Source organism: Lysinibacillus sp. NPDC093692, from assembly GCF_050280125.1.
Classification (GTDB): domain Bacteria; phylum Bacillota; class Bacilli; order Bacillales_A; family Planococcaceae; genus Lysinibacillus.
In genome coordinates this window covers 1-57671 of record NZ_JBNNUW010000022.1, presented here as the reverse complement: position 1 = coordinate 57671, position 57671 = coordinate 1, and the positions used below count along the sequence as shown (strand labels likewise).

Below are 57671 nucleotides of genomic sequence, written 5' to 3'. Positions count from 1 at the left end.
AAATTTAAAGTCATTAGAGTGGATGTCCACTTTATTAACAGTAATAGGATTTACTATGACAATATCGTGTATTTTCTATGTGAAATACAAAATTATTAATCCAATTAAACAATTAGCAGTATCCGCTCAAGCTATAGCTGAAGGAAATTTGACCACTTCTCCTATCGAGATAAAATCCAAAGATGAGGTTGCAGCTTTAGGTAAAGCATTTATTGAGATGAAAGAACAATTACATATGATGACACAAAAAATTGCTAGTAGTTCTACCGATTTATCAGCGAGCATAGAGGAGCTATCAGCAAGTACAAATGAAATTGCAGATGCGATAAACGAAGTAGACTCACAAATGGAGAATACGACTGAGGGCCTTAAAAAAGCAGCACATTCTGCAAATGAAAGCGCTATAGCTATGCAAGAAACAGCTGATGGCATTGAGCGTATTACCGTGGCTACACAAGATGTATTTGATCATGCGAAAGAAGCAAACGATATTGCAGGCAATGGTGCGGAAATTTTACATGTAGCTAAAAATCAAATGGAATTCATTTCAGATTCTACTGAAAAAACAAGTAACTTAATGCAGCAATTATCAGGCAAAATGACAGATATAAAATCTATGACAGACATGATTACGGCTATTACAGATCAAACGAATTTACTTGCATTAAATGCAGCGATAGAAGCGGCGCGCGCAGGAGAGCATGGTAAAGGCTTTGCAGTAGTAGCAGAGGAAGTTCGAAAACTAGCGGAGCAATCTAAGCATTCGGCTATTCAAATTGTCGATCTAGTAGTTGGCATTGAAAGCGATACAAAACAAGTAGCAACCTCTGTCGAAGAAGACTTAAAAAACGTTCAGCAGGGCGTCTATGTCATTGATGAGGCTACAAAGTCATTTGGCACGATCTCTCAGCATGTTAGCAAAATGACGAATCAGCTAGAGGATATTTCCGCAACAGCTGAAGAGCTTTCAAGTAGTGCGAATGAAGTTACAAAATTAGTTTCGACAATCGCAAATGGAATGGAAAGTTTAACCAATTCCACAGAAGTCATTTTACACTCCGTTGATGAACAAAGTGCCTCAATGCAAGCAATCAACACAGTAGTGTCACAAGACCTATGTGTACAAGCAGAAGATTTACAAAAGCTTACACAGAGATTTAGTAACTAAAGAAAAAAGGCTATTTTGCAGGGATAGATTATCTGCGAAATAGCCTTGTTTGTTTTCAATTTCTTCCGAATTAACTATTAAATAAGCCAAAAAAATCAGTCTTTATCGTCAAAAATACTATGCTAATCATAAACATCATTTCTGCAATAGTAGCAACAGCATCTTTTTTATTTTCCGCGTATTTCCATTCCATAAATGCTCGTAACATTTCAGAGGTTACTAAAAAGACAATTATGATGAACCATAACTCAAAATACCAAGTAATTCTAACATTATCATTGTTAAATTTATAATACGAACTAATAAATACTAGACTCAAATAAATTATTCGTACTGATAAATCTAGTTTTTTATGTCTTTCGTTAACGTAATCATAAGAAAACCATTTCTTTCTCTCGACACCTAGCAACTTTCTAATGACAAATCCAAAAATACTAATAATTAAAAGTAATACCATTAGAAAAAGTATTAGAGTTCCTAAATCAAAATTAATAATATTCATTTCGTTCACCTCTTAAGCCTGCTTTTTATTTCTAAAAGAATAAGATGATAGCTAATCTTGTTATACAGGCATGTGTGAAACGATAACATTACAAATGTTGCTTAATAGGTCCAGATTACTTAAGCGTTCTTCTTGCCTGAATAATTAATGAAATTCCTATAATACATAGACTTCCTGATAAAAAATGAAGAGTAATATTCCATCCTTCACTTAGTTTTTGAAAATATTTGATATATAAAGACACACCATATATACACATTAAAGCACCCCAAATACATTTAAGCATCTTCTATGATTCCCATCCCGTCCTTTTATAAAATAACTGGAAATTGTATCTGTATTCAGAGTGTAGCACAGTAAATAATTATTTGGTAGTTAATTGGATAATAGGAAACGAATGGACTAGCTCGTTGTTAAATACGAACAAATGAGAGCATTATGTTTAAAATACTAAAGTAGGAATAATATTTTGAGGATAATTTGATTTATTTGGTATAATTTAGAAATGAAGGGTGGGGAACTTGAATGGAGATAAAGTTTAAAAGCTTTCTGAGAGAAGAATTGTCAGTAATTGATATTCAGATAGCTATGGAACATGGTGAGATCACATCAAAAGAATTAACTATGTATTATTTACACAGGATTGCTAAGTATGATCAAGATGGACAGAGGATTAATTCCATGCTTGAAATTAATCCTGAAGCGATTTTTATTGCTGAGGCATTAGATGAAGAAAGACAAGCAAAAGGGGCTAGAGGGCCTCTACACGGAATTCCGGTTGTTTTAAAAGACAATATCGAAACGAAAGATTTTATGCATACTAGTGCAGGCGTAACAGCATTAGAAAACTATGTAGCTGAGCAGGATGCATTTCTAGTGAAAAAACTCCGTGAAGCGGGGGCTGTTATTTTAGGGAAAGCAAACATGACTGAATTAGCAAACGGTATGTCGAGTACAATGTGGGCAGGGTATAGTTCTCGAGGTGGACAAACACTTAATCCTTATGGTGATCCAGAACTTTTTGTAGGAGGATCCAGTTCGGGGTCGGCAGTAGCAGTGGCATCGAATTTTGCTGTTTTATCAATTGGAACTGAAACGGACGCCTCGATTTTAAGTCCCGCTATTCAAAATTCAGTAGTTGGTATAAAACCGACTGTTGGGTTAATTAGCCGTAGAGGTCTTATCCCTTTTACATACAGTCAAGACACAGCAGGGCCAATGGCAAGAACGGTTACAGATGCAGCTATTTTATTGGGCGTATTAACAGGAGTAGATAAAGACGACGTATCTACATATAAAAGTGAAAGAAGGATTCATCAAGACTACTCAATCTTTTTAGATGGTACAGGATTAAAGGGTGCTAGAATCGGGGTTTATACGAATGCCTCCACAACTTATTATGAGTCAGAGGAATATGATGAAACCCTTTTTAATAACGTAATTCATGTTTTAAGGGAGCAAGGAGCCGTTATTATAGAAGACATCGATATTCCTTCTTTTCATAGAGACTGGAAATGGGGAGTACCGCAACATGAACTAAAGCATAGTTTAAATAATTTCCTTGTAAATTTACCTTCGCACATGCCAGTACATTCTCTCTCTGATTTAATCCAATTTAATAAATGTTCACAAGAAAAAACGTTGAAATATGGGCAGGACAAATTGGAAATGAGAGATAATTTACCGAACACGTTAAGAGATCCTGACTATCTAAATGCAAAACTAGAGGACTTGTATTTTTCTCAAGAACAAGGAATCGATTATACATTAAAAAAATATAATTTAGATGCGATAATGTTTCCATCATATATAGGCTCGACAATTAGCGCGAAAGCCGGATATCCGTCTATTGCCGTCCCTGCAGGCTATATGAAAAATGGCAGACCATTTGGCATAACTTTCGCAGGCACTGCATTTAGTGAGGATATTTTAATAAAACTCGCATTTTCATATGAACAAGCAAGTAAATTACGAAAACCGCCGGAGTTGTATTAAGATTCTCTGGGCAAATACGAAACTGTTTTAAGTATAACAATTAGAGGGGAATAAACTTGGTAAATGAACAAAAAAATACAATTCCATTTTGGAAAAAATCATGGGTAGCCCTTATTGGTTCATTCTTATTGTCACAGATATTATTTATATCATTTGAAGTAACAGGGTGGATACCTAATTTGAAAGACATTGATGGCACTCTATTCGGAAGAATTGCAGAATCACCAATTTTCATTGAGTGGTTTGCTTTCTATGACACATTACACTTTAATTTATTTACGGTCTTTTTTTGAATAGTACCTCTTGTGCCTGGAATAATAGGTGCAATAATAGATATTTTTTCACCTAGGTATACATAAGGCAAGAAGGTACAATTCAACAACAGGACGTATCAATCGCATTACAAGTCGCGAGTGCAATTGGTTCGTTAAGTTCTCGTGTTTTATACGCAAACGTTAAACGAGCAGTACAACAAGGGCATGAAACAGAGTAAATTGAATATAACGCAATATTTACGCAAGGCATGACGTTTTTTTAATCAAACGTTGTGCCTTTTTATATGTAAAAAATGTTTTGATTAGTTTATATTTAACATAAAGGAGGGTGATAAAGGTGATTAATGGACAAAACGTAACAAGTATTATTGAAAAAATGAAAAAGTTGCATATAAATGATCCTTCCATTACGATTTATTGGGATCAATTGATTTTAGAATTTAATGACGTGAACGATACTATACGTTTTTTAGACGATTGCACAGAAGAAGAAATTGGTTGGTTATCATCGGTTTTCGATGATTTGGCCTTTAAATTTCAGAGTAAGGAATATGCAGAATGTCTTAAAAGACTAGATGAAAAATATCCGGATAATGTGTTATCCAATTTGGTTGAATTAGCAGAATCGTGTATCGATTAATACCGTGCTCTTAAAAAGAGTTGCGGTTTTTATTACTAATCGGGTTTTACGCTCGCACCAGGACGCATGAATATTACTCAAAAAAACCGTAGAGGCTAATAGGATCGTCATAACGTTTTTAAGCAGTTCCTGGTAAATCCAGAGTCGATTGAATAGTCTTCGCCTTTCGGATTAAACACCGTTACTATCACAAGTCTAGGTGATGTCGTAATGTTTAGAAGAGAGTAATTTCGACAGGTAATGCAGTGTTTAATCAAACTAAAGTATTAAACAGATTATCCTATACAAAAGAGCCAATTCCTAAGAATGAGGTACGTGAGAAGCTACCTGAGAGCATTCGACAATGGGCTAGTAAGGGTATTGTATTGTTTGATTCGCCACAAGTGGGCAAAAAATATTACTTTGGTGTGGATACTGCATCAGGGAGTGGGGAAATGCCGATTCATCTACTATTGTTGGATTTGATGAAGGTGGGCAGCAAGTATTAACGTTTGAATCAAATAAGATTGCAGTTTATGAATTTGCGGAGTTAATTGACGTTCTTGGACGTTGGTATAACTACGCTTTTTTAGTTGTCGAGAAAAATAGTTACGGCTTATCTGTAATCGAAAGGTTACGCAAAGAATGTGGATATGAAAATATGTATAAGCAAAAGATTTTTGATGAACGTGGTAAGAAAAAGTTACAACTAGGTTACATGACTACAGATAAAACAAAAGCAATCATGATAAGTGATTTTAAAGAGTCGTTTGAAAAAGGTTTAATCAATATTGAATGTAACCATACATTACAGCAGATGCAAATGTTTGTAGAGACAAATGGACGATTAGGTAATAAGCGAGGTAATACTGAAAAGAATCACGATGATCTAGTTATTGCTGGAGCATTAGCCGTACAAGGAATGAAGACGAATAAGTGGTACATATAGCAGAATAATATTAATAACAATCATTTCCTATTAACGCTATGATTAATGTGAAAGGTGGTATTGATATGAAATTTGATTATGGAACAAGTCATTTAACTGGACAACAACAGGCAATTATTAATCAGAGAAAAAGAAATGATAAGATATTGAGAGAAGAAAGCATTAAGAAAAAAGAAGCATAAAAAGAAGAAACTAAAGTTGAAGAAGTGAAAAAGGAAATAGAATAGACTTCATTCATAAAGGTCACATCAACGAGGTGTGGCTTTTTATTATACCTCAGGAGGTTGAGTATGAAATTTAAAAGGATCACCCGGAGGATAGCGATCCTTAGTAAAGTTTTGAAGGTGTAAGGTTTAAAAAAGTATTCCCTTACAACAGTTATGAGCATTATAGGTGGTAATTAGTATTAATAACCTTTCATCATGAAAGTAGCACCGACAATAATCAAAAGAATGAATAGAACTACGATTAGCGCAAATGCTGAACCAGTTCCACTTCCGTAATATTCAGACATAGTATCACCTCCTCTCTATAATTTATTATATGTACAGTTGTTAAAAGGAATTGTGATATTTGTCTTACTTATACGAGATTAAAGCCCGTGCTTCACATATTATGACTAATATAATGAGAATGATTGTTGATTAAAAAGTATTTGATTTCATTTGCATATTAAATCATAAAGGAGAATGATGAAGTGAATTTTGGTTATTACCCAAATTGGACTGCAGATACTCAAAATGCTTTTGCTCAAGTACCTGGTGAAGGTGATTTCCGATGATGCCAAGTAGAATGCCAGGAGGAATGCCAGGAGGAACGCCAGGAGGAATGCCAGGAGGAATGCCAGGAGGAATGCCAGGAAGATTCCCAGGAGGAATGCCAGGAGGAATGCCAGGAAGATTCCCAGGAGGAATGCCAGGAGGAATGCCAGGAAGATTCCCAGGAGGAATGCCAGGAAGATTCCCAGGAGGAACGCCAGGAAGATTCCCAGGAAGATTCCCAGGAAGGTTCCCAAGAGTAATACCGATAGTAATACCAGTACCAGTACCAGGAGGAGGAGTCTATCCAGTACCAGGAAGTGGATATCCAACATCACCACCACCTCAATATACGCCTCAAAAGCCTCAAGGATTTAATTACCAAATAGATTCGGGCGTTATGTCAAATTGCCTTTATAAATATACGTATGTTTGGATGACCGATGGAAGTGAATTTTGGTATTTTCCAACTAATTTAGGAGCTAACTCTGTAGGGGGGTATTATTATGATGGATATCAGTGGGTTTATTTTGCCATAGATACACAGTATATTGATGCAGCTGTTTGTAGTTAGAAATTTAAACATGAGTTGTTTAATAAAAACCAAAGTAAATGAATGTAGTATGAAGTTTTAATAAGAATTATTATTATTAGTGATGCATCTCAATTGAGGTGCTTTTTATTATGCCTTGAGAGGTTGAGTATGAAATTGAAAGAGGAAAATTTAAAAGGATCACCCGGAGGATAGCGACCCTTAGTAAAGTTTTGGAGGGAGGGGGAATCTTCCCTCTTTTTTTATTTGTAAAAATTTTCATAAAAGTGAAAAGTTACTTTAAAACTAACATTAATTAACTTTTAATCCACATGCCTTTACAATTGATTTTAATAATCTATAAGGAATGTGGAGTATTTTAAATAACTCACAACTGAATAGCGTGGAGTAATAGGTGTAAATTGCGTGCAATTTACTTAAAAGGGAAGTCGGTGCAAATCCGACACTGTCCCGCAACTGTAAATGTGAGCGACTTTTCATATACCACTGTTTAACGATGGGAAGGGGAAAAGTAGCGATGATCATGAGTCAGGATACCTGCCTATTATGAGTACACACCATAATCCTACGAGGAATCACCTAAGTTACTGATTGTGTAAGTCAGATATACCAACGGTTTGAATCACTTATAGGAATATGTAGTAGTAGATTCCACATTAGGAGGAATCGCTATGACATTAGTTAAATTTGCTGTACAAGATTTTATGGATGAAAGAGAATTGATGAATGTTAGTAAACACACTCTCACAAATTACAGAAGTTTCTTTAAAGGATGGCTAGAATGGTTGAGGGAGAATAACGTTCAAGATATAGAAGAGGTCTCTACGAATACACTACGATTATATTTATCTTATTGTAAAAATGAACTAGGTAATGGTTCAAATACAATCAATAACAAAATTAAACATAATGGTGAGGTGTTCGGTAATGATAAGGATGGTTACCGTATTCAGTCGGGACATTACACTTCACAAGTTCAATGTGGGTATGCATGTAAACGACTTATTGAGGAAGGGAGTTCCGCATTTTGTTCTATCATTGGTAGAATGCAATAGCCGTACCCAAAACAGGTACGCAGATTCACAACCACATTAATTTTTACCTTACAAAAAAATAACCTCACCCTTACATTATAGCGGTCAGGTTTAGGAAAATTAGAATAATTAATAGGGTTATCTCACTAATTTGGGATAGCCCTTTTTTGACTTTTGACAAATACTAGAATACATATTACAATTTAAACCAGAAATACAAAAGGAATATCTACTCTACATGAATTAGTGTGTTAAATTACAATTTAATATTTATAAATAATAGGTGTAAATTGCGTGCAATTTACTTAAAAGGGAAGTCGGTGCAAATCCGACACTGTCCCGCAACTGTAAATGTGAGCGACTTTTCAAGACCACTGTTTAACGATGGGAAGGGGAAAAGTAGCGATGATCATGAGTCAGGATACCTGCCTATTATGAGTACACACCATAACCCTACGAGGAATAGGAGGTGGCATGTTGACAAAACAGAATGCTCTGTTCGTCACCGTACGTCAAACACCCAAAATAAAAGAAGGTAATCGCTTTCAAGGCAATTCTTTTATGGTTGGGTATAATTTGACATTATGTGATGAATGAAAAAGATAGAATGAAGGATTTCCTCTAGTTGTAGGAAATCCTTTTTTTATGTAAAAGAAGACTTCCGTTTTGAAAAATATGTACGAAAAGAGGATGCAATGATGACGAATATTCATGTAAGTACAGCACAGGAATCGCAATATGTAGAAATGAAGATTTGTAAGCAGCCACGCACTGAAGTTGCCAAGAAAGTTACAACAAGAATGGTTGTAGAATCCCTTGTCGATCAATTAATAGCTAGCAATCTTATTAGTAATGAACGATTGTTTGATCAAATTTTATATAACAAAGATATTATTTGGATTCAAAATGAAAATTTTAATGGCCACCTTTTTGCAAAAGCGAATATTACGGATCAGCTTAAAACAAAAACAAATGATTTTATGATGTATATGCCGACAAATCCAATTGTGTACGATGTGAATGGTGAACATTATCAATTAATTACACGTATCGATTCGACTCGTGCAAAACCAAATTTAGAGCGACTTTCCCAAGCCCCAAAGGCAATACTAAGTGCCGCTCGGGTCAATGATTTATTGTGCTCGATAGTGATGCGCTTTTATGAAGTATATTTAGAGGATTTATCACGAGTAGTTCATAAAAATAAACAACTGATCAATTTTGTAGAGCGAGAGTATCATCAATTTCTAAATGCTGTGAAGGAACTAAATGATAATCGTTTAAACTGGCACCCACGTGGAAAAGGTCATGAACTATTGCTTGAACTGATTGATAATTTACAACTTTTGAAAAGTCGCCCTGGCAAAGTTTTAATGGATTTCTCACATTCCCATAGCTATGTTGTCGTGGAATCTTCATATCCTATTTATAAAAAGAGGCAGAAAACGATACAAGCTTAAAAATTAAAAATGTGCGGGATGGATCTCAATGCACTCAGGAGAAAGGTATATGCCTGGCAAGGTAGTAGAATGGAGTTGTCAGTATAGGATAGATACCCGCGGAAGGAAGGCAAATTCTCGCGCGAGGCAAGAATACCCGCGGAAGGAAGGCGAATACCCGCGGAAGCAGGTCAAATACCCGCGGAAGGAAGGCGAATACCCGCGGAAGCAGGTCAAATACCCGCGCGAAGCAAGAATACCCGCGGAAGGAAGACAAATACCCGCGCGAAGCAAGATAACCCACAAAAGCATAGTAACTCTCCGCGAAACATAAGAAAACAGGACATTGTTCTAACAAATCATGTCCTGTTTTTATGAATTTAGTCAATACAATGCATCGCTGCTTGTGCCTCATGCCAAGGAACGGAGTAGCCTTTGCCTTTTGCACAAAAAATACTAGAGGATGTATAGTCGGGATCGGCGTTTTTATCGTAGTTGATTTGTGCAATAATGTCTTCTGTATTGTGACACATATCGTAGCCATCAAATTGTAGGGAAAGTACGCCCTTCCCATTGGTGTAGGCGGCAAAGGTTGTACTGTAGCTCATAAATGTTGAGACAGGGGCTCGGCCGGTTACAATCGCATCATGTTCAGTTATTATTGGTGTGTCAAATGTACCGGCAACTTGCTGAATGTCGGTCATCATGCGGCCGATGAAATCACTAGGAGCTTTAAGTTTAAAGCGGTAGTACGGTTCTAGTAATACATTTTCTGCTTGTTCGAGCCCTTGTCGTAATGCACGGAATGTTGCTTCACGGAAATCGCCACCTTCAGTATGTTTATTATGTGCGCGTCCTGTTAAGAGTGTGAAGCGAATATCTGTAACTGGAAAACCGGTTAAGAGACCATGGTGATCGCGCTCGAATAAATGTTTTTCAATGAGTCGTTGATGTCCAATTGATAAATCATCGGCATGGCATGCATTGATAAATGTATTGCCGGTGCCGCGAGTATTTGGCTCCATCAATAAATGGACTTCTGCGTAATGCTTTAAGGGCTCGAAATGGCCGTAACCTGTCACCGTTGTGGCGATCGTTTCCATATATAAAATCTGTGGTTCGCTAAATGAAATATCTAGCGAGAATCGATCATGAAGCACTTCGATAAGAACCTCGAGTTGGATGACACCCATAATATGTACATGAATTTCTTGAAATTTTTCATGCCATAGTACACGTAATGAAGGTTCTTCTGCTTCAAGAATACGGAAAGTTTTTAACACGTCCTTTATATGCTGAGCGCCTTCATAATGTACTTTTGCCTGTAAAGTTGGTACTAACTCAAAGGGCTGAGAATTACTCGAACAACCAATGATATCGCCGATGTTTGCTTGACTAATCCCTTTTACTGCGAAAATCTCCCCAGCCTCTACCTCTTGAGAAGTTTCATACCGGCTGCCATTGTATAGTCGAATCTCGGTCACTTTTTCAGTCACGTCTCCAAATGAAAGTTCATCACGGACATGTAACGTTCCTTGCAAAGCTTTGATAAAAGTTAAGCGTTGATGTCCATCATGACGAATTTTAAACACCTCACCTTGAAACGGAGCATTGTTATTAAATTGTGTCTCTGTTAGGAGGGGGAACTGTGTTAGGAATTCCTTTATTCCACTATCTTTTAAGGCAGAGCCAGAAAAGCACAAAAAGGCCTTTTCCTGTTTAATCATCTGAGATAAATGAATAAGGCAGCTAGAGCTATCTAATGTTTCATTGAGAAAAGCATCGAGAAGATGTTCATCACGTTCGGCAAGCCACTCCATTATGTCGTTTGAAACATAGTCGGAACAGAGCGGTTCGTCTACGAATAGAACATCTGCAGAGCAATCCTTTTGAAGCGCAGCCATTACGGCTTCAACATTTGCTCCTTCACGATCAATTTTGTTAATAAAAAAGAAGGTTGGAACGTGATATTGGCGTAAAAGTTGCCACACTGTTTCAGTATGACCTTGTATTCCTTCGACAGCACTAACAATAATGATGGCATAATCCATAACCCGAATGGCACGCTCCATCTCTGGAGAGAAATCGACGTGCCCAGGTGTATCGATTAACGTATATGTATCATTTCCAAGCGTCATGCGGCCTTGCTCCGCAAAAATTGTAATGCCTCGCTGACGCTCCAGCTCATGATTATCTAGAAATGTGTCCTGGTGATCCACTCGTCCACGGGCTTGAATACTGTTTGTATGAAATAGTAACTGCTCAGAAAATGTTGTTTTACCGGCATCCACGTGAGCAAGTACTCCAATTGTTACATGCATAAAAAGATCCTCGTTTCTATTCATTCATTTAACAACATTGTAACAGAATTGGTATAAAAAATATTTCATATAGTGTTTATGTCGCAATAGTGTTAATATATGTATGATTGTGAATCTACTGTCAATCAATATATTCAACAAAATAAAAACGACGTATTGGTGTAAATGACCTTTGTTATTTGCTTAAAAGGGAAATCGGTGCAAATCCGATGCTGTCCCGCAACTGTAAATGGGGAGTCTATACAAGATGCCACTGTAGCCACGCTATGGGAAGGCGTATAGATGATGAACCTAAGCCAGGATACCTGCCAATATTTATTTATTTATTTATTACTGAATCCACGAGGATGGGGATAGTGAACAGGTTGAAAAACCTTTCTTTTGCTATGCTAACCTCTTGGAAACAAGGGGGTTTTTTTATGCCCTTTTCTAGAATCGCTACCAGGTAGCAAAGGAGTCTAAACGATTTCTTACTATATATTTAACATCAAAGGAGAAGAGGACATGAAGAAATGGAAAAGCTTATGGCTAGTCTTTGCGATCGCATTGGTAGCTATATTGGGTGCATGTAGTGAAAAGGACAAACAAGAATCTGCTACACAAGCTGAGAAGGTAGAGCCTTCACAAGCTGAAAAGTCAGACATAACGATAGAAAATAATGGAACGACGCAAGTATATAAGGAAGCCCCCAAAAAAGCGATTAGCTTAAATCAGCACGTGACAGAAATTATGTTGGCTTTAGAGCTAGAAGATTCAATGGTAGGGACGGCGTACTTAGATGACAAAATTTATGAGCCCCTACAAGTGGCCTACGATAAAGTGCCTGTGTTAGCAAAACAGTATCCTACAAAAGAGCAGGTTATTGATGCAGAAGCAGATTTTTTATTTGGTGGTTGGAAAAGCGCCTTTGGAGAGAAAGGTGTTGGTACACAAGAAGAGCTTGAAACATTAGGCATTCACACTTATTTACATACAGCCTCAATCATGACGAAACCAACTTTAGACGATATTTTCGCAGATATTCGAAATATCGCAAAAATTTTCCGTGTTGAAGATCATGGAGAAGCACTAATAGAAAAAATGACAAAGGATGTAGAGGATATCCGTGCAAAATTACCGCAAGATGGAGAAGACCTGCCTGTTCTAGTGTTTGATAGTGGTGATAAAGAAGTCTTCACTGCAGGACAAAACATTATGAATGAACTTGTTACGATGGCCGGCGGTAAAAATATTTTTGGTGATGTAGAATCAGGCTGGACTACGGTGTCCAAAGAAGATGCGGTAGAACGTAATCCAGCAGTCGTAGTTGTCATAGATTACGGAGAAACATCAGCGAAAGCAAAAATAAATTTTTTGAAAAATGATCCAGCCTTGAAGGAAATGGAAGCGGTCAAAAACGAACGCTTTGTGATCCTACCACTTTCTGCCGCGTCTGAAGGAGTACGTGCTGCAGAAGCCATTCAAATTTTGGCGAAAGGCTTCTATCCTGAGAACTTTTAAGCTATCCAATAAATTGGGGGCTAGCAATTGGCTAGCTCCTTTTTCATAAGGAGAAGTATTTATGAATGCATTCCGTTCGAATATACCGGACAAAACCTTCGAAAAGTTAAACAATAATGGGGATTTTACTCGCCTTGCCGTAAGCCCAGGCATTATTAATAAACATTATACCCCTGCACAATTCCAAACAATGGCAAAGGTTATAGGGGAAACTGGTGCCATAAAATACTCTGCCTCTTATAGCATATTATTATCTATCTCAACAGTAGAAGTTGAAAAGAAGATTGAGGAGCTAGAAGATGCTGGCCTTTACGTGGCAAAGCAAGGGCCAATTGTAGCGATGAAAGCGTGTGATTTTTGTGATGGTGACAAGATGGAGGCAGCACCAATTACAGAAAAGCTATATCATTCATTAGAAGGAATCACTGTCCCTACAAGGTTACGTGTAAACGTTAATGGCTGTGCCTCTGCCTGTTATAATGCGGTATATGATGATATTGGGCTTGTTTATCAAAAGGATAGCTTTGATGTCTATTTAGGAGCAGTACCGATGGGAGCGAATGCAACAGCCGGGACACTCTTTGCGAAAAAGGTAGGAGTAGAGCTTATTGAAGGCTTTTTAAAGCAAATCATTGAACTTTATAAGGAACATGCTCGTCCGAATGAACCTTTTTATAAATTTCATCGCAGAACAAATTCTGCTGATTATTGGAAGGATTTAAGCTGACTAATTATCGTAATGTGGGCTCGTAGCGACTGATTGCGTCTGCTAAGCCGTTTCGCGTGATGATAGAAAGCTAGAAGCATTTTATCATTAACATATCAAATTGACTTACTTAAGAGGCTAGGGCATAAGAAAACTAAAATTTTTAAAAGCGCAAGAAATTATCATTATAAAAATTGATTTCTTGCGCTGTTTAAGTTTCGCCCCAACTTCTTTATTTACAAAAAATATTGTTGAGTTGTTTCGATTTCATAGAGATAGTGTTACTCGTTCTACATAGTATTGGATAACTTTATCATTTCAGACCATGTATTCCAGTAGGGAGCGTTTAGGAAAAAATCATAACAAGGCTTGTGTTTGTTATTTTCTGATTATTCAGAAATAATAATGACAATTTGACTATGTCATGATATGGTAGTTGAGAAAACGTTTTCGTAAAACGTTTTCTTAAAATGTGATTTTATAGTAATAGTAGGTGAAGATTGTGAGACGATGGACCATTAAAGACATTGCGAAACAAGCAGGTGTTTCCATTACTACTGTTTCTCGAGTGTTGAATGAAAAAGAAGAGGGAATGTCTCCAAAGACACGTGAAAAGGTACTAAAAGTTATGGAGGAGGTAGATTTCCAGCCTAACCAATTTGCTCGTGGTCTTGTTACGAAGCGATCGAAAATATTTGGGTTAATTATTCCGAACATTTCTAACCCTTATTTTCCGGAATTATGTCGGGGGGTGGAAGATGAAGCGAATGAAAGAGAATATAGTTTAATCATCTGTAATTCCGATGATCATTCTGATAAAGAGAAGCGATATTTGCGACTATTAGAAGAACAACAGGTAGATGGAATCATTTTTTCTGCAAAAGATTCTTTGGAGTCTTTGGATGAAGAGCAATTATCGCGTGCAAAAATTCCTTTCGTTCTCGTTGATAGGGGAAAAAATGAAAAAAATCATGCCAGTGTTTTTTTAGATAATGATAAAGGTGGATATTTAGCAGGAAAACATTTAACAGAACTGGGACATAGAAAGATAGCGTGCATTATTGGACCAAAGTCTATTTCTTTGACTAATGAACGTTTAGAGGGTTTCAAAAGAGCGTTGGCGGAATCAGGTGTTGAACTATTGCCATCGCATATTATTGAAGGGGATTTTCAGATGGAAATGGCGTACCAAAAGTCCAAGGACCTCCTTTTGAAAAAAGAAGTAACGGCTATATTCGCCTTTAATGATGTGATGGCATTCGGTGTTTATCGTATGGCTCACGAGCTTAGTATTCATATACCAAGGGATTTATCCATCGTAGGTTTTGATGACATTCCGTTAGTATCGGCATTAATACCAATGCTTACTACTATTCGTCAAGATACTTATCTAATGGGACGGGAGGCTGTGAAGCTTTTAATACAAAAACTTGAGAATAATGAAACGCAATCTATTATGTTTAATCCGACTCTAGTAGTACGAGAAAGTAGTACATCACCTAATTTATTACTGTAATTTATCATCATAAAACAGTAAAAATTATAGATTAACTATAGGAGTGAATTTGATGGAAAAAATACCAGTAATTATTGATTGTGACCCGGGAATTGACGATGTAATGGCGCTATTATTAGCTTTTTCTCGAGATGATCTGGACATAAAATTAATTACAACGGAACCAGGAAATCAAACTCAAGATAAAACGATCTACAATGCTAGAGCTTTTACAAGTTATATGAAACAAAATATTGAAATAGCAAGAGGGTTAAAGGATCCTTTATTCCGCGAACTTGAGGTTGCGGATGATGTTCACGGGGAGTGTGGGTTAGGAGAAGTTATTTTTCCGGAGCCGGATTTACTTGAAAGCGATAGAACAGCCATAAATGCTTTAATTGCTGTTTTAACTGAGAGTGAGGAACCTATCGTTTTAATCGCAACTGGCCCACTTACAAATATCGGAGCATTACTGCTTGCTCATCCAGAAGTAAAAGAAAAAATCAGCTATATTTCGTATATGGGTGGTGCAGCTGTATCTGGCAATATGAGTCCTTTTGCAGAATTTAATGTATATGTTGATCCACATGCAGCCGATATCGTTTTTCGTTCTGGAATTCCTATCATTATGAGCGGACTTGATGTTACTCATAAAGCGTATATCAATATGGATGAATTGAATCAAATTGAAAGAATGGGTACAGATTTATCTCAAAAGATTGGGGCAATGCTGCGCTTCTATATTCAAAATGCAAAAAATAATGATTTTCAAGAAACAGATTTTGAAAATAGTTTTCGTTTGCATGATCTTTGTGCTGTGTCCTATGTTGTCACTCCGGAACTTTTTGAAGGGAAAGATTGCTTTGTAGCGGTTGAAACAGAAGGGCGTCATACTGCTGGTGCGACGGTTGTAGATTACATGCACCGTTCCGGCAAACCTCATAATGTAAAAGTTTTGCATTCTGTCAATCGTGAAGGTTTTGTCAATCAATTTATGGAAGCGGTTGCAAAAATGGGCCGTCAAATCAATCAATAATAAAAAAAGGTGGGAATCCAAGATGAAACGTAATTTTAAAGATGATTTTAATATGATGTCTATGCTTCTTATTCCAATTGGTGTAGCAGTTAATATTGTCGGTTTTCAAATTGCTAACGTTTTAAGGCTCCCTATTTTTCTTGATACGATTGGAACCATTTTAATCGGAGTCGTTGCTGGTCCTTGGGTTGCATTACTTGCTGGATTAATTACTAACCTTATAAATGGTATTTTCAATCCTACGTATTTTCCATATGCCGTTACATCGGTGGCGATTGGGTTAGGAGTAGGATACTTGTCTAAAGGTGGGATGTTTAAAAATATTCCTAAAACGATTATTTCCGGTATTGTGATTACATTCATTGCTGTTATAGTTTCTGCTCCGATTACAGTGTTAGTATTTGGAGGAGCAACAGGGAGTACAGGATCTCTCCTTACAGCTACATTCCTTGCTTCAGGACAAAAAATTTGGAGTGCCGTGTTTGCCTCATCCTTTATTTTTGAAATTGCTGACAAAGTAGTATCCGTTCTAATCGTTTACTTTATTGTAAGAAAAATGTCTGATCGCTATTTATCAAAAATGAATTACGGGACTCTATACATGAAACGTGAAGACCGATAGTAGTTTCATGAATTCTTTCCGTTCTGCTTGAGCGGAAAGATCTACTTTTTCTGAGGAGGGTTCACAGTGCAGAAAAATTTCATTCAGCAACTGCATCCATTGACTAAATTTTTCTTTGCATTACTTGTATCAGCTGCCGTTCTTATAATTCCCGGGTTTAAATTTTCATTTCTAGTTTTTCCAATTTTACTTCTGATCGCTGCCGCTGCAAGCGTTTTGAAAGAATTTTTTGGAACTGTTGTGAAGGCTTTGTTATTTTTACTAATTATCGTTTTCTTCATGCAGCTCTTTTTCTATCCAGGTGATCATCTGATAGGACAATGGGGAATATTCAAATGGACTGAGGAAGGCTTGAATTATGGATTAACGCTTACTTCTCGTATTCTTGCGATGGGTTCCGCCTTCATATTATTTTTCCGTTTGACAGAGGTTCGTGACTTTGTAAAATCGCTAGAGGATGCTGGCCTACCTCCAATGGGAGGGTATGTTGTGTTATCCACATTACAAATTATTCCTGAAATGCGACGCCATGCTAACACAATTATGGATGCGCAAAAAACACGTGGAGTAGAAACGGAAGGGTCAATGCTCACAAGAGCTAAAGCGTTCATTCCAACCTTAACTCCTCTTATATTATCATCTATTTCAAGTACCGAGGAACGAGCAATTACTTTAGAATCGAGAGCATTCTCTGCTCCAACAAAGAAGACTAGTTTGCATAAGCTAACAAAAAGTACAGCTGATCGAATTTTACCATTCGTCTATATTCTCATTTTAGTAGGATTAGTGTTATGGAGGATACTTACATGAATAAAATCATTGAAATGAAAAATGTCTCCTATCGATATCCAGTTAGTGATGATTGGAATATAAAAAATGTATCTTTTGCAATTGAAAAGGGGAAATTCACAGCGATTATTGGCAACAATGGATCGGGGAAAACGACTCTTTGTAATATCATACGTGGATTCATTCCACACTTTTATAAAGGCAACCTTGAAGGGGACGTTATTATCGATAATAAAAGAATAGAAGAATACCAATTAGGTCAATTAGGAGAAAAAATTGGATATGTCTTTCAAAACCCTTTCATCCAAGTATCAGGAGTAAAAGATACTGTCTTTGACGAAGTAGCGTATGGGCTCGAAAATTTAGGTGTAGAAGAAAATGCAATAATAGAGAGAGTAAATGAAATATTAAAGCTTATTAAAATCGAGCATTTACGAGAAAAACATCCAATGGAGCTATCGGGTGGTCAACGCCAACGTGTTGCACTTGCTTCAATTATCGTAATGAATCCTGATATCCTTGTTATTGACGAGCCAACATCTCAGTTAGATCCAATTGGAACGGAGCATGTATTTAATATCATTCGTCTTATGAAAGATAAGGGAAAAACAATTATCTTAGTAGAACATAAAATGGACTTAATTGCTGAATATGCAGACAATTTAATTGTCCTCCACGAGGGAGAAATTGTTTTACAAGGTCCGACCCGAGATGTTTTTGCCGATACAAGATTTGGAGAATTTAACATCCAATATCCTCATGTAACCGAGGTCGCTCTTAATTTAAAGAAAAATGGTGTAAAGTTAAAATATGTCCCGATTCGTGACGAGGAATTACCTGAAAGCATAAGTTGGGCAAGCGTAGGGGAGAGTGCTTATGACTGAACTTCAATTGAAAAATGTCAGTTTCGCTTATCCCGATGGAACAAAAGCATTAGAAAACTTGACACTTACTGTTCCTGCCGGCCAACGCTTAGCCATTATAGGACAAAATGGGGCTGGAAAGACAACGGCAGTTAAATTAATGAACGGTCTTTTAAAACCAACTGAAGGCGAGGTAACTGTTGGAGATTGGCATACAAAAGATTATACGACAGCTCAAGTTTCTCGAAAGGTTGGCTATGTATTTCAAAACCCGGACGATCAAATTTTCCATAATAATGTGGCATTAGAAGTCCAGTTTGGTCCTAAAAATATGGGCTTTGATTCAGAACGTGTATCGCTTCTAACAGATTGGGCGATGAAATTATGTGGAATTTATAATGTTTCTCACGAAAATCCTTATAATCTGCCTTATTCGGTCCGTAAATTTGTAACCATTGCGTCCGTTTTGGCAATGGATTCCGATGTGATTATTTTAGATGAGCCGACAGCTGGGCAGGATCGGGTCGGATTAGATTTATTAAGTAAGCTTTTAGACGAATTAGAGGGAAAGGGAAAAACTGTTATTGCGATTACGCACGATATGGAATTTGTCACTGATTATTTCTCTCGAATTGTTGTAATGGCAAATCGAAAGATTATTGCCGATGATGATTCAGAAAACATTTTCTATAATCCTGCGATATTAGAAGAAAGTATGCTGAAACCGCCTGCAGTTGCTAAAATGGCCAATTTAATGGGCTTGGAGAAAGGTATTTTGACAAAAGACCAATTATTATCCGTATTAAAGGAAAGAGTTTTTGTGAGAGGGCGATAACTGGTATGGATATTTTATTAGTTGGGAGCATTAACATAGATCTTGTTTATCATGTTCCTTATATCGTTAATAATGGTGAAACGCTTCATAGTACGTCTCATATTGTTCATTTCGGTGGAAAGGGTGCGAACCAAGCTGTAACTGCAAGCCAGCTAGGAGCAAACGTTCATTTCGTTGGAAAAGTAGGCAAAGATGATTTAGGGGAACAGGCTATAGACAATTTAAGAAATAAAGGAGTTTATGTGGATTCCGTTCAAAAGGAAGGAGCAACTGGGCAAGCGATTATTCAAGTGACAGATGCCGGTGATAATGCGATTATTTTATTTTCCGGTGCAAACTTTTTAGTTACTCCTAAACAAATTGAACAAGAAACACATAACATTTCTTCAAGTAAGGTACTCCTTCTTCAGCTTGAAATACCGCTTGATACAGTTGAAAGGACCGTGGAAATCGCATCTCAACATAGAAAAATCGTTATCCTAAATCCAGCGCCAACTCGTCAATTTCCAGATTCATTATTGGAGAAAATTACATTTTTAACGCCGAATGAAACAGAACTTGCTCAATTAACAGGAATTGAAACGACAACGGAAGAAAATATTCGCTCCGCATGTCGTTTATTGCTAGAAAAAGGGGTTGGAACAGTGGTCGTTACACTTGGATCAAAAGGCTCTTTTTATATGAATCATGAAGAAAGTGGGTGGGTTCCAGCGTTGAGCGTTGACACAATAGATACAACTGGTGCCGGAGATGCATTTAATGGCGCTTTGGCAGTAGGACTATGCCGGGGAGATTCGCTTCGAAGTTCGATCGATTTTGCCACGAAAGTTGCCGCTTATGTCGTTACACAAATGGGGGCACAACCGTCAATCCCGGATTCACTCTTGAAATAAATGATAGCCGTAGCTCTTTGTAATTATTACGAAGCAGCTACGTTTTTTTATAAGTAAGTCATTAGTTGATATTCGAAATCCTCTTTAGGATAAAAAACAATTTCTCCAAAAAAGCAGGAATAATACTTAGTGTATCGAAATATTGTACTAAGTAACCAAATTTTCATACAAAGGGGATAGGGAAGTTATGACATTGAAACAAGGGATAAAACCAGAAGATTTATATGAATTAAAAGCAGTGGCAGATCCACAAGTATCACCTGATGGAACAGAAGTGGTGTATGTACAGACTCATATTGATGAGAAGAAAAAGGACTATGTATCTAATTTATTTTACATAAACTTGAATGATAAAAAACCGCAACAATGGACATTTGGGGAAGATAAAACGCATTCACCTGTTTGGTCTCCGGATGGCAGTAAAATCGCGTTTGTGTCATCGAGAAATGGCAAGCCACAAATTTTTGTTCTTTCTAAAGCAGGCGGGGAAGCGAAACAAGTTACGAATTGTAAAAATGGTGTGACATCGCCTACTTGGTCTCCTTGTGGAGAGAAAATCGCCTTCTCTGTACAGCTTGGTAAAGATGAAAACATTGATGATAAAGTTGAGAACAATCAAAAGGAAGAAAAAGAGCTAAAACCACTTGTAATAGATAAGATGAAACATAAATCAGATGGTGCTGGATTTATGGATATGGAGCAATTTTATCAAATTGCGATCGTTCATCTTGCATCAGGAGAATTAGAGCTACTGACGGAAGGGAAACATAATTTACAGCTTGGTACATGGTCTCCGAATGGAAAATATCTTTCGTACATTGCGGACTTAACAGAGGATCTAGACTTTTCATTCATAAGTGATATTTACTTATTAGATTTAGAAACGAAACATGGTCGCAAGCTAACAGATGGGTCAGGGGTGTTCTACCAAACTTCATGGTCTCCGAACAGCCGCTTCATAGCTTATGTTGGAGGTGAAAGAGAATTTGAAAATGCAACACAACCAAAGCTATGGATTTATGATTTGGACAATGATAATCAGACATGTGTAACGAGTGAATTTGACGCGCCTGTCGGTGATTTTGCTATTGGTGATTTCCTTCAAGGTGTTGTTCCTCCGCGCGTTCAATGGTTAGAGGATAATAAAAGCTTTTACTTCCAATTTACAGATCAAGGAAATACATCGATTTATTTTGGCAATCTATCGGGAGAATTATATCCAGCTATTCATGATGATCAATATGTATATGGTTTTTCGCTTGATCCTAAAAATGATAGAGCGGTAGTCGCGATCGGCACGACTACAAATCCTGGGGATCTATTTTACGTAAATTTAAATACTGGTGAAAAAGAACAGCTTACTACAGTTAATGAAGAATTTTTAAAGACGCGAGCAGTATCTGTTCCAGAAGCAATTGAATTTGAAGGGGCAGATGGCTGGAAAGTTAACGGCTGGATGATGAAGCCTATTGGATATGAAGAAGGGGAGAAATATCCACTTATTCTAGAAATCCATGGTGGTCCGCATGCAATGTATGCTAACTGCTATTTTAACGAATTCCAAATCCTTGCTGCACAAGGCTTTGCGGTTTTGTATACGAATCCTCGCGGAAGCCATGGTTATGGTCAAAAATTTGTAGATGCAGTACGTGGTGATTACGGGGGCAATGATTATAATGATCTAATGGCTGCTGTTGATTATGCCTTGGAGCAATATGATTTTATTGACCAAAACCGTCTCGGCGTTACAGGTGGAAGCTATGGGGGCTTCATGACAAACTGGATTGTCGGACAGACAAATCGCTTTAAAGCAGCTGTTACGCAACGTTCCATATCTAACTGGATAAGCTTTTATGGCGTAAGTGATATCGGCTATTACTTTACAGACTGGCAAATTCAGGGGGGACTAAATGATATAGAGAAGCTATGGCAACATTCACCACTTAAGTATGTGGACAATGTGGAGACGCCACTTTTAATTTTACACAGCGAAAAAGATTATCGCTGTCCGATTGAACAAGCAGAGCAATTGTTTATCGCCTTAAAACATCGTAAAAAAGAAACGAAATTTGTGCGCTTCCCTGAAGCCAATCATGAACTTTCAAGAAGCGGAAAACCAACATTACGAATTAATCGACTAGAATATATTAGAGATTGGTTTGTGGACTATCTATAAGAGAAATATTGGTGGCTTAAGAAGTGGAAGTACTTCTTTGGCCACCTTTTTTATAGGGAGGGAAAAACCTTTTCATCTTGAGGAAGGAAATAGATGATTGAAATACTATTTATCTATTCATTAATAATTCCGTAAAATACCAAATCCTCATATTTTCCGTCTTTAATGATGTGATCCTTTAAAATTCCTTTTTGTTTCATGCCGATCTTGTCCATTACTGTTCCAGAAGCGGGGTTCGTTGAAAAATATCGAGCAAATACTTTATGCAATTTCTTTTCTTCAAAAGCGAATTGTACAATAGACTGCGCCGCCTCCGTGGCATAGCCTCTTTCCCAATACTCCTCGCCAATCCAATAGGCGATTTCTCCATGCTTAAAACGTTTATTATTCGATAATGCAATGGCTCCATATAATTCGCCGGTTTCCTTATCTGTAACTGCAAACTCGTACGAAATATCCTGCGTAAAATTATTGTAATGATGTTCCATCCATGATAATGCATCATCTAAACTATATGGATAAGGTAGGTACATGGTGCTTTTGTAAATATTATAGTTATTGCAGAGCTTTGCAACCGTTTCTGCATCAGTTGTTTCAAATAATCTAAGAACGAGCCTTTCTGTTGTAATCAATAATTTTTCATGAACATATCCCATTCAATCATCTCCGTTAATTTATAGTTTAGCTCATCACCAAAAGTTGAGAACGCATTTGTTTAAACGTATGTCATGTGAATAAGTTGATCTTCGTTAAGACTGGGCGACCCCTTGGGTGGTGATAGAACTATAATTTGTAAATTACATTATAAGATAATTGTAAAATTTGAACAATTGTAAAAAGGATTATCTTTTTTCTCCAAAACAAAAAGACAGAATCATTTGGGCGTGATTCTGTCTAATTTCATTTAGTTAAGTTTTTGAATAAAAACAACTTTTAAGTAATTGAATTCTGGATATTCACGTGTGGCACGGAAATCCTTTGGTAAGTTAAATTCTTCAACAATTTTATAGGCTGTTTTAGTTTCTTTAAATGCTTGGTCAATAAAGCTCTTGAACTTTTTCATCCCAAAGCTTGCATTGTTCGTTGAGGCAACGATGATACCGTTTTTCTCCGTAATAGCAATTGTATCTACTAGTAATTTAGGGTAGTCTTTCGCAGTTGAGAACGTTCTTTCCTTCGTACGTGCAAAGCTTGGTGGATCTAATACTACAAGGTCAAATTTTAAATTGTGACGCTGAGCATATTTAAAATAGTTAAAGACATCCATCACTTTAATGTCCTGTGATTCGTAGTCTATGCTATTCACGCTAAACTGCTCAATTGTTTTGGCTAAACTACGTTTTGCAACATCTACACTTGTTGTTTTTACTGCTCCTCCAAGTGCCGCTGCGACAGAAAATGCCCCCGTATAGGAGAACGTATTAAGCATATGTTTACCTTCTGCATAACGTTCACGAATGGCAAGTCTCACTTCTCGTTGATCAAGGAAAATACCTGTCATGGCGCCATCATTTAAATTAACAGCGTAGTTCATATTATTTTCCGATACGATAATTGGGAATTCGCCGGGTGTTCCCATGACAAAATCGTCCTGTTCCATATACTGGCCTTTCGTATCGAAACGTTTTTTCTCATAAATAGCCTTGTAGTTTACTGTTTCTGCAAGGGCTTCATATACTTCTTCTTTAAATGAATAAATGCCGGCGCTATACCAGCTCACCATATAGTAAGAATCGAAAAAGTCAATCGTTAAACCGCCAATGCCATCACCCTCACCATTAAAGACTCGGAAGGCTGTTGTGTGAGGATTGTTGAAAAATGCTTCTCGATTTTGTATAGCCTTTTTAAATTTTTTCATAAAAAAGGCTTTGTCTATTGTTTCGTTAGCATCGGTCGTTAGCACCCAACCAACACCTTTATTTTGTATGCCATAGTATCCTGTACCAATAAAATGGTTATGATTATCCATAAGTCTCAGTAGAGCACCTTCCTCTTTTGGAAGATGACGTGCATCAACTGCATCTTTCGAAATAAGAGGGTAGCCTTTTTTTAATTGAACAGAAAATGGATTGTTAATTTGTAAAGCAATAGATTGTGTCATGTTGTCATCCTTTAAAAAACGTTTTGCTCTATTATCGCACTATTTTATGCAGATAGACAAATTTATTTCACGAAATTAGCAATTTTTTCAGTAGTTTCAATCGTAGCTTCTTCAAAAAAGTTCATTTTACTAAAGTAACTATGGATTAAACCAGTCATATTGACATGTTCAACAGTCACTCCGGCATCTGTAAGCTTTTGCGCGTATGCAAGACCTTCATCGTAGAGGACATCTGCCTCAGCAGCAATAATGATCGTTTTCGGTAAAACACTTAAATCTTCAATCTGTAGTGGAGAGACAAGTGGATTCATATAGTTTTGTTCATCTGTGTAATGCCCCGCAAACCATTGCATTCCATGTTTGTCTAAGCCGAAGTGTTCGCCGTACGCATTGTAAGAAGCCGTTGTAAAATCAACATTGACTACAGGATAAATAAGTGCCTGCGCTTTAATCTTTGGTCCATTAAATGTTGCAGCTAAATAGGCAGCTACTGTTGCTAAGTTTCCGCCCGCACTATCACCAGCGACTGTCAGATTTGTTGCATCTCCACCAAAAGTTTGGATGTTTTCGCTAACCCACACTAAAGTGTCATAGGCATCATAGAGCGGTGTAGGGAATGGGTATTCTGGAGCTAGGCGATAATCAACCGAGACAACGATGGCTTGGGCTTTTTCTGCTAGTAGCTGACAGCCTGCATCGGTAGAGTCTATATTTCCAAATACCCAACCGCCTCCATGATAATAAACGATGACAGGAAGTTTTTTGTCTAAAACAGGCTTATAAATGCGCACATTTATTTGTGCTCCATCTCGAACAGTTATGTTTCTATTGTCAATTGCCGCAAGCTGTGGGCTATGTGGTGACGTCCATTTTGGCACAGCTCGAATGGCTCTCGCTTCTTGTGGTGTTAGTTCATAGTATTGTTTGGAAGAATCACTTGCTTTAATATAACGGATCGCTTCATCTCTTAACTTCGTCATCTTCATCAATCCTTTTAATTACTTTGATAACTCTATTATAAACTATTCTTATAAAAATACTAGGATTTAATATCGGAAATGAAAATAATTTAATTTCTATGCAGAAATAATCTGATTGTAACGTTAAATTATGTTTATAATATAATGAACGATAGTATTTGGAGGGACAATATGATTTCTTTAATTGTGGCACATGATAATAATTATGTGATTGGTTATGAAAATGGCATGCCATGGCATTTGCCTGGGGATTTAAAATATTTTAAGGATAAAACGATGGGGAAGCCGATGATTATGGGGCGTAAAACATTTGAATCCATCGGTAGACCGCTTCCTGGTCGACGCAATATTGTCATTACGCGTGACGCAAGTTATCATGCGGACGGGATTGAAGTGGTGACAAGCTTAGAGGGTGCCCTCGCCCTTGCTGGGGATGTTCCAGAAATTATGATTATTGGCGGCGAGCAAATTTTTCGCCTATCCATGGATATCGCAGATCGCCTATACATTACAAAAATTAATCATTCGTTTAATGGGGATACATACTTCCCAAAATATGAGGATTTTACAGAAGTATCCTCAGAGGAACCAGAAACTGCACCAGAGGGCTACACATTCCAATATCAGATTTTTGAACGTAAAAACTAAAGATAATAAGTACTACGGAAGCACGGTTATGAATGACCGTGCTTTTTGTCGTTACTGAATAAAAGATTATTAGCTTATTAACGTGAAGTGGGGGTGAGTTACCTTCCGACCGGGGCGTTTTAAATTCGATAAGTTCACCGCAGTGACGGAAGATGAATTGAGCGACGGATAGAAACCTTGGAGCGACGGAAAGAGTCGTCGAAGTGACGGAAAGAGCCATCGAAACGACGGAAGAAGAATCAAGCGACGAGCTAATTTTGAGAGGTGTTGTGGGAAAAAACTTAATTGAGACAAGCAGGGGGCAAGTGGAACCATTAGCTATTTCACATTTTTATTTGAGCTTTGATGAACGAGGGAATTTATTTGCCGACCCGTTTACTGAACATTACAAAGTGGACAATAAAGGCATTAACGAAAGAATTAAAAGGTAATAATAAATAACAAAAATCGCTTCTTTTTTACGGAAGCGACTTTTGTTATTTATAAGTAAAAATAAACACAAGCATACATCGCGCCACAACCAGCTAACACAAAAAGATGCCAAATTGTATGATTGTAGGGAAGTGAACGCCATGCGTAAAAGAGAGCGCCAATCGTATAGAAAAGCCCACCTGCTAATAGTAAGGCAAAGCCATGAAAGCCTAAGAAAAGATAGACAGGTTTAACGGCAAAAATAATTAGCCAGCCCATACCGATGTAAAAAATTAAAGAAAGCTTCTCGAATCGATTAATAAAAAAGCATTTAAAAATAACACCTAGTATCGCAAGGGACCAAATTATACATAATAACGTAATACCTAATGTGCCACCAATTGCGATTAAAAGGAAAGGTGTATACGTTCCAGCAATTAAAATATATATAGAGGAATGGTCAAGAATAGCGAAAAAGTGCTTGTATTTTTCAGGCATGCTATGTAGCAAAGTTGACATTAAAAATAAAATGATCACAGAAGTGCCAAAAATAGTGAACGTAGTAATTTGGAGCGCACTTCCGGTTTGAACTGCTGCTAAAATTAGAACAACTAGAGCTGGAATACTTGCGATAAATCCAATGCCATGTGTAATGGCATTCCACAATTCTTCCTTCCATGTTTTGTAGTCAAAAGAATCAATCATATCGAACACTCCTTTCGTGCATACACTTACTATACCCCAATAATTTTCATCCTGGTATTTACATTTGTCATGTATTCAACATCAAAAGTGTCATATAAATTTCGAAATGCATGAGGACATTGTTAGACAAGGACTGAACAAAGCGCTATAGTATCCAAGGTAGCGGATTCAAAATGGACTAAAACGAGTGAAACCTAATGACAAATGTCATGTTTACATAATGATTCATTAGTCTATATAATAATTTTAATGAAGTAAAAGGATGTGTCGAAGTGGGACGAATTCATATAGTAACGGACTCAACTTGTGATTTAACAAAAGAAGAAGTAGCACAGCATGGTATACATATTGTGCCTTTAACAATTCAAATTGACGATAAAACATATATAGATGGTGTTGATTTAGAACCCCAATCTTTTTTAAGCTTAATGAAAAATGCTAAAAATTTACCGAAAAGCTCACAGCCTGCACCGGGGAAATTTAAAGAATTGTATGATGAGCTTGGTAAAGACGGAGATCAAATTATTTCTCTTCATATGACTGGTGGTATGAGTGGAACAGTGGAATCGGCTCGTCAGGCAGCACAAATGACGGATTCTGATGTAACTGTGATCGATTCACGTTTCATTGCTATAGGTTTAGCAATTCAAATTCGTGAGGCTATTAAAATGCGCGACGCTGGCGCTACGGTTGAGGAAATTGTTGAGCGTCTTGAGAAAGTGCGCGAAAATACGTATTTGTATGTTATTGTTGATACACTTGAAAATCTTATTAAAGGCGGACGAATTGGAAAAGGGACAGGTTTTATCGGTTCTTTATTGAACATAAAAGTAATTGCAAACTTAGAAGGTGGCGCTTACAATCCAGTATCGAAAGTACGTAGCCATAAACAGGTTGTGAACTACTTATTTAAACAATTCCAAGCAGACACTGCTGGAAAAACAGTAAAATCAGTTGGGATTTCTCACGCAGAGGGTTTAACAACGATGGGTGGACCACTAAAAGAATTAGTTGAAGGAACAGGTTTTAATGAAGTAGAAGTTGCCTTTACTTCACCAATCATTTCCACACATACTGGCCCAGGTGCCATTGGTTTTATTTATTTTGCAGAATAATATATAAGAGCTACTACATAAATAATTGTAGTGGCTTTTTTTATGTAGCTGTTGAAAATTGCATAGTACTTTATTCGAAAAAAAGGTGCATACGCACATTTTTACTCAATAACTAGGTATAGTGACTTTTCATTGCACTATGAACTATTCTATAATAGAAGAAAATGATGGAAGGTGGTCAAATGGGCATTTGGCGAATAATGGTTTTGTCATGTTTGACCGTCTTAGTACTAAGTGGTTGTGCAATATCAATAGATGAACCGGATCCGCAAGCAGACCCAGAAGGTGAGCAGGCAAGGACGGAGCAAGATATGAAACAGGATGAGCAACAAACAGAAAATGAGGAGAAGACCTCAAAGAATGTATTGACGCAAATTTATGAACATTTTTTTGAGCCATCACCAGAGGATTTAGGGAAGATTGATGATAATAAAGCGAAGCAACTACATTACTTAGCACTCGGAGATTCTTTAACTGCCGGGGTTGGTGATGAGTATAGTAAAGACGGTTACGTTGGAAGATTAACAGATTCATTAATAGCTTGGCCCTCAATTTCTGATGTTGAAGTCGATAATCGAGGAAAAAGAGGAAGACGTAGTGATCAGTTATTAAAATTAGTGGAAAAAGGGCATTATGATGAAGAGTTGCAAAAAGCACAGCTCATTTCAATTACAATGGGTGGAAACGATGTCATGAAGATCGTTAAAAACGATCTGTTTAATTTGAAACGAGATGCTTTTGATAAAGAATTGCGGTCATATAAGAAACGTTATAGTAAAATTATTGAAGGCATACGAGAGAAAAATCCAACAGTACCTTTATTACTTATCGGTTTTTATAATCCATTCTCCATCGTGACAAATGAAGCAAATGAATTTGATTCGATTATTACGGAGTGGAATAAAGTCATTGAAAACATAGCAAAGAAAGATAAAAATGCGTGCTATGTATCAGTGGAAGACCTGTTTGATTCCAATAAAGAGCTCGTTTATCATACGGATTTCTTCCATCCGAATGCTAAAGGCTATGACAAAATGAATGAGCGAATAATAAAGGCAATGGAGAAATGTAACATGGAACAAATTGTTAACAAGGAAATAGGGTACGAGGAGTGACAAAATGAATAAGTGGAAATTTGCATTTTTTGCTTTAGCGGGCACACTGCTTTTTGCAATCCTCCTCGTCGTTTTTTTAGCAACTAGACCAGTAGATGGAGTAAATTTAGCGGAAAGTACAAAAGCTGAAAGTGAAGTAAAAGGAAATGTACTCGTTGTGCAAACAACAAGGAAGGAATTAGAATCTATATCGAAAAAGTATTTAAAGGATGCGGGCTCACCATTACCGTTGGACTTTACGATTGGTGAAGATATTCAATTGAAAAGTACATTAAAGGTTTTCTATACAGAAATCGATATTTCTATGAACTTCGATCCGATAGTGGATGAGAAAGGGAATATTATTTTAAAACAGACAGGAATGAATGTTGGGCTGTTAAATATTCCACCTGAGACAACGATGAAAATTATGCGAGATACGGTGGATTTCCCTTCATGGATTACAGTCAATCCAGATAAGGCTGAAATCTATATTGATTTATCGCGTGTTAACATTGCTTCAGGATCTCGTATCAAAGCAAAAGAATTAGACTTGCCAAAGGATAAAATTTTACTAGAAATTATTGTTCCTGGTGCATAAGGAGTGAGATAAATGGCAAAGCAATACGCAACATTTGCAGGTGGTTGTTTCTGGTGTATGGTCAAGCCTTTTGACGAAACACTTGGCATTGAATCAGTAATTTCCGGTTATACGGGTGGACATGTTGTCAATCCAACATATGAACAAGTATGCTCTGAAACGACAGGGCATTTAGAAGCGGTGCAAATACAGTTTGATGATGAGCTTTATTCTTATGAGCAATTACTCGAGACATTTTGGACATTAATTGATCCAACAGACGCTGGAGGCCAATTTTATGATCGTGGAGAGTCCTACACAACCGCGATTTTTTATCACAATGATGAGCAACGTGAATTGGCTGAACGTTCTAAAGCTGATTTACAGGCATCCGGTAAATTCGATAAACCTATCGCAGTAAAAATTTTACCGGCAAGTTCGTTTTACCCAGCTGAAACATATCATCAATATTATTATAAGAAAAATCCAATGCACTACGAGCGCTATGCTGTAGGATCTGGTCGCAAAGCGTTTCAGGAGAAACACTGGGGGGCTGAAAAATGAATAAAGAACAACGTTTACAACAGTTAACGGACATGCAATATTACGTAACGCAGGAAAATGGTACAGAGCCACCGTTCCGTAATGAATTTGATAAGCACTTTGAAGAGGGTATTTATGTAGATATCGTGTCAGGGAAACCATTATTTAGCTCGCTTGATAAATTCGATTCAGGTTGCGGCTGGCCTGCATTTGCAAAGCCGGTTGAAAAAGAAGAAGTAACGGAGCATTTCGATACATCTCATGGAATGCGTCGCGTAGAGGTTCGCAGTAAAAATGCCGATTCCCATCTAGGACATGTCTTTCCGGATGGCCCAAGTGAGCTTGGAGGCTTACGCTATTGCATTAACTCCGCAGCACTCCGCTTTGTACCGAAAGAGGATTTAGAAAAAGAAGGCTATACAGAATACCTTTCATTATTTAAATAACAACAACTCCTAGCAGGGATATATCATGCTAGGAGTTTTTTTATTGGGAACATATAGAGACATCAGACCGACGGAAAGAGCTATCAAAAGTCAGAATTGCTTAGAAATATTAAATGATTGATCTGGCAATTCTAAATCCGATATCGTCAATAAAGAAGTCGGGCATACTTTTACGGCGACAAGTGGCTCCACATCCTCGTTCTTCTTCAGCCCAACTTCCTCCTCGAATTATTCGGTAATTTCCAAATATCTTTTCATCGTATAAGTCCCAGCACCACTCCCAAACATTTCCTATCATGTCGTGCAAACCCCAGTCATTAGGCGCTTTTTCACCAACATTGTGTACATGTTCGTTAGAATTATCTTTATACCAAGCAATTTCATTAATTTCACCATACCGATATCCTTTTGATTTTGCTTTACATGCATATTGCCATTCAGCATCTGTTGGTAATCGAAAACCATTAGAACTATGATTGCATACAACGGATTTACTATTCTGATCACAATCATAATACTTGTCATAACCTAGGACATCGGACAATGAATTACAAAATTTCACGGCATCTATCCATGACACATTAACAATGGGTTTTTGATCCATTGTTGTTATTGAAAATTTCTTCCCCATAATAATCGCATAAAGATCTTCTGTCACAGTATATTTGGCAAGATAAAATGGCTTTATCTCAACATTCCAAATAACTTCCTTTAAATTTTTTCTTATACCAGGCATTCCAAATTTATAGTTTGAACTAATCCATTTTTGTTCGTTTTGAAAATCTCGTAGGCAAATTTCTCCTTCAGGAATATACACCATTAATTCTTTTAAGTAATGATTTAAGTTAGTCAATATAGTCCTCTCCAAATCGTAAACTATTGTTTTTGGACACTACTTTCATAGTACGATTTTCCCCATTATAAAATGCCGTTTATTGAACTATATCTACAAACTTCGGAGCTAGTAGCTTCATGTGAAATTGACACCATTCTAGGTCACTTTAAACTTTAAATTCACTGACAAGATTTCGTAGACTATCTGCTTGTTGTGCAAGCTCTGTGGCAGCGGCATTAATTTCCTGCATGGATGCAGATCCTTGAGTTGCCGCAGCGGCAGAAGTGACGGTGTTGGTAGCTGATTGTTCAGCGTATGCATTTACCTGTACAAAATCATTCGCAACATTATGACTATAATCAAGTGTTAATGCAATTTTTTCTACCATAGTCGTGATAATTGTCGATGTTTCTTTAGTATGGGTCAAAATATTGGCTAAAGATTGATTTGTTTCATTCGTTACTTCAACGCCGCGAATAACGGAAGATACACCCTCGTGGTTTTGAGAGATGATGGATGTTACTTCATTTTGAATGGACGTTACAATGGATGTTATTTCTTTTGCAGCATTTTGAGATTGCGCTGCTAGCTTTCGAACTTCATCAGCGACTATAGCGAAGCCTCGACCGTGCTCACCAGCGCGGGCTGCCTCAATCGCAGCATTTAAGGCAAGTAAATTTGTTTGCTCTGAAATAGCAGTAATCGTGCCGATAATTGATGTGATATCGGCGGATTTTCGACCAAGCGCTTCAACAGTGGTAGTCGTGCTGGCCATCGTTTCTTCTATAGCTTGCATGACAAACGAAGATTGTTGAACGGAGCGACTGCCGTCATTAGCAGCTTGCTGCATAGCCAATGATGCACGCTGAACAGCAGTTGCTTGCTCATTTAACTGTTGCACAGAATGCTCAAGATCACTCATTTTTTGTTGCGCGTTCGTCATACTTGAAATCGTGTTTTCGCTATCAGATGCGATATCAGCCGTAGCATCTGCAATATTTTGTATAGTACGGGCGTTTTCGTCGGCTAAAGACATTAGCTCTTGGCTACTACTTGAAACATGGTCCGCTAGATTACTGACACGTTTCATCAAATTAGATATTGATTCAATTAGTGTATTAGTTGAAGTGGCAATCGTTGAAAACTCGTCATGATTACGAACTTTAACTCGTCGTGTCAAGTCTCCGCCAGCCCGTGCAATATCGAGAATGGAATCGTTAATAGCTTGTGTATTGTTTCTTAATGATTTAAATAACATATAACCAAAAATAATAATGACAATAAGTCCAAGTATTGAAATGATGAAGAAAGAAGTAATAGATAGTGTAACTTGCTTGTTAAGCTTATCTAGTTTCGCTTTATTTGCAGCATCCATAACCTCATTAATGGACTCGATATTTTTATCAATATACGCCTTCATCGATTCTCCAGCACCATCCATCATAAGTTTACGAGCTTGTTCAAGACCGAGTTCATCACGCATTGTCATAACCTTACTAGAATACTCAAGGTAATTTTTATAATATTGATTGATCGCCTGTATATGACCTAACTCTAGCTCTCTTTCTGTAAACTGTTTTTCTAAGGTCTTCATTTTTTTATCGATGGTATCAATTTTCATTTTATAAGAAGTAGCGAAGTTCCCGTTCCCGGTAATTAAATAGGCTTGTTCTAAATTGGTGAGCCTCGCAATTTCATACGCAAGTTGGTTAACAGTTAATTGTTCTTGAACATTTTTCTCAGTAAAATCCTTCATTTGTCCTTGCAGATTTTCAATATTGATATACGATAATAAACCCATTGTTCCATTTATAATAATGAGGAGAGAAAATATAATAAGTACTTTGCCTCGAATTAAATGGTAATAACGTTGTCGTTTTTCTTTGATAGGAGGGATATTATGCCTATCATTTTCTAAATCATCTTTTTTCTTTTTTGAAAAGATATTTTTAAAGAAAGATGGGCGTTTCTTTACGAGTTTACTGTGTTTGTGAGAGTTTTTGATTGTCATCACCTTCCAACTTTTGAGTGGTTGGTTTAAATTTTACCTTATTTTTGTAGGTATTCCTATCCCTTTTTTCTAATAATTTTCATTTTTCAGATAAGTTGTGCGTATTATTTTTCTGTGAGGAAAGTCCGATTTGTGCCACTAGTTATAGTGGATATAATACTTAATCGATATTATTGTGACTAAGAAGGTATTTTTTGATAAACTAGCGGAAAGCAGATGAGTAAAAAGGGGATTTAAGTATGAAAAAGAGCTTTTATTTGTATGTACTAACATTCAGAGGTGGAGATTGGTCAGATCCGAAGGTGCGATTTGCAGAGGAAGTGTTCAATGAGCATAATTTTCCGAAGCAGAGCATGGACTTTGATGAGCTTTCTTCATATATTGAATCTTACGCCACAGATAACTTAAAAATAGAAGTATTTGATGAGTTGTGGTCATTATACGTAGATCTCGCGTGATATAAGTGAAAACAATAAAATTTATTTCAAGTTGCTAGACGTCTAGCGTTGCGAAAATACGAGAAACACAGTATTATTTATAGTGATAACTGACAGAAAAGAGGGATTGCAGTATGAGTATTCATATTAATGCAAAAAAAGGCGAAATCGCTGACACAATTTTACTTCCAGGAGATCCATTACGTGCAAAGTACATTGCTGAAACATTTTTAGAAGATGTTACTTGCTATAACGAAGTTCGTAACATGTTTGGTTATACAGGTACGTATAAAGGTAAACGTATTTCTGTTCAAGGAACTGGTATGGGTGTGCCTTCAATTTCGATTTACGCTACAGAATTAATGCAAGAATATGATGTTCAAAAATTAATCCGCGTAGGTACTTGTGGTGCAATTCAAAAAGATGTAAAAGTACGTGACGTTATTTTAGCGCAAGCAGCAACATCTGATACACGTATGAACCAAATCATTTGGGGTGGCGCTATCGATTTCGCACCGATCTCTGACTTTGATTTATTATTAAAAGCATACAATGCAGGTAAAGATGCTGGTTTAAACTTACAAGTGGGTAATATCTTTACAGCAGATTTATTCTATTCTGATGAGCACCAAAATGAAAAATTAGCTAAATACGGCGTACTTGCTGTAGAAATGGAATCAGCAGCACTTTACACATTAGCTGCAAAATACGGCCGTAAAGCACTTTCTATCTTAACAGTAAGTGACCACATTCTAACTGGTGAAGTAACAACATCTGAAGAACGTCAAACTACATTCAATGACATGATCGTTGTAGCACTTGAAGCGGCTATTCAAGAGTAGTCTTATCAGGTTTGAAGTTTGGAATAAATTTCAAAGGGACTAAAAGGGACTACACTAAAAATTAATTAGATTTTTAATCCTCAATGGGTGACTCGATAAATGAGAGCCTGTTGAGGGTTTTTTGTTTATAAAGAGTTAAAAAACTCCGTAGCGCCTTTCTTTTGATGTTAACGCCCTTAGTAAGCATGTAAGAAGCAAATGTATGTCGCAAGCCATTAAACGTAATTGAAGGTAGCGAATATTGACATATATTATCTTGCCATTGCTTACTCATGCGATCAGGGAAAGAACGCCCAGTGCCTTTCTTACAATTGGTTAGAAAAAAGGATATTTTTTTTAAACAATATTAATTCCTGCACTTGCACGACCATTAATTATCAAGGGGTCTGTTGATGGTGACGAAACGTAAAATACCATTACTAAACGATCGCCTGCTGATAATGGTACAGGTTGGGTATTAGCTGAAGCAAAAGCAATTCGTCCTCCTACAGGTGGTGGAGTTAAATCAACACTTGCAGTTGTACCGGTGAAGATATTACTTTCTTGGGGAGCATGAAAAATTTGAGCACGGATAGTCGATAAACTAAATTGGAATGGTGGCGATGTAAGGAAAAGAATATATGTTGCTGAGATAGCTATAATATTACCTTTACGTGGAACAGTGAAAGCTTCACTTAAGTTTCCGGCTAAGTCAATAGTATTATCTATAATAAGTGAACCATTTCTCGCTGTACCGAATCCAACTTGACCAGAAATTCTATCACCTCCAAAAAAATTAGCTACAACAACGTTCCTTCCTGAAGAGAATGGAATAATTGATCCGTTGTCAACTTGAAACGTGTTAATACAGTTGACATCATTAGCCGTAAATGTTCCAAATTTATCACATGTTCTAGATGTTGGTGATTCATTATTACATCCACAATTATTCATAGGATGGTTATCTCCTTTTTGTCTTTATCCTATGTGGTAAAGAGTAGGGGAACAAAGGCTATAAACCATGTTTACTGAGATTTAACCTAATCAGCTTAATTGGATTTACTATTGTTTTTGATGTTCTTAAAGAACGATAACTGGTTGGAATGGTGATTTTTATGCTCACTTTAATACCCGAAGCTGGGATTAGGATATGTATTAATCCAAATGTCTTCGTTATTTCTAAAAATGCTTAGAGCGATTGGTAAGGCTATTTAATTATATAGTTAAATGGAAAACAAGCTGACGTCTTACAGTCAGCCTGTATATTTTTATTTTCAATCAGCAATTTTTTTAATGACCAATGATGCGAATCTATAACGGACTATTCCTGTGGCAAATATGACCCTCATACTAAGTCTATCATCTTTGTTTAATCGTAGTTGTATTGTATTTCCTATAGTGTTAGCTATTCGTAAGTTTACAACTGGATTTCCGATTTCAGTTGTAATAGTATTTTCGGATTCAAAAATACTTTCAGTCGTCTCGATTGTATCATTGATGAACAATGCAAACGACACAACCGAATCGAAATTATTGCTGGTAGCGTTCACAAGATTAACTGCGATGTTCATACTGATTTCATATATACCACTGGTGGCAACCTGAAGATCAGTATTATTATTAGGAATAGGAGCGGGAGCTACATCCAATGACGGACCAGGAGTGGTGAAAATAACTTTTTGCCCTGAAGTAGGTGTCAAAACTGGAGTTGTTACGGCGACAAAAAATACAGAAGGATTGTAAAATGATCCATATGCCATCAAAGTCTCCTTTTTTGGTGGTTCAGGAATATTAGGTTGTATACATGCTGCGTCAAGAGCCCTGAAAGGTCTAACTCTAGTACAATTGAATTTTCCGTTACTGCACCCTTGACAAGTACATCCTGACTGATGACATCCATTATTATTTGAATTCATAATAACACCTCCTTTCTTACACTCATTTTATTCAGGCTTGTAATTAGCTGATTATGTTAGCGAATTATCAAGTCCTAAAGATAAGTAAAGAAAGACCACTCCGTGAAGGGGATTCCTATTTGTTATTTATAAAAGAAAAGAGGCGACTTTGGGCGACCAAGAAGCGACGAACATCGTAAATTTGAATAACTTTATAAAAAGGTAAACACATTAAGATGCAATTAATAATGAGTAAAACGTTGTTAAATCAATGCTATTGAAGTATCTTGTTGTTATAAAAAGTACACGTAAATCATTGACATAATCGTTGTTGCACTTGAAACGGCTATTCAAGAGTAGTCTTATCTGATTTGAAGTTTGGAATAAATTTCAAAGGGACTAACATTTAAAGTCTTATATTAATTGCCTGTTAGGTGACTGAATAACTCAGAGCCTAATGGGCTTTTAATTTACTGCAAATTCATCGAAAGGGACACTTGCTTGAGTTTAGGAAGCATAAAAAAGGACTTTCATATATGGAAATTAATCATATACAAAAGTCCTAATCTTAAATAAAGCCTACTTTAGTTTAAACAAATTTTATATTTTTCTTGAAGGAATTTTCTACTAAAGCATAGAGTAAACCTGCAATACCAAAAATGAGAATCGAAGTAATAATGCTTAAATTATATTCCTCAATAAAAAGAAAATCATATATTTTTTTAAAAGCAAACGGCCCTATTACTCCACTTGAAAAGGTGAATATTACTACTCTAAACAGTAAGGATTCTACAAACTTACTGACGACGAATGTTAGTGGTAAAAATGAAATAGGATATAAAATAAACGTAAAAGATGCCGCGATGAACAAATAAATAAGTGCATATGCTGACGTTATATTTTTATTTCCTTCTACTATGTCTAATCCAAATGCTGCAAAGGAAAATAACAATCCAAAAGGGATCCACATTATAAAACTATGATAAAAAGTTTTCAAACTATTACCCTCCTATGAATTCAATAAGATTGGTACAATCAAACTTCATAATAATTTAGACGAAGAAAGTGGAATAAAATTACAATTGTTTGTCTAACTAAACTGTTCTGTTAGATGAATAACTGAAAATGAATAGGGAACAAACATACAAAATCAGCTGGAGCGAATGAAAGATATGGAATTATATCCAAATACTTTTTTGTAAGAGGTATAATTAAAATAACAGAACTGATTAGTGGAGATATGGTTTGAAAGGGGGCTTGAGTATGAAACGTTTAGTTATAGTGATAGTTGTAATTTGGTTGATTTTATTAGCTATGTGGTTTTTAACTACAGATTCACCAATTTAGTGTGATTGAATTATTAAATTATGGGGTTTAGCTGAATAAAAACCGACTGAAGCAAGAATATTAAAGATTTTCTTACAGTTCCCAAACAGCAAGATACTGAATAGTTGATTTATCAACGTTTTAAAGTCTTTTTTATTTTGTCAAGCTCAGTTAAATGACTGTAGGTATAAAGTGTTTGTTTTGTATCAATATGCCTGAGTTGTTCTTGAATGATTTTAAAATTACATTTTTACGTATCATATATGAAGTTAAATCTTGCCACAATTTCTTTCTATTTATTGGACATGCTATTTGGGTGTAAAGGGAATCCATTACTTTTCACAAATAACAGGTGTATTGGATTGATTTCATTATCAAGCATAGGTGTCCTTTTGGAAAAATTTGATCCAGAATTAAGAATAGTTGTTTTAACTAACTTTCACGATGTCTTTTTTCAACGTATGGAAGCTTGACTCCTTTCATTGGATTTTCTTGAATAACTCCCAGATCAATAGCTTTGGAAAAAATACTTTTCAATACTATGTATTTACCATTTAACGCTGTCTTGTTCTTTTTAAAAAAATTACAATATGAAATGGTTTCATTTTATTAATAAATTTAAGAATGACACGTTGTAAACATAATTCATAATTATTTCTAGACTTTACTGCTAAATCGACACATACATAAACCTCCATCCACCGTTGTACAATTTGTTCAAACCGATAAAACAACCAAAAATCGGCAGTTTTATCGGTGTTTAAACAAAAAGATTCCATATGTATTTAATTCCATCCCATATAGCTAAGGCTATGATTACTGCTAGAATTCCTTTGAAAATATCTTTCATTTAAGCACCTCCATTGAATTGGTTATTTATGTATTTACGGAAGAGGGTTATAAAAGTTTCATTTTTTTGTAGATACAAGCGAAATTGTAATCATTAACTGAACAATATGAGTAAGGTGCTACGTAAACGCAATGCATTAATTGACGAAACAGCCAAGCGATTAGCATGGGCCTAATTTATTAAGAATATATTAATGTGTTGGATAGAAAAGGGGATGGGGATTATTGGATTATTAAATATTATTACGACCGCTTTCGGGATTAGCATGATAACATTGTTTATTTTCCTTTGGTCAACTGATGAGGACAAATGGAGTTTAAAAGGTATATCTTCTTATGCAGTTCCTGTAGCATTTGTCTATTTTGTTGTTTTTGTGCTTGTGTAGAAGATTGAAATTTTTAGTATACAATATAGTGAAATTCCTAACGCTAGCGAAGTTCACTAAAAAACGTTGTAAATAAATGGAGTAATAACAAAAGCGCACGGAAATGGCTAAACGTTGATTAACTATACAATTAAAACCAGGTGATTTTGAACTTTGATGCTCAATTCTAATATTTTAAAAATTCATTTTTAAAATATTAGAAAATAACTAGTATACACATCCATACATAGATTTAATTGAGACATATCCTAGCAATATAGAGAGCGCTCTCTAATACTAAAAAATGAAAAGAGGAATTTTTTTGAGTGATCAATTAGAAAATCTAAATCAAATAGCACCTTGTCCAGTAACATCAACTGAACTAGTACCATTAGGTAGTGAGGCTACTCCACTAATCGCTACACCGGTTACAGCTCCAACTATTAAAATTCCAGTTGTACTTGCAGAACCAACACTTCAAATAGTTGTGGAATCAGATATTACGCTGAATCCTGCTGCAACTGAAATCAAAAGAGTGAAAAAACATGTATTCCTAAATCAAGTTAAATTAGTACCTGTTAGATTTGCACGTATTGATAATACTGACTTTTTTAGGGTAACAAGAGCTAAATTATTTGTAGCCGGACATATTCGTAAAAATATTGAATATGCTTCAGCGGCATGTAATGGAGCGCTACAAGATAGAATTGCGGATGTTCCGTTTTCTGGCTTTACAGAACTATTCTTCCCACAAACACCTGGAGGTACTACTCCAATTTTAGGAATTTCCGAGTTTGCCGAAGCGAACTTCCTGAATGAACGTACTCAAATGGATGCTCGCTTGGATAAGGCTTTCTTCCAAAATCTCGTTAAATACAATGAACAACCATTTGGCGAGTTAGTCGCTGCAAACTTCTTTGAACTTGATTTTTCACCAATTATGGCATCACCTGAAGGTACTTTCAGCACATTGCGTGAAAAAATTGTTCTGGATCTTACAGTAAAAGTACTGCAAGTTCAACAAGTCCGCCTTGGAGCTGGTAGTACTGTAGTTACTCCTGTTCTTTACGGACTTACTCCTCCTACTAGTCCTTGATAATCTCTAGTTTTTAGAGGTAAAGAACAAATAAAAAAGGTAGTTGAAAATTCGGTTGAATCTGAATTTCAACTGCCTTTTTGCAATTTAAAAAACAAGATGTATTAGAAGGTATGTAATTTGGGAAGGCTAGTAGGTTGCAAAAGGACATTTTTCAACAGTTCCCGAAAAAGATATCGAACAAATTAAATCGATAGAACGCATAATAAAAAGATTTATCATCATTATTAGAACAATCGATTTAAAAGCTTTTCATTAAGACAGTAAAGCTTGATTTGTAATGTTGAGATTAGGCATGAATGACAATTCTTGTTGCATTTGTGTTTCGAATAGCTCTGTTAAATTAAAAAAATAGGATGTCTATTCGCAATCCATGTCCATTACGATACTGTAGGAAATATCGAGTCTAGAACTAACCCAAGCCTTAAAAATATGTTCTATTTTCTTTTTAAGTTCTTCTGTGCCCATATTCTCATCAATACCCAATTCTTCTAAAGTAAACGTTTCTTGTATTCTATCTTTATATTTAGTATCAACCGCAAAAGTAACAGTTTTCTTCATAAGAGTATCCTCCAATCCATTAAGGAGTAGCATAGCAGAAAGTAAGCGGTTGAGGAAAGGTAAATGGTTTAATCTTAATGAACGGTAAAAAGTCTACTGTAGAGGCGTTAAACCAAGAGGAGTGGCATCATTTACATCATTGCTTCGGCGTTATTTGAGGAGCTATAGGGAGATTTAGGAATCCACCCAAAGGGACTTGCAGATTTGAAATGCAATCCTAAACGCAAGTCCTTATCTTTTTAAACTCAAATTTTCATTTGTTTAAGAAAGTGTTTAATTCATAGAATTTCGTACTTTTTCAGGAATCATCACTACTTCAGTTTGTAAATCTACAGGTTTAAAGGTTTTATCAATACAATCATCCCAGTATTCAATATGTTTTTTATCAATCCAATGTTCTAAGTCATCAACATCAATTCCACCTGACCTTTGAACAACATACCAATACAAATATTCCTCGCCATTTAATACTTCACGAAAAATTGTTTCAACGTACATTTGTTTATCCATATTAATCCCACTATGTTTTAACATAATATATATTATTTTCGCATTATTCTGAATTTTATTTAATCAATCGGTGAAGAACGGACCCTACTGTTGTATTGTGATAAGGTGAAGGTATGTAAGACAAGATTGATAGGGGGTATCCTGAATCTTTATTTCTAATTTTATTGGATTAAATACGATAGCTTCAAGAAATCTAATGAAATAGATGCAGGATATGGAAGAAACCTTTTTACAAAGATGATATGCGATGATACTATATATTAGGCGGTGATTTCAAGGGGAGAGAATTATTTCCTATAATTATTAAATATTCTCTTTCGATATTTCGTCAATTAAAGAACGACAGAAGGTATAGTAAATATCGTGACAAATCTAATGTATGTATTTTGTTTAATAGTTTGGGGACTTAATTTTATTGCAGTGAAAATTCAAGGAACGCCAGTGAGCTTAGAATTATCCTTGACTTATCGATTAGTTATTACTGCATTTTTATTTATTGCACTAGTATTGTTTCTTAAGCCAAAAGGGAAGCCAACACGTAAAGATATACCTTTTATCATGGTGTTTGGTGTATGTAATTTTGCTTTAAGTTATTTATGCTTATACTACGCAACAATATTGAGCTCAGCAGCAATTGTAACATTAATCTTTTCTTTAAAAGTGATATTGACTCCGCTAGCTCTTCGGATTTTCTTAAAAGAGCAACTACATCCTCGTGTTTTGTTTGGAGGGGTGTTAGGAGTGGTGGGTGTTTGTGTCCTCATTTATCCTTCTTTAAGTAGTTTTTCTAGCTTAGATGTTTTAAAAGGTATTTTGATTGCTCTTTTAGGTACAGTACTTACTGCTATTGGTGATGTAAGTTCTGCAAGGAATGCCAGAGGAAAGATTGACCCTATTTATTCGAATGCTATTGGCTTTACTATAGGGAGTATTTTAATGTCAGTCATTGTATTGTTCCAGGGGCAAAAGATCATAATCCCTACATCAATAACATACATATCAGCTTTATTGTACTTAACATTGATCGCTTCTTTCCTAGCGTGGCTATTTTATTTAAAGCTTGTTGAAAGAATAGGCGCTGCAAGAAGCGGGTACATGGTAGCTTTATTTCCGGTAATTGGGGGTATAGCTTCTGTTCTAATTGGTGAATCACCTCTTTCGATGTATTTGATCATAGGATGTCTGTCAAGTTGTATAGGTGCAGCTATAGCTTTAGGATTTAGAATTCCCCGTAGAATTAAGCAAATATAATTCTAGTTTTTGCGACAGCGTAAATGATCTAAGGAAGTATGGTAATAGTAGTCCACTCAGAAATGGGTGGATTTTTGTATGTGTTATTTCATTTTCTACTAAGTAATTCCTTTGGGACTAGCAACACTGAGTTATTTAGGATTTGAAAGGTAAATGAAAGGAGGATTCTATTTTGAAAAAGACAATTAGTTTATTCATCACGCTTCTTCTATTTTGCAGTTTGTTAGTTATGTGTAAAAGTGAAGTGAAGGCTACTTTTGTAGGGGTAATTGAGGAGATGGTAAACGATCGGAAAGCCGTAGTATATGTAACTGAATCAGAAAATAATGCGGTTTACGGAATTGTTTATGTAAATCTTGCAAAGAATCCCGACGAAACATTTAAAGTTGGTGATAAAGTAAAAGTCGGTTATAACGGAAAAGTACAAGGTACGGCACCAATGGCTGTTACTACACTTACTGTTGAATTAGTTGAGTAATATAATAGTGTACAATGTGACATTGCATTTTAAAATTTGATCATTACTCTGCTTTTCTCGAAAGTCTAGTGAAAGAGAAAATTATGAGGCCTGATTTTATTATCTCATGTTACGTCAACATGAGGTAATAAACTAAAATAATTGTAATTGGAGGAACACAAATGTCTGAAGATTTAACAGTAAAAATGAACGCAGGAAAGCTGAACATTCGGGTTGCAGCATGGATTGTTCACGACGACAACCTATTAGTAAGTCAATTTCCTGACGGGTCAATTTCTTTGCCAGGAGGAAGAGTACAGTTAAGAGAAACTAGTATTGAGGCAATCGAGCGTGAGATATTGGAAGAAACGGGAGTGCAACTAGGTACCCAGAAATTATTTGCGGTAATCGAAAACTTCTTCCACGATAAGGATTATTTTCACGAGATTTTATTTATTTACCGTGGTCAAATTCCAATTCAGCCTAACTATAACGGACAGGATTCCAGTAGTCAAAAAATTAGTTGGCTCCCTTTGGCACAAGTGAATGAGTTGAAACCAGATATTCTCGTTAAATTATCCCAAATTGTAGAGGTAGAGAAACTACATCACTTCACAAATATTGAAGTAAGATAACCCTGCTATTGCTCTTATAAAGTAGAGGTACCTCAATACCTAAACACAAAATAAAAGGACTAGTATGTATGGAGTTCTACACACAAGCACTAATGCTGAAGGGCTAATAATTTTGATAGGTGATAATAGATTTTTATTTTTTAAAAATGGTTGTATTATCTATACGAATAGAATCAACTTCACCGCAATTTAAACAAAATGTATATATTTTATTTGCCCCCTTACATGAAACTTTACTTGGCGTCTGTAGCTTCTGTAAATTGGGTATTTCCACATCTCTTACATTTTTTATTGGTCATGTATTTCACTCCTCAAACGTCCTTCTTTCTACAGTGAAATTGTAACATAGATAGAGCGGCGTTTTGGGAGAGCATATAGGCATTTGCGTAGACTGATAATCCTTAAATAGCATAACCTATATCGATATCGAAAGGAGGAAAAAATATGCAATACGATTACAGGCATGATGGTCGTGGGGGACAACATGGTGGCAGACATCCATATTACCCGGTTTCGCCAACTCATTTTTATCCGAGCCATCACTATCCATCCCATCATTTCTACCCAATGCATTACTACCCAACGCATCAGCGCTATCCACACCACCATCACCAACAACACCACCACCATCATCACCAATACCCACAACAGCCCTATCCGAACCCACGCTATTACTAAACAGGAAACGACAAGATCTTTATAAGGGTGATCGTTCCTTTTTCACGATTGTTAAGGTTTATATTGAACGGATCATTGGAGGAAAGTGATCCGCTTAATGAAGGTATAGGGATAACTTAGTATTTAATAATAAATTTAGCTAGTGCTGACAATACTTATGAATAAAATATAAAGAAAAATTGTTGATATTGAAATTTTTTGAGGATTGCTGGGGAAGTGTGGACAAATTGGATCATTAAACAAAGTATACTTGAGTTAAATAGTTAAAAAGGTCACTCTGTGAAAGTGACCTTTAATGAAGAGGTGTAAGGCTTAAAGCAAACACGCTTTATTATTTTAATAGCTCAAAATAATTATTAAAAGATTAATACATGAATGTAGTGCCGACAATAATTAAAAGAATGAACAGAACAACAATTAAAACAAATGTTGAACCGTTATTGCCACCTCCATAGCTATAACCTCCGTAGCAACAATTGTTGTTATAATTGCCACTGAACCATCCCATGATGCATTCCTCCTTTCTACATCTATAATATGTATCGATATAGAAAGTGGGGAAGGTATTTATCCAACAAAAAGTACCTTAACATTATAATATTTGGAAATTAATTATTGCTTAATTTACTTTGAAAAAAAGGGCCACTGTATAGGAGTGACCCTCAGTAACAAGGCGGTGTAAGCTAAAAAATTAGCTGTATACTATTAATATGATGAAATAACTCTTTTGTATAGTGGATTGCCTTAGGAATTAAATTATAAATAATAATGTGAAAAATGCACCATGCAAATAGGGATTTCTATAAGACCAAGATAGCTTAATGGCCATCTTGGTCTATTTTGTGTGACGAAAGTGGAAGTATTACATAACAAATTAAACCAACTTCAAAGGTGGTTCTAAATAAAGTATAAAAAGTTTCACTAGGCGCAACATAAAAAAGTATTATAGATGTTTTGTTAAATCAATTAAAGCGTTTAGAGAGGTGAAAGATTTAAAAATGGATATCATCCTAGCGTTGTTACCAGCTCTCTTTTGGGGAAGTATTGTATTATTTAACGTCAAGCTCGGTGGTGGACCGTATAGTCAAGTACTTGGAACAACATTTGGTGCACTTATTTTCTCTATAGGTATTTACTTTTTTGTAAAGCCTGAGTTATCCCCATTAGTGTTTGGAGTCGGAATTGTATCAGGTCTTTTTTGGGCATTAGGTCAGGTAAACCAATTAAAAAGTATTGATTTAATTGGGGTTTCAAAAACAATGCCCATTTCAACAGGGATGCAATTGGTAGCAACGACTTTATTTGGCGTAATCGTGTTTCATGAATGGTCGACAACAATGTCGGTTATATTAGGTGTTCTTGCACTTATTAGTATCATCATTGGTATTGTTCTCACATCACTTCCTAATCCAGAAGAGAAAAAAGAAGATCACGGAAGCAATTTGAAAAAAGGGATTTTAATTTTACTTGTTTCAACTTTTGGTTATTTAGTATATGTGGTAATAGTACGTTTATTTAATGTAAGTGGATGGTCTGCTTTATTGCCACAAGCAATCGGGATGGTAATAGGTGGAGTTTTATTAACATTTAAGCATAAACCATTTAATAAATATGCGATTCGTAATATTATTCCTGGTTTAATATGGGCTGCCGGAAATATGTTTTTATTTATATCACAGCCGCGTGTAGGCGTCGCAACTAGTTTTTCTCTTTCTCAAATGGGGATTGTCATCGCTACTTTAGGTGGAATTTTTATATTAGGTGAGAAAAAAACAAAAAAACAATTCATCGCCATTATTATCGGGATTGTTTTTATAGTCGCTGCTGGAATTATGTTAGGAATTGCGAAAAGATAAAAAGGAGGATCTTGTATGTATCCAGATTTAGAAGGGAAAGTTGTTGTCATCACAGGCGCTGCAACGGGGCTAGGAAAAGCAATGGGCATTCGCTTTGGAGAGGAAAAAGCGAAAGTAGTTATTAATTATCGTTCCAATGAAGCGGATGTAAATGCTGTAGTGGAAGAGGTTAAAAAAGCTGGTGGGGAGGCCATTGCTGTACAAGGTGATGTTACAGTTGAAGCGGATGTCATTAATCTCGTTCAAACAGCTATAAAAGAGTTTGGAACACTCGATGTGATGATTAATAATGCAGGTATAGAAAACCCAGTCGCTTCTCATGAAATGCCGTTAAGTGATTGGAATAGAGTCATTAGTACAAATTTAACGGGTGCGTTTTTAGGAAGTCGAGAAGCCATTAAATATTACGTCGAAAATGACATTAAAGGAACAGTTATCAATATGTCCAGTGTGCATGAGGTAATTCCTTGGCCGTTGTTTGTGCATTATGCCGCTAGTAAAGGGGGCATTAAGTTAATGACAGAAACATTAGCCTTAGAATATGCGCCAAAGGGAATTCGTGTCAATAACATTGGACCAGGAGCAATCAATACGCCTATAAATGCTGAGAAATTTGCTGATCCAGCTAAACGTGCCGATGTTGAAAGCATGGTGCCGATGGGATATATCGGAAAGCCAGAAGAGATCGCTGCAGTCGCAGTATGGCTTGCTTCATCACAGGCTAGTTATGTAACAGGTACTACTCTATTTGCGGATGGTGGAATGACTTTATATCCTGAATTCCAGGCTGGGCGTGGATAACTAAAGATGTGTAAAAAAGGTATCAAGGTTTCTTGATGCCTTTTTGCCTTACATAATTTACAACAGAGAGTTTTGAAGAAATGTCGCCTGAAAATATAGTAGTGGAAGAAGATACGCCCCTCATGCTCAGTGGGATGTATAGGAAAATAATAATAAGAAAAATATATTGATATTATTCATAAGCAGAATTAGGTAAAGCACTTAATAGTCTTGTTATTTATATACTACAGCCTATGTACAAATAACCTAAACCCTATAAATGATTTATCATATTCTAGTATTATTATCTATCGATTGAAAAGAGGTAAGACACTGATGAATACTTCCTGCAATTGTGATTGTAAAAATGTATTTCGATCAAATAAAGTATCTTCTTGTCCAATTTGTCAAAATAGCTCTGTTAGGCTTCCTGTTCCAAGTAATTTTACGACAGGAGCAATATGGAGAAATCCAGCTACAGAGACGATTGTTGTCACACTTTTAAATAAAACAGACGCACCACAAACAGTAACTGTATCGGTATTAGATTGGCAAAATTGTGCTCAAGAAGAGATGCCAAAAGAAGCTTTCTTATGTGGAGAATCGCAGCCTTCACTTTTTAATGGAACGCCAGTGCCTCTTATTTTTACTATTCCAGCAAAAAAACTACTTGTCGTTCATGCAACTCCGCAAAATCCTTGGCTACCCACTGATCCATGTTATGAAGTACTGGTGACATTGCCAAGTGATCCAGTCATTCCTTTCTTTCCTGGTGACCCTGTTATCCCAAGTGATCCATGTATTGTAAATACTTGGGGTATTAACGATTTAGGTATACCTCAAGAAGGAAATACGGTGTTCCATCGTCAGTTTCAACGAACTATTTTTATTTAACTTCTTTCAGCGAGTGTCATGGAATCGGAAAAGAGTTCCTATAGGATGGTAGTCTAAAATTATCGCATCTAAAATGCGATATCGCTAAATGACCTGTAACGTGTTACTGGACGAAAGCCTTGTGTAAACGTAGCGGCAGCATCAAAGGTCTTCGGAGAGACAGCTACAATTACGCCATGAAGAAATCGATTTCTCACATCGACTACTTGTAAATCTGAAACACTTGTTCTATTCTAAAGAAGAATAACAAGTTAAGATTTTGAGATTGAAGTGGGAGGAAAGAGCATGAAAATAAACTTATCACAGAAGAATTTACAAACTTTGCCTATCATAGAGGAAGAACTAATAAATGAAATAAAAGAATTAAATCTTTTTGATAATGATTTAATAAAAATACCTGAAAAAATATTTGAGATGGCTAGTATGGAGATATTGAACATCTCTGTCAATAAGATTTGCCAGATGCCTTCAAAAATAATGAATTTAACAGAGCTTAGAATGTTAGATGTAGGGCATAATGCCATAGACCGTATTCCTCCCGAAATCGGTCACCTTATGAATATGGAAGATTATTTGTATTTTCATAACAATAAATTGCAATCAATTCCACGTGAAATCGGTCAACTGACAAAAGTGAAATATTTAAATTTAAGTGATAATAGTTTAAAAAAATTGCCCGAGGAAATTGGAAATTTAACCAAACTAGTAGAGCTACGTGTAATGAATAATCAATTAACAGAGTTGCCAAATAGAATAGGTAATTTAACTAATTTAAGAGAATTACATTTGAAAAATAATCAAATTACATCTCTTCCTGAGAAATTTGGAGAATTAGCTTTATTACGAGTTTTAGATTTAGAAGAAAATCAATTAGAAGAAATACCACATTCTTTAAATAAATGTAAAAAATTAAGACGATTGAATTTGAGACATAATCAATTAAAAACATTGCCTGAAGATATAGGTAATTTACAAAATTTGTTGGAAATAGACTTGAGAAGTAATCAACTTTTAGAGTTACCTATATCCCTAATGGATATCAAAGATTTAGAACGTCTAGATTTAAGATGGAATCATCAATTGAGTGTCCCTAGTTGGATAGAGGTATTAGAAGAAAGAGGATGTATTGTATATTTGTAGACTTTAAAAACCGAGCTTCGAGAACAGGTGGTTGTAATCTAAACCTTCCAAATAGTACAAGATCAAGTGTTGTTTACGGTTTGTCTAGAAAGTGTATAGAATAATGAAGTAATATATGCATGTAATCTTGTCAGAGGACCAGCCATTCATTAATAAAATGAGTTCTGGTCTTTTTGTATTTATTATTTGAAATCGAATCTGAAGAACAACTTTGAACATGAATAAAATGGCTCCATCTGACTATGGATAGTTGACATATATAGAAAACAAGTCATCCTGGTTAGAATTTTAAGTTGTAAGAGATTTAATAATAGTAAGTAAACTGGAATGTGAAATAGGCTCCTCAATGAATAGCCTTATATGTACAGAGGAAAATTTCTTAGTGATGCAAAGTATGGTTCTTTTCATGATATTCCACGTAATAAAAGGACAGTTTATAAATGAAGTGAAAGAAAAAACAAATGTTTATTGAGGATATGAAAAGTTTTAATTCAATTATCGTAGAATCGAAGTATTTTAATCGTCTATTAGGAAGCGTGAGATAAGGTTAGTACATTCCAATGAAGAATATTAAAACATAAAAAAGGACTTCCGTTATTGGTTCTATTCATACACGCAAGCCCTAGAATGGAGACAAACATTACTTGTCAATTGTCTGTTATCCCATTTTAATGCTTTATGTTAAAGTTAAACACCAACAAAGTGGTTCAAAACAGAATATATACTGAGCGATTAGGATTAATGCGACGCACCGCTCCATATTAATGTTCTTAATAAATACACCAAGCCAATACCGGCAATAATCAAAAGAATGAATAGAACAATAGCAAAGGCGAAATTCGTCCCTGATCCAAAAGATGAATAATTCAATGCAGCTCCCTCCTTCTTGTATAAAGAAAAGGTAGTATATTTTATCAAACGCTGTAACAACGTCGCAGCCTTTATTAAAAGAGTGATTTACGGCATTCACATCTACTTAGTTTTTTCGAACACGTTAATTGAATGTAGGATTTCCCACCTCATCAAGCTAATCGTACAATCGAATACTGATCAGTTACATTTATAGAGGTGTCTTCACGGGCGCACTAGGATACTTCCTTTTTAAATGTATACTATGTTTTACAGAGTAACGAACTCAGGGCCAATTACCTTTATGAATGGGGGAATTAATCCTCAATGATTGATAAAAGGGTTCAGCACTGCAAGTTAAGGATGAAGTTGCTCAATTGATTGGAAAGACCATTTCATAATCTATCTATATAAATCTATATTTTTACATTTGTTGATAAAAAAGTATTGTTCTATCTAAAAAATATGTACCAATACTCACCATTTTTGTATAGAATCTAAGATAACTTATTTGGAAATGGAGTGAAGAAGATGTTTCCTATTTTAGATACTGAACGATTAGTGTTAAGAGAACTTACTGAACATGACGCCCAAGAAGTATTAAACTGTTTTTCAAATCCTGATGTATTACGCCACTATGGGCAGAATCCTTTAACAAATATAGAGCAGGTTAAACAAATAATTAAAAATTTTTCAAAGAATTATGATGAAAAACGTGGAATTAAATGGGGAATTTCATTAAAAGGACAAGAAGGTATTATTGGCACTATCGGTTTTCAAGAGTGGTCGACTGAGCATAAAAGAGCTGAAATCAGCTATGCACTTTTTCCTGAGAGCTGGGGAAAAGGGTATGCACAGGAGGCTGTTAATAGAGTCCTATCATTTGGCTTTCAAGAGATGGATTTATTGCGTATTGGAGCTATTGTTTTTACTGAAAATGAAGCTTCAAATAAACTATTAACCAAATTAGGCTTTGAAAAGGAAGGGATATTAAGAAATTATATGCACCAAAACGGTGTTCCGTATGACACTAATATTTTTTCTCTAATTAAATAGAATGTAAGTATAAAAAAGGGTCACTGGAGGAAGGTGACCCTTAGTCATTCATAAAGAAGGTATAGGGATAAATTAGTATTACTCTAGGAAAAATATGAGCAATAGAGATATTGGCGGTGTCGTTTATTAGTAACTAATGAAAGTAGCGCCAACGATAATTAAAAGGATGAATAATACAACAATTAGGGCAAAAGTAGACCCTGAGCCGTAACCATTGCTTGAACAACTCATAATTACTCCCTCCTTTCTACAATATATAATACGTAAAGCAGTAAAAAGGAGAGATGGTAATCATCTAACTTGTAAAAATAAATAATGGAATATAGTTAGAAATAATTCTCCCTATATTTTTACATTAAATTTTACGAGTATTATAGTTATGAAGATGGCATCTACTACTTAGCGGAGTATATGACCTTCGTAAGTAACCATTCACACTACATATATTACATATCAAATTGAAGTTTTATACATTGGATAGCGGCTAGTTATTATAGGAGGAAATACAAATGGAAAAAGTGAAATCACCAAAAGTTGGCGTTGGGGCAGTTATTCTAGATAAGACTAACAAAGTTTTACTCGTTTTACGTAAAAAAGCACCTGAAGCAGGCAGTTGGAGCTTACCGGGTGGCAAAGTTGACTATATGGAAACAATAGAAAATGCGATTATACGTGAAATAAAAGAAGAGCTTGGAGTGGACATCGAAATTACACAATTGGTATGTGTGACCAACCATATTATACATTCAGAAGATGTTCATTATGTAGCGCCTACTTTCTCTGCTCATATTACGAACGGTGAAGTAGAAAATAGAGAACCGTATGCTTTAGAGAAAGTGCAGTGGTTTTCAATAAATGAAATTCCAGAAAATATTACAATGACTACAGAATACGCACTGAAACAGTTAAAGCTTATGTAATATAGGGGAAATATACGTATAACTTAATTTGAACTGGGTGGACGCTTCATGACCCGGTTCTTTCTTTTAACATCTAATGGAACACCTTCTTTTCGATAAAATGGAAGTAAGTGTAGCATAAATATATCAGCTTTTATTAAACCACCTATTAAACTATTATCGACATGATAATCTTGCAACATTGTAAAATTTGGCATGTTAGGATAATATATCGTAGGAGGTGCAGTTTGGCCTAAGGGCTTGTGGTAATAAACCACAAATTACCTTTTGACAATTATTTTGATGAAAAAAAGAAAAATTGTTCTCATCGTTTGCGTGTTTATTATCTTTCTAACAGGCTCACGAGTTTTATGGTTGGAATTATTTAATAATTCAGATCAACCACATGCTGTAAAAGGGCAAATGGATTTAAGGAATTGGAATTTTAATGATGAACATGCCATTACACTCGATGGAGAGTGGGAGTTTTATCCTAATAATTGGTTGATTAATGAAGAAAAACACTTAGAATTTAAAAAGGTTCAATCTACATACATACAGGTTCCTAATAGGTGGAATTCTGCTTTACAAGAGGAAGAGACGAGTCCTTATGGTTACGGTTCTTATCGATTAAAATTACTGGTCAATCCGGAAGAAAAAATAACCTTCAGTATACGAGTTCCCAGCGTTCGGAGTTCCTCAGAACTATATGTAAATGGACGACGGTTAGCAAAATCAGGTGAAATAGGGGAGAACGCAGAAAATACAATTGCCAAAAACGTTCCATATACTGCTTCCTTTGAATCAAACGGTCATAAAGAAATCGAAATTATTGTTCAGGCTTCTAACTTTAAGGATCCTCGTGGCGGTGGAATTTCTCGCTCCATTAAATTAGGAAAAGAAGATATATTAGGTAGGGAAACGCAATTGTCGATAGCTATGCAACAACTAGTTGCAATAGTTTTTTTAATACATGCGATCTATTCCATCATTTTATTTTTTGTAGGAAGCATGGAAGATAGAAGATTACTTTACTTTTCTCTGTTATCAATGTGCATTATGAATTATTACTTATTAGGAAGCGATGACAAATTATTATCTTATTGGTTTTTGATTAACTACGACTGGGGCTTTAAATTAGCTCATCTTGTTATGGTAGGGATAGGCTTTTCACTACTTCAATGCATAAAACATTGGTTGCCACAACATGTGAGAAAATATATAAGTTGGTTTAGTATTATCTGTGGTATAACCTCTTTATTGACGATCTTACTACCTACACGCTATATACTATTTAATCAAGTCGTTTATATTATTATAATAGCAATCGCATTGGTTATAACGATCCTAACAGTAATGCAAAAATCTATTAAAGAGATTAGAAGTAATATTGTTTTACTTCTTGCCACTTTAGCATTTAGTAATAATCTTATTTGGGATGGTCTTCTTCTCATTTTTGGAGTAAAAGTGATTATGTATCCAATTGATCTAATTATAACGATGACTTGTTTGGCTATTTTGTGGTTTAAAGGATATGCTAGGGTTTATTCAGATACGAAAGAACTTGCAACCAAGCTCCAAAAGACTGATAAGTTAAAGGATGAATTTCTTGCTAATACTTCTCATGAATTACGAAATCCACTTCATGGGATCCTTAACATATCTAAAGCTGTTTTGGAAAGAGAAGAACGTGTACTCAGTGACAAAAGTGTCAAGGATTTAGAAACAGTGCTGTCTGTAGGAAGTCGTATGTCACTTATGTTAAATGATTTACTAGATGTCATGAGTTTAAAAGAAAATAATCTTAAACTAAAGTTTAGAACTGTTTCGATTCACGCAGTTGTATCGGGTGTATTAGATATGCTCTATGTTATGAGTGACGGAAAACAGATTCAGTTATTGAATCAAATCCCTAAAGATTTCCCGAAAGTATTGGCTGATGAAAATAGAGTGATTCAAATTGTTTTCAATTTACTTCATAATGCGGTGAAATACACGAACGAAGGTGAAGTAAAGATCTCTGGTCATGTAAGAAATGATATGGCGGAAATTGTGATTTCGGATACTGGTATTGGAATCGATGAGAAAACCATTGAACGTATATTTGAACCTTATGAGCAGGGTACCTATAGTAAGGAGGCAATGATAGAAGGCGGATTTGGGCTAGGACTAAGTATTAGTAAACGTTTGGTTGAACTACATGGAGGAACATTACGGGTAAAATCAGCTGTAGGGAAAGGGTCAGAATTTACGTTTACCCTACCAATATCTGACGGAACGGATGAGCAAACAAATGTAGCACCGCTATCAGATGTGAACGAAGTATCAGCGGTAGTGACTCCTGCAAATCCATTTGATGATCGAATTGAAAATCATTCAATCATGGAAGCGAATCGACCTAGAGTATTGGTTGTCGATGATGATCCAGTTAACTTAAGAGTTATCGAAACAATACTTTCCATAGAAAAATACGACTTAGTATCTGTTACAAGCGGTAATAAAGCTCTCGAAATATTAATGTCACAAGAGTGGGATTTAGTCATATCAGACGTAATGATGCCAAATATGTCTGGGTACGAATTAGTACGTACAATTCGTCAGCAATTTTCAATAACTGAACTACCAGTTTTACTTCTCACAGCAAGAAGTCAGCCGCAAGACATTAAAAATGGTTTCTTATCTGGTGCGAATGATTACGTCACAAAACCAGTGGACGCTTTAGAGCTAAGATCAAGAGTGAAAGCACTAACCGACGTTAAACAATCTGCACAACAACGGCTTCGAATGGAGGCAGCATGGCTTCAGGCACAAATACAGCCCCATTTTTTATTCAACACATTAAATGCGATTATCACGTTAAGTGAAATTGATATCGAGCGTACTAGTAAGCTACTTGAAGCACTAAGTGATTTTTTAAGGGAATCCTTTAAGTTTCAAAATATTGATGAGCTTGTTCCACTGGAGGACGAAGTAAATCTTGTTCGATCTTATTTATACATTCATAAGGAACGTTTCGGGGAGCGGATAAACGTAACGTGGAATCTGAACGTTTCCACAGACGTCATGATACCATCACTGACCATCCAACCATTAATTGAAAATGCTTTGAAACATGGGATATTGCCCCGTGAAAGTGGCGGGAATATTCATATTAGCATTGAAGATTTCGACACGTATATTGAGATCTCTGTGTCAGATAATGGTACTGGAATGGATGAAGCTACGATGGAACGTTTACTTGAAAGAAAATCGGAGACTTCAACTGGCATTGGATTGCTTAATACAGATCTTCGCTTAAAACAACATTACGGTAAAGGACTTCAAATTAAAAGTAAGCCAAAGCATGGTACAACCATATCGTTTGTAGTTCTTAAAAAGAAAGAAAAATCAAAGCAATTTAAGCGTGAACTGTTGGTAAAATAAGAACATTCAATAGGTGCCACCCCTCATTTCATAATGGGGGGTAGTTATATAAATATACTGTCCATTTAAAATCCTGTTTCTGCAGGATTTTTTCTTTAATTATGGAAAGAGTAAGGAAAAGATAATAAAAAGAAGGATAGATACAGGAAGTGTTATTTAAGTTATCAAGTTATTTTAAAATATACATCACCTAAAATAGTCCAACAACATTCAGACATATTTTTTGTTGGTTTTTTACATAATAATCAAAACAGTAGAATGCAGGAATCGATGATGAAATATTGTCCACTATCTTATTTCCGTCTAAGCTAAGGAGCCTAATGTATGCAAACCTACATCCAAATGATAGGATGAATCGTCTTTGTCAGGTACTTGAATCCAATAGTAAGTTTCCATTGTGACGTAACTTTATAATGGATTTTATAAAAACAAGGACAGATAACCTTAATTAGTCATCTGTCTTCAGTAATCATTTTGTAAACGGATCTTCCGCTTCATATAGATAACTTTTCTCAAAATTTTCTTTTGTTTCTGCAAAAACGGTTTTCTCCTTTGCTTCTGCTTGTTCACTAGCTGGAGCTTCATCGTGAGAGGAACAGGCGGTTAGTAAGAACGCAGTCAGTGCCCCTAAGTACAAGAATTTTTTCATTGCTACAACCTCCGTTATTGTTTGTTACGTTTTAGATTGTGCAATTACACTTAGAATATAACGGAAAAGGTGATGATAAAAATTTCTTTTGAAACAAAAAATGAAAAATAAACGTTTAACAATAAAAAGGGATATTGCGTGAAAAAAATTTAAGGATTCATCACAATTTGCGGATTAGTATTAATAGGTTGCTCACATCAAGAATTATAAATACCAATTATAAAAACTCAATAGAAGAAGGTAACTCTAAGAACTGTTGAAAAGTAATACTAACCATTAATAGTAGGTGCTAGAATAGACTAAGTAATCGTATTAATTAATATTTAAGAGGTGTTTTTATGAAGTTAGATGAATTTACAATTGGAGATGTGTTCGAAACTAAACCATACAAATTAACAAAAGAGGATATTATGAGGTTTGCAGGTGAGTTTGACCCCCAATATATGCATTTAGATGAGGAAAAAGCAAATCAGGGAAGTTTTAATGGAATCATTGCTTCTGGGATACATACACTAGCTATTTCATTTAAGCTATGGGTTGAAGAAGGTAAATATGGTGAGGATGTTATTGCAGGAACAAGAATGAATAATATTAGATTTATAAAGCCGGTGTATCCTGATGATGAACTACATATCATTGTAAAGGTTATAGATAAGAAAGCAACAAAGAATGAAATGGGTATCCTAACGGTATTGTTATCTACTTTCAATGATAAGGAAGAAAAAGTTTTTGAGGGAGAATTATCTGCATTGATAAATCGATGAAGGTTATTTTAAATTATTGAACACCACCAGTTAATAGTAATTCAATTAAAGGGGGCAATTCTTAAAAGGAATTGTCCCTTTTTCGCTAACATTGCTATTTCAGGAAAATTCACAGCGACAACGAATCGGATTATTAAACGTGGTTCTAGTAGGCTAAGGCACAGTTTATATTTAGCTGTTTTTGTGTGGAATAAGAAGCTCTAGAAATAAAAAACTCAAAGTTTTATGACAAGAAACGGTCAGAAGGAAAACCTTCAAAAGTTGCGTTAGTTGCTTGTATTAATAAACTTCTTCAATGGATATATGCTTTATTAAAGAGGAAAGAAGTTTTCCTTAATTTATCTTAATTTATTAAATTGACCATTAGATGAAAAGCCTCCCACAAAACTGAAGTGACCCCTAAAAGTTAGACACGGTTATTTCATTAGGCAGCTTGAGTAAAATGAGTTCGGTATTGAACCGGACTCATTTTTAATTTTGCCT

The 57671-nt window shown here is 35.8% G+C and carries 60 protein-coding genes, 1 pseudogene and 3 riboswitches (1 of these 64 running past the window's edge); of the genes and pseudogenes, 42 read left to right on the top strand and 19 right to left on the bottom strand.

The genetic code is table 11. From position 1 onward, the window contains the following. Positions 1-1168, top strand: partial view of a methyl-accepting chemotaxis protein gene (locus tag ACQKN4_RS19885; protein ID WP_427484610.1) — the 3' portion only. It extends 80 nt beyond the left edge of the window; 1168 of the gene's 1248 nt are visible here — the last part of the coding sequence; its start codon lies beyond the left edge, outside the window; it ends in the stop codon at positions 1166-1168. Positions 1169-1238: 70 nt separating this feature from the next. On the opposite strand, the gene ACQKN4_RS19880 is transcribed toward ACQKN4_RS19885, so the two are convergent. Then, the gene (locus tag ACQKN4_RS19880; RefSeq protein WP_427484609.1) at positions 1239-1670 is read right to left on the bottom strand and encodes a DUF4181 domain-containing protein; all 432 of its coding nucleotides are present in this window, start codon (positions 1668-1670) and stop codon (positions 1239-1241) included. Between the two features lie 525 nt (positions 1671-2195). On the opposite strand from ACQKN4_RS19880, the gene ACQKN4_RS19875 reads away from it, so the two are divergent. The 5 genes from ACQKN4_RS19875 (at position 2196) to ACQKN4_RS19855 (ending at position 5508) form a co-directional block, all read left to right on the top strand. Further along, positions 2196-3665: an amidase family protein gene (locus ACQKN4_RS19875; RefSeq protein WP_079561089.1), complete on the top strand. Its 1470-nt coding sequence runs from the start codon at positions 2196-2198 to the stop codon at positions 3663-3665. A 56-nt stretch (positions 3666-3721) separates the two neighbouring features. Next, positions 3722-3958, top strand: a complete 237-nt coding sequence (locus ACQKN4_RS19870; protein WP_079561090.1) for a YfzA family protein — start codon at positions 3722-3724, stop codon at positions 3956-3958. A gap of 310 nt (positions 3959-4268) precedes the next feature. Further along, complete coding sequence (locus ACQKN4_RS19865; protein ID WP_139376958.1) at positions 4269-4580, top strand: hypothetical protein; 312 nt, start codon at positions 4269-4271, stop codon at positions 4578-4580. A 245-nt stretch (positions 4581-4825) separates the two neighbouring features. Then, the gene (locus tag ACQKN4_RS19860; RefSeq protein ID WP_079561092.1) at positions 4826-5068 is read left to right on the top strand and encodes a hypothetical protein; all 243 of its coding nucleotides are present in this window, start codon (positions 4826-4828) and stop codon (positions 5066-5068) included. Next, positions 4975-5508, top strand: a complete 534-nt coding sequence (locus tag ACQKN4_RS19855) for a hypothetical protein (protein ID WP_427484625.1) — start codon at positions 4975-4977, stop codon at positions 5506-5508. Before ACQKN4_RS19860 ends, ACQKN4_RS19855 begins: the two co-directional genes overlap by 94 nt. Positions 5509-5914: 406 nt before the next feature. On the opposite strand, the gene ACQKN4_RS19850 is transcribed toward ACQKN4_RS19855, so the two are convergent. After that, positions 5915-6022 carry a YjcZ family sporulation protein gene (locus tag ACQKN4_RS19850; protein ID WP_079561094.1) on the bottom strand — a complete coding sequence of 36 codons (108 nt, stop codon included), beginning with the start codon at positions 6020-6022 and terminating at the stop codon, positions 5915-5917. A 263-nt stretch (positions 6023-6285) separates the two neighbouring features. On the opposite strand from ACQKN4_RS19850, the gene ACQKN4_RS19845 reads away from it, so the two are divergent. From ACQKN4_RS19845 to ACQKN4_RS19835, 3 genes are all read left to right on the top strand, one after another. After that, positions 6286-6840: a hypothetical protein gene (locus ACQKN4_RS19845; RefSeq protein WP_427484608.1), complete on the top strand. Its 555-nt coding sequence runs from the start codon at positions 6286-6288 to the stop codon at positions 6838-6840. Between the two features lie 354 nt (positions 6841-7194). Beyond that, positions 7195-7378: riboswitch (cobalamin riboswitch) on the top strand. Between the two features lie 112 nt (positions 7379-7490). Continuing rightward, positions 7491-7874, top strand: a complete 384-nt coding sequence (locus ACQKN4_RS19840; RefSeq protein ID WP_427484607.1) for a site-specific integrase — start codon at positions 7491-7493, stop codon at positions 7872-7874. 243 nt (positions 7875-8117) lie between these two features. After that, positions 8118-8300, top strand: a riboswitch (cobalamin riboswitch). A gap of 248 nt (positions 8301-8548) precedes the next feature. Beyond that, positions 8549-9313 carry a hypothetical protein gene (locus tag ACQKN4_RS19835; protein WP_427484606.1) on the top strand — a complete coding sequence of 255 codons (765 nt, stop codon included), beginning with the start codon at positions 8549-8551 and terminating at the stop codon, positions 9311-9313. A gap of 359 nt (positions 9314-9672) precedes the next feature. Here the strand turns inward: ACQKN4_RS19835 and ACQKN4_RS19830 are convergent, their stop codons facing one another. Continuing rightward, on the bottom strand, positions 9673-11613 hold the full coding sequence (locus ACQKN4_RS19830) for an elongation factor G (RefSeq protein WP_079561098.1): 1941 nt from the start codon (positions 11611-11613) through the stop codon (positions 9673-9675). A 140-nt stretch (positions 11614-11753) separates the two neighbouring features. After that, positions 11754-11940, top strand: a riboswitch (cobalamin riboswitch). Between the two features lie 177 nt (positions 11941-12117). Here ACQKN4_RS19830 and ACQKN4_RS19825 point away from each other — a divergent pair. The 10 genes from ACQKN4_RS19825 (at position 12118) to ACQKN4_RS19780 (ending at position 22528) form a co-directional block, all read left to right on the top strand. Beyond that, positions 12118-13113, top strand: coding sequence for an ABC transporter substrate-binding protein (locus ACQKN4_RS19825; protein ID WP_427484605.1), 996 nt, complete (start codon positions 12118-12120; stop codon positions 13111-13113). 61 nt (positions 13114-13174) lie between these two features. After that, positions 13175-13840: a precorrin-3B methylase gene (locus ACQKN4_RS19820; protein WP_079561100.1), complete on the top strand. Its 666-nt coding sequence runs from the start codon at positions 13175-13177 to the stop codon at positions 13838-13840. 481 nt (positions 13841-14321) lie between these two features. After that, entirely contained in the window at positions 14322-15335 is a 1014-nt protein-coding gene (locus ACQKN4_RS19815) for a LacI family DNA-binding transcriptional regulator (protein ID WP_427484604.1), read from the top strand. 52 nt (positions 15336-15387) lie between these two features. Then, a complete protein-coding gene (locus tag ACQKN4_RS19810) occupies positions 15388-16350 on the top strand; it encodes a nucleoside hydrolase (protein ID WP_427484603.1) in 963 nt (320 codons plus the stop codon). 22 nt (positions 16351-16372) lie between these two features. Beyond that, entirely contained in the window at positions 16373-16972 is a 600-nt protein-coding gene (locus ACQKN4_RS19805; protein ID WP_427484602.1) for an ECF transporter S component, read from the top strand. A 66-nt stretch (positions 16973-17038) separates the two neighbouring features. After that, positions 17039-17782 (top strand): energy-coupling factor transporter transmembrane component T, encoded by a 744-nt coding sequence (locus tag ACQKN4_RS19800; RefSeq protein ID WP_427484601.1) that lies wholly within the window; start codon positions 17039-17041, stop codon positions 17780-17782. Next, on the top strand, positions 17779-18645 hold the full coding sequence (locus ACQKN4_RS19795; RefSeq protein ID WP_427484600.1) for an energy-coupling factor ABC transporter ATP-binding protein: 867 nt from the start codon (positions 17779-17781) through the stop codon (positions 18643-18645). The genes ACQKN4_RS19800 and ACQKN4_RS19795 overlap by 4 nt, the downstream gene beginning before the upstream one ends. Beyond that, the gene (locus ACQKN4_RS19790; RefSeq protein WP_427484599.1) at positions 18638-19459 is read left to right on the top strand and encodes an energy-coupling factor ABC transporter ATP-binding protein; all 822 of its coding nucleotides are present in this window, start codon (positions 18638-18640) and stop codon (positions 19457-19459) included. Before ACQKN4_RS19795 ends, ACQKN4_RS19790 begins: the two co-directional genes overlap by 8 nt. Before the next feature lie 5 nt (positions 19460-19464). Continuing rightward, positions 19465-20352, top strand: coding sequence for a ribokinase (rbsK, locus tag ACQKN4_RS19785; RefSeq protein ID WP_427484598.1), 888 nt, complete (start codon positions 19465-19467; stop codon positions 20350-20352). 187 nt (positions 20353-20539) lie between these two features. Then, a complete protein-coding gene (locus tag ACQKN4_RS19780; RefSeq protein WP_427484597.1) occupies positions 20540-22528 on the top strand; it encodes a S9 family peptidase in 1989 nt (662 codons plus the stop codon). Between the two features lie 113 nt (positions 22529-22641). Here ACQKN4_RS19780 and ACQKN4_RS19775 read toward each other — a convergent pair whose 3' ends face one another. The 3 genes from ACQKN4_RS19775 to ACQKN4_RS19765 all read right to left on the bottom strand — a co-directional run bounded on the left by ACQKN4_RS19775 (position 22642) and on the right by ACQKN4_RS19765 (position 25609). Further along, positions 22642-23184: a GNAT family N-acetyltransferase gene (locus ACQKN4_RS19775; RefSeq protein WP_427484596.1), complete on the bottom strand. Its 543-nt coding sequence runs from the start codon at positions 23182-23184 to the stop codon at positions 22642-22644. A gap of 248 nt (positions 23185-23432) precedes the next feature. Continuing rightward, positions 23433-24629, bottom strand: coding sequence for a class I SAM-dependent rRNA methyltransferase (locus ACQKN4_RS19770; RefSeq protein WP_427484595.1), 1197 nt, complete (start codon positions 24627-24629; stop codon positions 23433-23435). A gap of 62 nt (positions 24630-24691) precedes the next feature. Beyond that, positions 24692-25609, bottom strand: a complete 918-nt coding sequence (locus tag ACQKN4_RS19765) for an alpha/beta hydrolase (RefSeq protein WP_427484594.1) — start codon at positions 25607-25609, stop codon at positions 24692-24694. Positions 25610-25780: 171 nt separating this feature from the next. On the opposite strand from ACQKN4_RS19765, the gene ACQKN4_RS19760 reads away from it, so the two are divergent. Further along, a complete protein-coding gene (locus ACQKN4_RS19760) occupies positions 25781-26257 on the top strand; it encodes a dihydrofolate reductase (RefSeq protein WP_079561107.1) in 477 nt (158 codons plus the stop codon). 203 nt (positions 26258-26460) lie between these two features. Further along, entirely contained in the window at positions 26461-26688 is a 228-nt protein-coding gene (locus tag ACQKN4_RS19755) for a hypothetical protein (protein ID WP_079561108.1), read from the top strand. A gap of 49 nt (positions 26689-26737) precedes the next feature. Here ACQKN4_RS19755 and trhA read toward each other — a convergent pair whose 3' ends face one another. After that, positions 26738-27373 carry a PAQR family membrane homeostasis protein TrhA gene (gene trhA, locus ACQKN4_RS19750; RefSeq protein ID WP_079561109.1) on the bottom strand — a complete coding sequence of 212 codons (636 nt, stop codon included), beginning with the start codon at positions 27371-27373 and terminating at the stop codon, positions 26738-26740. A 272-nt stretch (positions 27374-27645) separates the two neighbouring features. Here trhA and ACQKN4_RS19745 point away from each other — a divergent pair, with 272 nt between their 5' ends. From ACQKN4_RS19745 to msrB, 5 genes are all read left to right on the top strand, one after another. Further along, the gene (locus tag ACQKN4_RS19745) at positions 27646-28488 is read left to right on the top strand and encodes a DegV family protein (RefSeq protein WP_079561110.1); all 843 of its coding nucleotides are present in this window, start codon (positions 27646-27648) and stop codon (positions 28486-28488) included. 200 nt (positions 28489-28688) lie between these two features. After that, the gene (locus tag ACQKN4_RS19740) at positions 28689-29603 is read left to right on the top strand and encodes a GDSL-type esterase/lipase family protein (RefSeq protein ID WP_427484593.1); all 915 of its coding nucleotides are present in this window, start codon (positions 28689-28691) and stop codon (positions 29601-29603) included. A 4-nt stretch (positions 29604-29607) separates the two neighbouring features. Next, entirely contained in the window at positions 29608-30183 is a 576-nt protein-coding gene (locus ACQKN4_RS19735) for a YpmS family protein (RefSeq protein ID WP_079561112.1), read from the top strand. Positions 30184-30195: 12 nt separating this feature from the next. Then, positions 30196-30726, top strand: coding sequence for a peptide-methionine (S)-S-oxide reductase MsrA (gene msrA / locus ACQKN4_RS19730; RefSeq protein WP_427484592.1), 531 nt, complete (start codon positions 30196-30198; stop codon positions 30724-30726). Beyond that, positions 30723-31151 (top strand): peptide-methionine (R)-S-oxide reductase MsrB, encoded by a 429-nt coding sequence (gene msrB / locus ACQKN4_RS19725; protein ID WP_079561115.1) that lies wholly within the window; start codon positions 30723-30725, stop codon positions 31149-31151. Before msrA ends, msrB begins: the two co-directional genes overlap by 4 nt. A gap of 109 nt (positions 31152-31260) precedes the next feature. Here the strand turns inward: msrB and ACQKN4_RS19720 are convergent, their stop codons facing one another. Together ACQKN4_RS19720 and ACQKN4_RS19715 are read right to left on the bottom strand one after the other, a co-directional pair. Next, positions 31261-32004, bottom strand: coding sequence for a formylglycine-generating enzyme family protein (locus ACQKN4_RS19720; RefSeq protein WP_427484591.1), 744 nt, complete (start codon positions 32002-32004; stop codon positions 31261-31263). Positions 32005-32152: 148 nt separating this feature from the next. Then, positions 32153-33997 carry a methyl-accepting chemotaxis protein gene (locus tag ACQKN4_RS19715; RefSeq protein WP_427484590.1) on the bottom strand — a complete coding sequence of 615 codons (1845 nt, stop codon included), beginning with the start codon at positions 33995-33997 and terminating at the stop codon, positions 32153-32155. A 239-nt stretch (positions 33998-34236) separates the two neighbouring features. Between ACQKN4_RS19715 and ACQKN4_RS19710 the strand changes: the two genes are divergently transcribed. Both ACQKN4_RS19710 and deoD read left to right on the top strand, forming a co-directional pair. Beyond that, the gene (locus ACQKN4_RS19710; protein ID WP_079561117.1) at positions 34237-34455 is read left to right on the top strand and encodes a YozE family protein; all 219 of its coding nucleotides are present in this window, start codon (positions 34237-34239) and stop codon (positions 34453-34455) included. A gap of 113 nt (positions 34456-34568) precedes the next feature. Next, on the top strand, positions 34569-35276 hold the full coding sequence (gene deoD / locus ACQKN4_RS19705) for a purine-nucleoside phosphorylase (protein WP_427484589.1): 708 nt from the start codon (positions 34569-34571) through the stop codon (positions 35274-35276). Between the two features lie 336 nt (positions 35277-35612). Here deoD and ACQKN4_RS19700 read toward each other — a convergent pair whose 3' ends face one another. From ACQKN4_RS19700 to ACQKN4_RS19690, 3 genes are all read right to left on the bottom strand, one after another. After that, entirely contained in the window at positions 35613-36209 is a 597-nt protein-coding gene (locus ACQKN4_RS19700) for a hypothetical protein (protein WP_079561119.1), read from the bottom strand. A 320-nt stretch (positions 36210-36529) separates the two neighbouring features. After that, positions 36530-37171, bottom strand: a complete 642-nt coding sequence (locus ACQKN4_RS19695; protein ID WP_427484588.1) for a hypothetical protein — start codon at positions 37169-37171, stop codon at positions 36530-36532. A 568-nt stretch (positions 37172-37739) separates the two neighbouring features. Next, positions 37740-38147, bottom strand: coding sequence for a hypothetical protein (locus ACQKN4_RS19690; protein ID WP_427484587.1), 408 nt, complete (start codon positions 38145-38147; stop codon positions 37740-37742). A 1372-nt stretch (positions 38148-39519) separates the two neighbouring features. Here ACQKN4_RS19690 and ACQKN4_RS19685 point away from each other — a divergent pair. Both ACQKN4_RS19685 and ACQKN4_RS19680 read left to right on the top strand, forming a co-directional pair. Further along, positions 39520-39711: a hypothetical protein gene (locus ACQKN4_RS19685; protein ID WP_079561125.1), complete on the top strand. Its 192-nt coding sequence runs from the start codon at positions 39520-39522 to the stop codon at positions 39709-39711. A 301-nt stretch (positions 39712-40012) separates the two neighbouring features. Next, positions 40013-40786 (top strand): CsxC family protein, encoded by a 774-nt coding sequence (locus tag ACQKN4_RS19680; protein ID WP_170938940.1) that lies wholly within the window; start codon positions 40013-40015, stop codon positions 40784-40786. Between the two features lie 360 nt (positions 40787-41146). Here ACQKN4_RS19680 and ACQKN4_RS19675 read toward each other — a convergent pair whose 3' ends face one another. Continuing rightward, positions 41147-41347 (bottom strand): hypothetical protein, encoded by a 201-nt coding sequence (locus ACQKN4_RS19675; RefSeq protein WP_079561128.1) that lies wholly within the window; start codon positions 41345-41347, stop codon positions 41147-41149. Positions 41348-41620: 273 nt separating this feature from the next. Next, on the bottom strand, positions 41621-41857 hold the full coding sequence (locus ACQKN4_RS19670; RefSeq protein WP_427484586.1) for a DUF6176 family protein: 237 nt from the start codon (positions 41855-41857) through the stop codon (positions 41621-41623). A 363-nt stretch (positions 41858-42220) separates the two neighbouring features. Between ACQKN4_RS19670 and ACQKN4_RS19665 the strand changes: the two genes are divergently transcribed. The 3 genes from ACQKN4_RS19665 (at position 42221) to ACQKN4_RS19655 (ending at position 44200) form a co-directional block, all read left to right on the top strand. Further along, a complete protein-coding gene (locus tag ACQKN4_RS19665; protein WP_427484585.1) occupies positions 42221-43108 on the top strand; it encodes a DMT family transporter in 888 nt (295 codons plus the stop codon). Positions 43109-43280: 172 nt separating this feature from the next. Further along, a complete protein-coding gene (locus ACQKN4_RS19660) occupies positions 43281-43586 on the top strand; it encodes a hypothetical protein (RefSeq protein ID WP_079561131.1) in 306 nt (101 codons plus the stop codon). Positions 43587-43747: 161 nt separating this feature from the next. Then, positions 43748-44200, top strand: a complete 453-nt coding sequence (locus tag ACQKN4_RS19655) for an NUDIX hydrolase (RefSeq protein WP_079561132.1) — start codon at positions 43748-43750, stop codon at positions 44198-44200. A gap of 415 nt (positions 44201-44615) precedes the next feature. On the opposite strand, the gene ACQKN4_RS19650 is transcribed toward ACQKN4_RS19655, so the two are convergent. Then, positions 44616-44867 carry a hypothetical protein gene (locus ACQKN4_RS19650; RefSeq protein ID WP_170938941.1) on the bottom strand — a complete coding sequence of 84 codons (252 nt, stop codon included), beginning with the start codon at positions 44865-44867 and terminating at the stop codon, positions 44616-44618. Positions 44868-45242: 375 nt separating this feature from the next. Further along, positions 45243-45386 carry a YjcZ family sporulation protein gene (locus ACQKN4_RS19645; protein ID WP_079561134.1) on the bottom strand — a complete coding sequence of 48 codons (144 nt, stop codon included), beginning with the start codon at positions 45384-45386 and terminating at the stop codon, positions 45243-45245. A 490-nt stretch (positions 45387-45876) separates the two neighbouring features. On the opposite strand from ACQKN4_RS19645, the gene ACQKN4_RS19640 reads away from it, so the two are divergent. The 3 genes from ACQKN4_RS19640 (at position 45877) to ACQKN4_RS19630 (ending at position 48408) form a co-directional block, all read left to right on the top strand. Further along, positions 45877-46734, top strand: a complete 858-nt coding sequence (locus ACQKN4_RS19640; RefSeq protein ID WP_079561135.1) for a GRP family sugar transporter — start codon at positions 45877-45879, stop codon at positions 46732-46734. A gap of 15 nt (positions 46735-46749) precedes the next feature. Continuing rightward, on the top strand, positions 46750-47535 hold the full coding sequence (gdh, locus tag ACQKN4_RS19635) for a glucose 1-dehydrogenase (protein WP_079561136.1): 786 nt from the start codon (positions 46750-46752) through the stop codon (positions 47533-47535). A gap of 315 nt (positions 47536-47850) precedes the next feature. Beyond that, positions 47851-48408, top strand: coding sequence for a hypothetical protein (locus tag ACQKN4_RS19630; RefSeq protein ID WP_427484584.1), 558 nt, complete (start codon positions 47851-47853; stop codon positions 48406-48408). Positions 48409-48476: 68 nt separating this feature from the next. Here ACQKN4_RS19630 and ACQKN4_RS19625 read toward each other — a convergent pair whose 3' ends face one another. Beyond that, entirely contained in the window at positions 48477-48605 is a 129-nt protein-coding gene (locus ACQKN4_RS19625) for a hypothetical protein (RefSeq protein ID WP_427484583.1), read from the bottom strand. A gap of 88 nt (positions 48606-48693) precedes the next feature. On the opposite strand from ACQKN4_RS19625, the gene ACQKN4_RS19620 reads away from it, so the two are divergent. Next, positions 48694-49548: a leucine-rich repeat domain-containing protein gene (locus ACQKN4_RS19620; RefSeq protein WP_427484582.1), complete on the top strand. Its 855-nt coding sequence runs from the start codon at positions 48694-48696 to the stop codon at positions 49546-49548. A 1380-nt stretch (positions 49549-50928) separates the two neighbouring features. Continuing rightward, on the top strand, positions 50929-51453 hold the full coding sequence (locus ACQKN4_RS19615) for a GNAT family N-acetyltransferase (RefSeq protein ID WP_079561139.1): 525 nt from the start codon (positions 50929-50931) through the stop codon (positions 51451-51453). Between the two features lie 126 nt (positions 51454-51579). Here ACQKN4_RS19615 and ACQKN4_RS19610 read toward each other — a convergent pair whose 3' ends face one another. Then, on the bottom strand, positions 51580-51684 hold the full coding sequence (locus tag ACQKN4_RS19610) for a YjcZ family sporulation protein (RefSeq protein ID WP_079561140.1): 105 nt from the start codon (positions 51682-51684) through the stop codon (positions 51580-51582). 278 nt (positions 51685-51962) lie between these two features. Between ACQKN4_RS19610 and ACQKN4_RS19605 the strand changes: the two genes are divergently transcribed. Both ACQKN4_RS19605 and ACQKN4_RS19600 read left to right on the top strand, forming a co-directional pair. Next, positions 51963-52373: an NUDIX domain-containing protein gene (locus ACQKN4_RS19605; RefSeq protein ID WP_427484581.1), complete on the top strand. Its 411-nt coding sequence runs from the start codon at positions 51963-51965 to the stop codon at positions 52371-52373. A 354-nt stretch (positions 52374-52727) separates the two neighbouring features. Next, on the top strand, positions 52728-55775 hold the full coding sequence (locus ACQKN4_RS19600; RefSeq protein ID WP_427484580.1) for an ATP-binding protein: 3048 nt from the start codon (positions 52728-52730) through the stop codon (positions 55773-55775). 469 nt (positions 55776-56244) lie between these two features. Here the strand turns inward: ACQKN4_RS19600 and ACQKN4_RS19595 are convergent, their stop codons facing one another. Further along, entirely contained in the window at positions 56245-56424 is a 180-nt protein-coding gene (locus ACQKN4_RS19595) for a hypothetical protein (RefSeq protein ID WP_079561143.1), read from the bottom strand. Between the two features lie 338 nt (positions 56425-56762). Between ACQKN4_RS19595 and ACQKN4_RS19590 the strand changes: the two genes are divergently transcribed. Next, positions 56763-57188, top strand: a complete 426-nt coding sequence (locus tag ACQKN4_RS19590; protein ID WP_427484579.1) for a MaoC family dehydratase — start codon at positions 56763-56765, stop codon at positions 57186-57188. A gap of 99 nt (positions 57189-57287) precedes the next feature. Continuing rightward, a pseudogene (locus tag ACQKN4_RS19585) lies at positions 57288-57535 on the top strand (transposase); the annotation flags it as partial. Between the last annotated feature and the right edge of the window lie 136 nt (positions 57536-57671).

What these genes read in the sequence shown, in the direction of transcription:
- ACQKN4_RS19880 (WP_427484609.1), bottom strand. Translation starts at nt 1,670, where the DNA reads ATGAATATTATTAATTTTGATTTAGGAACTCTAATACTTTTTCTAATG.
- ACQKN4_RS19875 (WP_079561089.1), top strand. Translation starts at nt 2,196, where the DNA reads ATGGAGATAAAGTTTAAAAGCTTTCTGAGAGAAGAATTGTCAGTAATT.
- ACQKN4_RS19850 (WP_079561094.1), bottom strand. Translation starts at nt 6,022, where the DNA reads ATGTCTGAATATTACGGAAGTGGAACTGGTTCAGCATTTGCGCTAATC.
- ACQKN4_RS19845 (WP_427484608.1), top strand. Translation starts at nt 6,286, where the DNA reads ATGATGCCAAGTAGAATGCCAGGAGGAATGCCAGGAGGAACGCCAGGA.
- ACQKN4_RS19840 (WP_427484607.1), top strand. Translation starts at nt 7,491, where the DNA reads ATGACATTAGTTAAATTTGCTGTACAAGATTTTATGGATGAAAGAGAA.
- ACQKN4_RS19835 (WP_427484606.1), top strand. Translation starts at nt 8,549, where the DNA reads ATGATGACGAATATTCATGTAAGTACAGCACAGGAATCGCAATATGTA.
- ACQKN4_RS19830 (WP_079561098.1), bottom strand. Translation starts at nt 11,613, where the DNA reads ATGCATGTAACAATTGGAGTACTTGCTCACGTGGATGCCGGTAAAACA.
- ACQKN4_RS19825 (WP_427484605.1), top strand. Translation starts at nt 12,118, where the DNA reads ATGAAGAAATGGAAAAGCTTATGGCTAGTCTTTGCGATCGCATTGGTA.
- ACQKN4_RS19820 (WP_079561100.1), top strand. Translation starts at nt 13,175, where the DNA reads ATGAATGCATTCCGTTCGAATATACCGGACAAAACCTTCGAAAAGTTA.
- ACQKN4_RS19810 (WP_427484603.1), top strand. Translation starts at nt 15,388, where the DNA reads ATGGAAAAAATACCAGTAATTATTGATTGTGACCCGGGAATTGACGAT.
- ACQKN4_RS19805 (WP_427484602.1), top strand. Translation starts at nt 16,373, where the DNA reads ATGAAACGTAATTTTAAAGATGATTTTAATATGATGTCTATGCTTCTT.
- ACQKN4_RS19795 (WP_427484600.1), top strand. Translation starts at nt 17,779, where the DNA reads ATGAATAAAATCATTGAAATGAAAAATGTCTCCTATCGATATCCAGTT.
- ACQKN4_RS19790 (WP_427484599.1), top strand. Translation starts at nt 18,638, where the DNA reads ATGACTGAACTTCAATTGAAAAATGTCAGTTTCGCTTATCCCGATGGA.
- rbsK (WP_427484598.1), top strand. Translation starts at nt 19,465, where the DNA reads ATGGATATTTTATTAGTTGGGAGCATTAACATAGATCTTGTTTATCAT.
- ACQKN4_RS19780 (WP_427484597.1), top strand. Translation starts at nt 20,540, where the DNA reads ATGACATTGAAACAAGGGATAAAACCAGAAGATTTATATGAATTAAAA.
- ACQKN4_RS19775 (WP_427484596.1), bottom strand. Translation starts at nt 23,184, where the DNA reads ATGGGATATGTTCATGAAAAATTATTGATTACAACAGAAAGGCTCGTT.
- ACQKN4_RS19770 (WP_427484595.1), bottom strand. Translation starts at nt 24,629, where the DNA reads ATGACACAATCTATTGCTTTACAAATTAACAATCCATTTTCTGTTCAA.
- ACQKN4_RS19765 (WP_427484594.1), bottom strand. Translation starts at nt 25,609, where the DNA reads ATGACGAAGTTAAGAGATGAAGCGATCCGTTATATTAAAGCAAGTGAT.
- ACQKN4_RS19760 (WP_079561107.1), top strand. Translation starts at nt 25,781, where the DNA reads ATGATTTCTTTAATTGTGGCACATGATAATAATTATGTGATTGGTTAT.
- trhA (WP_079561109.1), bottom strand. Translation starts at nt 27,373, where the DNA reads ATGATTGATTCTTTTGACTACAAAACATGGAAGGAAGAATTGTGGAAT.
- ACQKN4_RS19740 (WP_427484593.1), top strand. Translation starts at nt 28,689, where the DNA reads ATGGTTTTGTCATGTTTGACCGTCTTAGTACTAAGTGGTTGTGCAATA.
- ACQKN4_RS19735 (WP_079561112.1), top strand. Translation starts at nt 29,608, where the DNA reads ATGAATAAGTGGAAATTTGCATTTTTTGCTTTAGCGGGCACACTGCTT.
- msrA (WP_427484592.1), top strand. Translation starts at nt 30,196, where the DNA reads ATGGCAAAGCAATACGCAACATTTGCAGGTGGTTGTTTCTGGTGTATG.
- msrB (WP_079561115.1), top strand. Translation starts at nt 30,723, where the DNA reads ATGAATAAAGAACAACGTTTACAACAGTTAACGGACATGCAATATTAC.
- ACQKN4_RS19715 (WP_427484590.1), bottom strand. Translation starts at nt 33,997, where the DNA reads ATGACAATCAAAAACTCTCACAAACACAGTAAACTCGTAAAGAAACGC.
- ACQKN4_RS19710 (WP_079561117.1), top strand. Translation starts at nt 34,237, where the DNA reads ATGAAAAAGAGCTTTTATTTGTATGTACTAACATTCAGAGGTGGAGAT.
- deoD (WP_427484589.1), top strand. Translation starts at nt 34,569, where the DNA reads ATGAGTATTCATATTAATGCAAAAAAAGGCGAAATCGCTGACACAATT.
- ACQKN4_RS19700 (WP_079561119.1), bottom strand. Translation starts at nt 36,209, where the DNA reads ATGAATAATTGTGGATGTAATAATGAATCACCAACATCTAGAACATGT.
- ACQKN4_RS19695 (WP_427484588.1), bottom strand. Translation starts at nt 37,171, where the DNA reads ATGAATTCAAATAATAATGGATGTCATCAGTCAGGATGTACTTGTCAA.
- ACQKN4_RS19685 (WP_079561125.1), top strand. Translation starts at nt 39,520, where the DNA reads ATGTGTTGGATAGAAAAGGGGATGGGGATTATTGGATTATTAAATATT.
- ACQKN4_RS19675 (WP_079561128.1), bottom strand. Translation starts at nt 41,347, where the DNA reads ATGAAGAAAACTGTTACTTTTGCGGTTGATACTAAATATAAAGATAGA.
- ACQKN4_RS19670 (WP_427484586.1), bottom strand. Translation starts at nt 41,857, where the DNA reads ATGGATAAACAAATGTACGTTGAAACAATTTTTCGTGAAGTATTAAAT.
- ACQKN4_RS19655 (WP_079561132.1), top strand. Translation starts at nt 43,748, where the DNA reads ATGTCTGAAGATTTAACAGTAAAAATGAACGCAGGAAAGCTGAACATT.
- ACQKN4_RS19645 (WP_079561134.1), bottom strand. Translation starts at nt 45,386, where the DNA reads ATGGGATGGTTCAGTGGCAATTATAACAACAATTGTTGCTACGGAGGT.
- ACQKN4_RS19640 (WP_079561135.1), top strand. Translation starts at nt 45,877, where the DNA reads ATGGATATCATCCTAGCGTTGTTACCAGCTCTCTTTTGGGGAAGTATT.
- gdh (WP_079561136.1), top strand. Translation starts at nt 46,750, where the DNA reads ATGTATCCAGATTTAGAAGGGAAAGTTGTTGTCATCACAGGCGCTGCA.
- ACQKN4_RS19630 (WP_427484584.1), top strand. Translation starts at nt 47,851, where the DNA reads ATGAATACTTCCTGCAATTGTGATTGTAAAAATGTATTTCGATCAAAT.
- ACQKN4_RS19620 (WP_427484582.1), top strand. Translation starts at nt 48,694, where the DNA reads ATGAAAATAAACTTATCACAGAAGAATTTACAAACTTTGCCTATCATA.
- ACQKN4_RS19615 (WP_079561139.1), top strand. Translation starts at nt 50,929, where the DNA reads ATGTTTCCTATTTTAGATACTGAACGATTAGTGTTAAGAGAACTTACT.
- ACQKN4_RS19610 (WP_079561140.1), bottom strand. Translation starts at nt 51,684, where the DNA reads ATGAGTTGTTCAAGCAATGGTTACGGCTCAGGGTCTACTTTTGCCCTA.
- ACQKN4_RS19605 (WP_427484581.1), top strand. Translation starts at nt 51,963, where the DNA reads ATGGAAAAAGTGAAATCACCAAAAGTTGGCGTTGGGGCAGTTATTCTA.
- ACQKN4_RS19595 (WP_079561143.1), bottom strand. Translation starts at nt 56,424, where the DNA reads ATGAAAAAATTCTTGTACTTAGGGGCACTGACTGCGTTCTTACTAACC.
- ACQKN4_RS19590 (WP_427484579.1), top strand. Translation starts at nt 56,763, where the DNA reads ATGAAGTTAGATGAATTTACAATTGGAGATGTGTTCGAAACTAAACCA.